Origin of the sequence: Aquabacterium sp., from assembly GCF_036273115.1 — a bacterium.
In the GTDB taxonomy this organism is placed as follows: domain Bacteria; phylum Pseudomonadota; class Gammaproteobacteria; order Burkholderiales; family Burkholderiaceae_C; genus Aquabacterium.
Genome location: NZ_DASUIN010000017.1, coordinates 1 through 55,886 on the forward strand (window position 1 = coordinate 1; position 55,886 = coordinate 55,886).

Sequence of the window (55,886 nt, forward strand, 5' to 3'; positions counted from 1 at the left end):
ACCATAGCGAGTTGGTCCCACTCCTTCCCATCCCGAACAGGACAGTGAAACGACTCAGCGCCGATGATAGTGCGGATTCCCGTGTGAAAGTAGGACATCGTCAGGCTACCTATTGTGCAACGCCCCCGCGCAAGCGGGGGCGTTGTCGTTTCTGGAGCCCACATCTGTTTGTCGATGTGGGTTTTTTTTCGCCTCGTTGGCCAGCAGACGTGAGGGTTGTTCCAGCCCAAGGCGATTGGCTCTGCTGTATAGTGTCTGGCATGTTCGACGTACTTGTTTATCTCTACGAGCACTACTGGCGCCCTGAGGCCTTTCCTGAGGCAGGGATGCTGGCGAGGAAGTTGTCGGCGGTCGGATTCGAGGCGGAGGAAATTTCCGAGGCTTTGAACTGGCTCAATGGCCTGCATGCGATGTCGGTAGAAGCGCCGGTCGAACAGTCTGCTTCTTCGATCCGAATTTTCTCTTCCGCTGAATTGGATCACCTTGGATCGCGCGCCCTTGGCTTCTTGCAGTTCTTGGTGTCGGCTGGCGTGCTGAGCCCGACTCAACGTGAGATTGTTCTTGACCGCGTTATGGCAGTGCCTGGCGATCCTATTGACCTTGAGGACTTGAAAGTCATCGTTTTGATGTTGTTCTGGTCTCTGGGGAAGGAACCTGATGCGTTGATTCTCGACGAGTTGTTTGTCGAGGATGATGAGCGCCTGATCCATTGAGCCACCTTGGCTAGGCCTATCAAGTTTTCGCTCAGAGCCGTCGATATTGCTACCGAGTGTGGCCATTGCCGCCGCGCGGTAGTCCATCATGTATCCAATTTCCACTGACCTGTTGCGAGCGCCCCTACAACTGATGTGTTTATCTGTTGTGCGCCATTTGTTTTTTGCTTCAACAGTTTTGGTGCTGGCTGGATGCGACCAGTTGGGGATTGAAACGCCGCAGAAGACCGCCGAGCGCCAGGTTGCAGAAGCGAAGGCGGTGGGGGGGGCCTGTCGACATGCCCTACGTGCGATCGAGGATTGCTATACCTTGAACCCAAAAGCGGAAAAGTCGGCTGTGTACGAGGGCTGGCGGGAGATGGACGAGTACATGCGCGAGAACAAGCTCGAGGGTATCGCGCCAGTGGTGCCTCGCCCTGCACCTGCGGCTTCGGCTCCTAAAAAGCGGGCGTCGGACTCTGAGGATGAGGATGTGACCGAGGAGTCCTCCGTGGATCATGAGCCCGCGAAGACGAAGAAGGGGCATTGACCGTAGTTCGGTGTGAGAAGGCGACTCCGCAGAGAATGTCGGGATGACACACTCATTGATCGAGAAGGGGTTGCTGGACCCGAGGCTTTGGCGCGGTGACGAGTTCAAGCTCGGCGTCCGCGATATGCTCGCGGTCACGCCCGGGGTTTGCGCCTGGGGGCTTGTGACTGGCGTAGCCATGGTGAAGGCAGGCTTGCCTCTGACCACTGTGGCCGCGATGAGCTTGCTGGTGTTTGCGGCTAGCGCGCAATTGGCAGCTGTGCCCTTGATCTTGGTCGGTGCGCCTTTATGGATGATTTGGCTCACCGCCACTTGCGTGAATTTGCGCTTCGTTGTGTTCAGTGCAGAAATGCGGCAACACATGCTGTGCCTGCCAAGAGCCTGGCGGCTGCTGGCTGGGTATTTGACGGCAGACATGACTTTCGCACTGATGGTGCGCCGACAGGGCGGGGCTGATCCTGCCTCAAGCCAGAATCCTAGACCCCTGGCTTACTTTGTTGGGCTCTGCGTGGTGAATTGGTCAACGTGGAATGCCGCGTCTCTGGCCGGTGTCTTGCTGGCTGAGCGAATTCCGAAAGATTGGGGATTGGAGTTGGCCGGCGCACTGGCTTTGTTGGGGCTGATGGTGACACTTGCCAGAACGGCGCGCAAAGCGGTGGTGGCGCTGGGGGCAGCCACTATCGCCTTGATGCTGCACGAATGGCCTTATCGGTTGAACATTGTGATGGCCGTGTTGCTGGCCATTGCTGCCGGCGCTGTTTGGGAGTCCAACGGGGGCGGCGGTGATGAGTGAACTCGAGCAAGCCATCGTCGTTGTTGGCCTGGTGATCATCAGTGTGGTGACCCGATCTTTCTTTTTCTTGCAGGATCGTCCGTGGCCTTTTCCTCGATGGTTGGACATTGGGCTGAGTTATGCGCCTATTGGCGCACTGGCTGCTGTAGCGGTGCCGGCGGTGCTGCTGGAGCCGGGGGCGCACGATCTGGTGCTGGATCCTTCAAGGGTTGGCGCGGCGCTTTCGGCCGTGGCGATCGCCGTGCGGCGCAAGGACATGCTGATGACGATCGCAGTCGGGATGTTGACTTTTCATATTTTGCACGTGTGGGGCGTTTGATCTCAGTAGATGGGGGTCGACTTTGCTTTGCCGCCGAGTTGCGGGGGCGAGTGGCCCCGGAGAGTCCCTACAATGGCGCATCTCGCGAGAATCAACTAGTCCTTAACCATCATGAACATCCTCCGTCTAGAAGATCTGATTGCCCAAGGCAAGGTCGCCAATCAGCGTGTTTTCATTCGTGCTGATTTGAATGTGCCTCAAGATGATGCCGGTAACATCACAGAAGATACGCGTGTGCGTGCGTCGGTGCCTGCGATTGAGATGGCATTGAAAGCAGGCGCCGCCGTGATGGTGACGTCGCACCTGGGGCGTCCGACAGAGGGTGAGTTCAAGCCTGAAGATTCGCTTGCACCCGTTGCCAAGCGTTTGGGCGAGTTGTTGGGCCGCGAAGTGAAGCTGGTCAGCAATTGGGTGGATGGCGTGAGCGTGAACCCCGGTGAGGTCGTTCTGCTTGAAAACTGCCGCTTGAACAAGGGCGAGAAGAAGAACAACGAAGAGCTCGCCCGCAAGATGGCGGCTTTGTGCGACATCTTTGTGCATGATGCTTTTGGCACCGCACACCGAGCTGAGGGCACGACCTACGGCATTGCCCAGTTTGCGAAGATTGCTTGCGCCGGGCCTTTGCTGGCGGCCGAAATTGATGCCATCAACAAGGCGCTGGAGGCGCCGAAGCGGCCTTTGGTGGCGATCGTGGCGGGTTCGAAGGTGTCGACCAAGCTGACGATTTTGCAGTCGCTGGCGAAGAACGTGGATGGCTTGATCGTGGGCGGGGGTATTGCCAACACCTTCATGCTGGCAGCGGGCCTGAAGATTGGGAAATCTCTAGCTGAGCCGGACTTGTTGGGTGAAGCGAAAGCCGTGATCGAGGCCATGAAGGCACGTGGTGCGGAGGTGCCTATCCCCGAGGATGTGGTGGTGGCCAAGACCTTCTCGGCTGATGCGCCCGCGACGGTGAAGGCGGCCAACGAGGTGGCGGATGACGACCTGATTCTAGACATCGGTCCGAAGACAGCTGCCAAGTTGGCGGCTCAGTTGAAGGCGGCGGGGACCATTGTTTGGAACGGACCTGTCGGGGTGTTCGAGTTTGATGCCTTTGCAAAGGGCACAGAGGCGATTGCCCGCGCGATTGCCGAATCAGATGCTTTCAGCATTGCCGGTGGTGGCGATACTTTGGCCGCGATTGCCAAGTATGGGATCGAGAAGGACGTTGGCTACATCTCGACGGGTGGCGGTGCGTTCCTCGAGGTGCTGGAAGGCAAGACACTGCCTGCGTTCGAAATTTTGAGCAAGCGCGCAGCTGGTTAAATAGGTCATCAGCTGCGGCTGATGATTCTGATTGCCCTGTAGCAAAACGGCCAGCAATATGCTGGCCGTTTTGCTTGGCGCGAGGGCGCCGGTGACATGGCGCACTGACAAGAGGTGTGTGCGACGGGTTGTTCAGGTCCTAGCGACCTGGCGGTAAAGTTGATTGCCGGCTTCAATGGGATCGCCGCTGTCGTGCAGGCTGCGCAACCAGGGCTCGTAGCTTGGAACCACTGGATCTTGCCAAGGGTGAAAGCTGGGCTTGAGGTAGGCAAAGTATTTGCCCAGCAGCGGCGCAAAGACGCCGCCTGGCTTGTATAGCCACCAAAGGCCTTTGAGCCAGAGTTTGGTGCGTTGCGCCCGGCTGAATCCATCTACCTGAAACATGTGCGCCATGATGCGGAAGGTGTGGTACGGGAACAGGCAGGTGACCAGCAGCATCGAGCGAACGCGGTTGCTGTAGCTGCCATGGGCATGGTCTCGCAGGACATCGAAGGCGACGCCTTTGTGTTCCATTTCCTCCATGGCGTGCCAGACGTAGAGGGCGCGGATGCGGGCATCGGCGCCGGCCATGATGTCCGGACGCTCGACAAAACAGTCGGCCATGATGGCGGTGACGTGTTCGGCTGCTGCCGTGATGCCGAGGGTGAATTGCCGCGAGGTGTGCTTGCGGAGCACACCGAAAAGCCTGTGTTCCTGGCGCTGGAGGATTCGATCGACATTCACCCCTTGAGCTTTGAGTCGGTTGTTGTAGAGGGTGTGCACCATGCTGTGCTGCGCCTCTTGGCGGGTGAAGTCTTTGATGTCTTGTTGGAGCTTGGCGTCGGTGATTTGCTCTTTGAAGTCCCGCACGCAGGTGATGAAGAAGCGCTCCCCGACAGGAAACAAAGTCGAGAGCGCGTCAAAAAAGCGGGTTTTGAACGGGTCGTTGTCGAGCCAGAATCTGGGGATGTCGCCGTTGAGGCCGAAATCCATCTTTTCACGAGGCACGATGGCGGGAGCGGGCGCTTGGGGTTGCGGCATATGACCTCCTGAGAGCGAATGGGACATGAGCCATTTGCTCTGTCTGACAGTCAAACTGTAGGGGGTGCCTGAGTAAGGTGCCATGAGAGGCTGCGACAAAAAGGTGATTTTTGCGACAGAGTGCGCTCAGGAAAAACGCGGGTCAGTTGTCCGGCGGGATGCGCCGCCTGTAGCGACTCGGGGTGTGACCGGTCCAGCGCGTGAAGGCTTGGGTGAAGCTGCGTCGTTCGGCGTAGCCGAGTCGAGCACTGATCTCCTCGATGCTGAGCGAGGTGTCGGCGAGCAGTTGACGAGCCGATTGGAGCCGCAGTTGGTCTTGAATGGCGGAGACAGAGAGCCCAGCGTCTCTCAGGCGACGTTGGAGCGTGCGGGGATGCAGCCCAAGATGGTGGGCGATGGCGTCAACCCCTTGTCCCAGCAGGTCGGGGCAGGATTTGAGCGCATCGATGACGGCTTGAGCCAGCGGGTGGCATGGAGCGGGGGGAGACGACTGGCCTAGGGCGGCTCGTCGCTGGGTGAGTTGATGTTCAATGCGCTGCGCGGCAATTTGGTGCAAGGCCGGGATGGCCCCGGGGAGTGGGCGATCGAGCATGCTGCGCTCAAACCAGATGGCGTCGATGGGGGCGTTGTATTCGACAGGCAACTGGTAGGTGTCGCTTAAGAGCGCCGACTGTCCGTGAGGGGCATGACGCAGGCTGATGTGGCCGTTTTGCAGGGCCTCGGGGCCGAGCAGAAGGCGACTGAACTTGAGTGTGGTCGTGAAGATGGCTTCGGTGAAGTGCCAGGTCAGCGCAGTGCTTGCTTCGGGATGGTCGTAGCGAAGGATGATGCGTGCCTGAGCACCCTGCTCGCCCAGCGAAAACGCCATGCTGGGGTTGATGAGCGGGGGCAGCCATTCAAGGGCCCGAGTGGCTTCGCGCAAGGTTGGGCTTGTGGTGATGAACGTTTCGATGTCTGACAAGTATTCGAACGCAAAGGATTCACCCAGCACGATGGGAAAGTGCTTGGACTGTCCGGAGGCGTTCGTGAGCTCGACGCAGCGCGACATGATGCGTTGCAGCGAGTCCCTGTGGATGGTCGCGGTATCTGGGTGAAGTTGGGAGGGGTCAAGCCCCTCCGATTGCAGCAGACTGACCAGATCGATGCCGCATTGGGCTGCGGCACGGATCCAGTTGGTGACCGTGATGAATGGCAGCGCAGGGTCGGATGCGTGCTCGGCGTGCATGGGCTTCAGGCGTGGTGCAAGACGGAGAGCCAGCGCAAGATTTCATGGCCGGTGGCTTGCGGGTGCTCCATCGGGTAGAGATGGCTGCCTTTGATCCAGCTGAGGTTGCCGTTGACGAGCTGCTGGGATGCGCGGATGCCAACGGCCTTGATCTCGCGCGATTGTGTGCCAGCGATGAAAGCGGCAGGGCATTGAATGGGGCGGCGACGCAGGTCTCTGGCCAAGGTGTGCGGCATGGTCCGGTAGATTTGCGTTTCTATCTCACGATCAAAACTCAGGTGGCGCGTCTGTCCGCCGGCGCTTTCTTCTGTGCCCTCGTGGATGTAGTCGCGCAGGACCGACGGGCTGAATGCCGCGAATTTGGGCTTGGCCGTGAAGTGCTGCCGCGCGGCCTCCAGGCTACTCCATTGGTGGCAGCGCTGCGCAGACACGCCAGAGGGCATGATGCGGTCGATGCCTCCCACTCGCTTGACCACACCCAGGGATGCCGCTTTCCAGCCGGAGAGAATGGGCGAGTCGAGCAAGATGAGCGCGCTTGCCAGGTGTGGGTACTGGCTGGCAACCATGGCACTGAGGTAGCCGCCGAGTGAGTGGCCGATCAGAATGGCCGGCTGGCCGGCGTGCTTTTCAATGAAATCGCGCAACTGCTCAACCAGGTGCGGCCAGTTGGCTGTGACCGGATAGCGTGGATCGTGCCCGAACTTGTCCAGCGCCAGAACCTCGTAGCCTGCGTCTTCCAGGACTTTGAAAAGCGATCGGTAGGTGGCCGCAGGAAAGCTGTTGGCGTGCGAGAAAACGATCGGACTGCGTGGCGTGTTCACGGTGCTGGGGCCCATGGGGCATCTGTGAAGCGAAAGAACTCCAGCCACAGGGTTCGACCCGCGGCATCGAATCGGCGGACCGCTTCAAAGCAGGCCGCTCGCGCGCTGCTGTCGATCATTTCCTGTGGGAGCAGCGGATCATAGATGACCTGCCGGATGGCGGGGCGACCGATCAGGAAAGCCTCGCGCGCAGCCTGGTCTGGGCGAAGTCGTGCTGACATGGCCAGCCAGGCCTCCAGTTGTTCGCGAAGCTCCTGATAGCGGGTGTTCAGGTCTGCGCAAGGCCACAGCTTGGCTAGCCTGTGTTCAGTGGCTGCACCAAACGAGCTGGCTCGAAATATCAGGGCGGTGTCCTCCAGGCCAAGGGCATGCAGCCGATGGCGGAGATCTTCCAGGCCGCCTTTGAGATTGTCGGGTCTGATAAACAGCCCTTTGTCGAGTTCGGCAAAACCGTGCAGGCTGAGCGCTTGCTGGCGGCGCTGGAGCGCAGCGCGATCTGACCGACTGAGGCCGGCGCAATGCACGGCCAGGTAATGGCCGTCCCATGGCTGGATGCGGGCTTCGACTTGGCGCCAGGCTCCAATTTCCTGGGCCAACTGCGCTGCCGCTGGCCCCAGGCGGTAGAAGCCCCGCCCCTCGGCTGCGATCATGCCTTCGCTTTGAAGGCGCACCAAGGCCACGCGCACGTTGTTTTCAGTCAGTTTGAACAAGCCGCAGGCTGCTACCAACTGTCTGGCTGGGTAGGCGCCGTCTTCCGCTGCGAGCAGCAGGCTTTGGATCAGGCTTTTTGCGGTGGGCAAGGGCCCCAGATCATTCATTAGCTGATATTACGATGAAGTGTCGACGGAGTGGGGCGGTGTAAGGTTTGATGCAGCACGGCCACAGGGGGGAAGTGCGGCGCTTTTCACGGCTTGCAAGCATGGGGTTTGGTGTGACACTCTGAGATATCAGTGATAGACATCGAAAGCAGAGAAGACACCATGCCTCGCGCCACCAAGATCGTTGCCACCCTCGGCCCAGCTTCTTCTACCCTCGACGTGCTGGAGCGCATGTTGCGTGCAGGTGTGGATGTGGTTCGGTTGAACTTCTCCCACGGCAAGGCTCAGGACCACATTGACCGTGCTGAGCTGGTACGTGAGGCTGCGCGTCGGGTGGGCAAGGTGGTCGCCATCATGGCGGATTTGCAGGGGCCGAAGATTCGTGTGGGCAAGTTCGCCGAAGGCAAGGTGATGCTGGAGGCGGGGCAGCCATTCGTGCTGGATGCCAGTCGAGCCGAGCCCGGAGACATTCACGGCGTGGGCCTGGATTACAAGGAGTTGCCGCGCGACGTGAAGCCGGGAGACATCTTGCTGCTTAACGATGGGCTGATCGTATTGACCGTCGAGGCAGTCAGAGGTGAGGCTGTGCACACGGTGGTCAAGATTGGTGGCGAGTTGTCCAACAACAAGGGCATCAACAAGCAGGGCGGTGGACTGACTGCTCCGGCTTTGACCGCCAAGGACATGGAAGACATCAAGACGGCAGCCAGCTTCCAGTGCGACTACATTGCCGTGTCGTTTCCCAAGAACGCAACCGACATGGAAATGGCGCGACAGCTCGCCAATGTGGCGGGCGAGCCCTGGAAGCATCGGCCTGCGCTCATTGCGAAGATCGAGCGAACTGAAGCCATTCCGAATCTGGAAAGCATTCTGAAGGCGTCGGACGGCATCATGGTTGCGCGCGGCGACTTGGCCGTGGAGGTGGGCAACGCCGCCGTGCCGGCGCTGCAAAAGCGCATGATCAAGCTGGCACGCGAAATGGATAAGGTGGTGATCACGGCGACCCAGATGATGGAGTCGATGATCGTCAATCCTGTGCCGACGCGGGCGGAGGTGTCTGACGTGGCCAATGCTGTGCTGGACGGGACTGACGCGGTCATGTTGAGTGCCGAAACTGCCGCCGGCAAGTACCCCGTGGAGACCGTGGAACAAATGGCGGCAATCGCGTCGGAAGCTGAGCGTGCCGAAGAGGTGTCACTGGACGCCGACTTCACCAACAAGCAATTCGGGCGCATTGACCAGTCGATTGCCATGGGGGCCTTGTTCACGGCGCACCATTTGGGATGCAAGGCCATCATCGCCTTGACCGAGTCCGGCTCAACCGCCTTGTGGATGAGCCGACACAAGATCCATGTGCCCATTTTTGGCCTGACGGCACAGCCCATCTCCTTGCGCAAGATGGCGCTGTTCCGCAATGTCCGACCTTTGCTGATCCCGAATTATTCGGATCGCGATGAGGCCCTGAAGCAGGCTGAGGCCTTGCTAGTCAGCTCCGGGGTGCTGCGCCCCGGTGATACCTATGCGATCACTTGCGGCGAACCTATGGGCCATCCAGGCGGGACCAATATGCTCAAGGTGTGCGAGGTGCACTGAGTTCGTCGACGGCCCCTTTGGGGCCGTTGTCAATCAGGCGGCGCTCAGGGCCGGGCTGGAGGGCGCATTGGCCAGGATGGGCTCGTGGGGGCCGAAGGGGGCCAGGACGGCCAGAAGCTGGTCCTCCGTGAAGGGTTTGGCCAGATAGGCGTCCATCCCGGCGGTCAGGCAGCGTTCATGATCTTCGTGCAAGGCGCTGGCGGTCAGGGCGATCACGGGTAGACGTGCCAAACCTCGGCGGGCTTCCTCCTGTCGGATCAGCCGCGTGGCTTCGAGCCCATCGAGGCGCGGCATCATGCAGTCCATCAGGATCACGTCAGGGCGAGCGCCGGGTCGGCAGGCTGCTTCGACGGCGCTCAGTCCATCGAGGTGGTGCTCTACGTCCCACCCCATGCGGCGCAACACGGCGTCGACGATCATGGCGTTGACCTCATTGTCTTCAGCCAGCAGGACCTTGCCGCAACAGGGGCGCTCGGCGGCCTCGGGCTTCGATGAAGCGATGGCGTTGGCCGGGGGAAGCGCTTGGGTTTGCGTTCGTTCGGCGGGGGGCAAGGGCAGCGTCAGTTCAAACAGCGTGCCCTGCCCCAGCTGGCTTCGGCAGGTCAGATCGCCTTGCATGGCGTGCGCCAGCGCGCGCGAAATGGTCAGTCCCAGGCCAGATCCATCCACCCGTTGTCGTGCGCCGCTGTCGGCCTGTCCAAAGGGGGTGAAGATGTGCTCCAGCTGATCGGCAGGGATGCCGACCCCGGTGTCCTCCACCTGGATGCGCATGGGGCCGTCGGATCCCTCCACCCGAGTGGCGCTGATGCGGATCCACCCCTGGTTGGTGAACTTGACAGCGTTGCCAACGAGGTTGAGCAGCACCTGGCGTACGCGTGCTTCGTCGCCCATGACCCACGATTCGCCGCCCGCGGGCAGATCGAGTCGGAGGTGGAGCGGTTTGGATTGCGCGGCGGCTTTGTTCAGCGCCAGCACATCTGCCAGCAGCGCGTGCAGATCGAACGCTTGCCATGCGGTTTCGAGGTGACCCGCCTCGATGCGGCTGAAGTCCAGAATGTTGTTGATGACCGAAAGCAGATGCTCGCCCGATCGTTCAACGAGGCTGAGTCGGTGGCGCTCCGACTCGGGGAGGTGGTGAGCCTGAAGCATGCGCGTCAGCCCCAGCATGCCGTGCAGCGGGGTTCGCAATTCGTGGCTCATGGTGGCCATGAATTGGGCTTTCTCCGTCATTTGCTGGTGGGCCTGATGTAACTCGGCTTCCCGTTGCGTCGCGAGTTCAGAATTGGTGAAGCGTTGGCGAAGGAATTCCTGAATGCGCCTTTGAGACTGGCGAGAAACCGTCAGTAAACAGATGCCGAAAACCAAAAGAGCCAACCCGATATATTGGCCAAAGGGGTCGTCTTGACTCAAGCAGGCCAATATCGCGGGGGTCATCATCGCGGTACAGCTGGCGAGCGCGTACTGCCAATGCGCTTGCAGGCTGAACGTGGCCATGGTGGCCACGCCGGCGAGCGTGATGGCGATCAGGAGCGTGGCGCTGCCAGGTGATCCGGCTGCCATCCAGCCGCTGAGCCCCCAGATCAGGCTGTCTATCAGAAGCAGCGCGCCGTTGAGCCTCTGATGAGCCAGGTTGGCTGGGTCGAGCTGGCGAGCCGAGGGTTTGTGGCGATGCCAAAGTAACACGCCGGACCATGCCAGTTTGATGATCAGCCATATCAGGATGGCCGGATGAGGCTGTTTCGAGTAAATGAAACCGGCCGCAATGGCTGCAAATGCGGTGCCCATGACCACCGAAGGCGTGGTCATGCTCAGGACCATACGAAATTGCTCGCGGCTGATTTCCTGGTCAATCTGGGATGGAGCTCCTTCAGGCGATGGAGATCCAAATAGCCGGTTCATGGGTTCAAAACCACCTCGAACGCAAGAGGATAAAACAGGGCCTGAATTTATGTATTTGGCTCAGATTGTTTGAGCCAATTTTGATGAGCAGATGAAATATAGGCAAAAAGATATCGCTCGCCAATCTTTTATTGGACTCGGGTGTGGCATTCCCGCCCCGGTGGGCGCGTGATCTTTGACCGCAGACAAGCTCTGCTGACGGCGCATAGCCCGAGTCTTGGGGGGGACGAATGGCTTTTCGATCGGTAGAATCCCGCCCAGTTCTGTTTTTCAACCATCGTTACCTGGGGGTTCCCATGCCACTCGTCTCCATGCGTCAGCTGCTGGACCATGCTGCTGAAAACAACTACGGTATTCCAGCGTTCAACGTGAACAACCTGGAGCAAGTTCAGGCCGTGATGGCTGCCGCCGATGAAGTCGGTGCCCCCGTGATCCTGCAAGCCTCCGCTGGTGCCCGCAAGTACGCTGGCGAATCCTTCATCAAGCACTTGATCCAGGCCGCTGTCGAAGCCTACCCCCACATCCCTCTGGTCATGCACCAGGACCACGGCACCAGCCCCAAGGTCTGCCAAGGCGCGATCGACCTGGGCTTTGGCTCGGTGATGATGGACGGCTCCTTGATGGAAGACGGCAAGACCCCTTCTTCGTTTGACTACAACGTGGAAGTGACCCGCAAGGTCGTGGAAATGGCTCACAAAGTGGGCGTGACCGTGGAAGGCGAACTGGGCTGCCTGGGCAACCTGGAAACCGGTGATGCCGGCGAAGAAGACGGCATTGGCGCCGATTGCAAGCTGGACCACAGCCAGATGCTGACCGACCCCGAAGAGGCAGCCACCTTCGTGAAGGCAACCCAGTTGGACGCCTTGGCGATTGCCATCGGCACCAGCCACGGCGCCTACAAGTTCTCGCGCAAGCCCACCGGTGACATCCTGGCCATCAGCCGCGTCAAGGAAATCCACGCACGCATTCCCAACACCCACCTGGTGATGCACGGCTCCTCGTCGGTGCCACAAGACCTGCTGGCCATCATCAACCAGTACGGCGGCAAGATGAAGGAAACCTATGGCGTGCCCGTGGAAGAAATCCAGGAAGCCATCAAGTACGGCGTGCGCAAGATCAACATCGACACCGACATCCGTCTGGCCATGACCGGCGCCGTGCGCAAGTTCATGTTCGAGAACCCCGACAAGTTTGATGCCCGCGAATGGCTGAAGCCCGCTCGCGAAGCCGCCAAGCAAATCTGCAAACAACGCTATCTGGAATTCGGATGCGAAGGCCAAGGCAGCAAGATCAAGGGCGTGACCCTGAGCGAAATGGCTTCGCTGTACGCCGCTGGCAAGCTGGCCCAAGTCGTGTCCTGATCGACTTGCATTGACATGAGCCGGTGCAGACGCAAGTCTGGCCGGCTTTTTCGTTTTCTGACTTCCATCGCCTGGCGTTGACCTGGCTAGCCGTTGAGGCAGGGCCGGGGCGCGAGGCACAATATCGTTTTTCGTCGTTCGAGACCCGTCATGACTTCTGCCTTGCATACCTCCGCTTTGAAATCTCTGCCTTTGCTGGCCCGTGGCAAGGTGCGTGACAACTATGCAGTGGGCAACGACCGCATCCTGATGGTGGCCTCGGACCGCATCAGCGCGTTCGACGTGATCATGGGCGAGCCCATTCCGGGTAAGGGCGCCTTGCTGACCAAGATGGCCCTGTTCTGGTTCGAGTTGCTCAAAGATGTGGCCCCCAATCACCTGACTGGTGAAGATCCGGTGAGCGTGGTGTCGGCTGAAGAGCGCGCGCAAGTCGAAGGCCGCGCCATGTTGGTCAAGAAGCTCAAGCCCCTGCCCGTGGAGGCCGTGGTGCGTGGTTACCTGGCCGGTTCGGGCTGGAAGGAATACCAACAGAACGGCGAAGTGTGTGGCGTGAAATTGCCCGCCGGCTTGAAGAACGCATCGAAGTTGCCTGAGCCCATCTTCACCCCCGCGACCAAGGCAGAAGTGGGCGAACACGACGAGAACATTTCGTTCGAGAAGATGAGCGAGATCATCGGCGCCGAGATGGCCGAGAAGGTGCGCGACTTGGCCATCAAGCTGTACAAGAAAGCCGCTGACTACGCGCTGACCAAGGGCATCATCATTGCCGACACCAAGTTCGAATTCGGCCTGGACGAAAATGGCACCCTGACTGTGATGGACGAGGTGTTGACCCCTGACTCGTCGCGCTTCTGGCCTGTCGAAGGCTATGTTGAGGGGGCCAACCCTCCCAGCTATGACAAGCAGTTTGTTCGCGATTGGCTGGAGCAGGCCACGGTGAATGGTCAGCCCTGGGATAAGACCGCCCCTTCGCCTGCGCTGCCGCAGGATGTGATCGAGAAGACTGCGGCCAAGTACCAGGAAGCGCTGGAGCGGTTGACCGGCCAGTGAGCCGCCTGCCGCTGCTTGGAGCTGAGACCATGAAAAAGGCGCTGAAATTCAGCGCCTTTTTTGTTTGAACTGCCTCGCCAGAGGCTTGGGCTGGTTCAGCGCTGTTTGCGGCGACGCGACAGAGCCAGAACCGACGCCACACCGGCCAGCGCCAGAGCCATGGATTCGGGTTCCGGCACGGCTGCGGTCACGGCGGCGATGTCGCCACCATATGAGCCGTGGCCACCAAACACCAACCCGGAAACCGTCAGGGTGTAGTGGCCGCTGCCCAGATCTTCTTGCAGGAAATTGGCGGTGGCCGAGTTCTCGTTCATCAGAAACTCTTCGACACCCGTCATGGTTCCCCCTGAGAGGCTGACCTTGAGGATCTTGATGCCGAACGGCAGGCCGATGGTGGTGTGAACGCCACCTTTGACAAAGCCAGGGTCGATCAGATCGAAGGTGTACACATCGGCAAAGGCGCCGTTGAAGGGTTGGGTCTTGCTGCCCAAGGTGTTGCCGATGTCGATGCTGGCGTTGTCGAGTTCACCCAGATAACCAGGACCCATGGCCAAGGCCGACGAACTGACGAGGGCTGCGGCCAGGGCAGCCAGGGCGTGTGAGGTGCGCATGATCGCTCTCCGAAAGATGACAAATGTGCGGCACCGATACAGCCTGGCAGCCACTGTTCGGATCATTCTAGGTGGGTTCGCATGGCGCGAAAACGTTCCGGAATGTAAAAAGAATCAGCTTTTCTCCGAATCGTCGAAGTCGTCCTGAGCAGCGGCCGCGGCTTGTTGCTGGGCCAGGGCTTCTGCTTCGGCTTGTTCGGGCGTGGCGGTCCATTCTTGCAGGGCCAAGGCCACGTCGCCCACGCCTTGCTTTTTCAAGGCCGAGAACAGCACCAGGCCCACGTCGGACTCGTCGGTGACCACCTCGGCCAGCACTTCCTGGGCCTGCCGCATCGATTCGGCTGCTTCTTTGCGATTGAGCTTGTCAGCCTTCGTCAGCAGCACCAGCAGTTTGACCTCGCCGGTTTGCACACGCGGAGCCACAAAGGCCAGCAACTGCTTGTCGAGTTCGGTGAAACCATGGCGGGAGTCGATCATGTGCACCACGGCAGCCAGGTTGCGCCGAATTTCGAGGTAGCGCGCCATGACTTCCTGCCAGCGCAGTTTGGCTGTGCGCTCCACCGCTGCATAGCCATAGCCGGGCAAGTCGGCCCAGATCTGATTGGGGGCTGTTTTGGGGCCCAGGTTGAAGAGGTTGATGTGTTGCGTGCGCCCAGGCGTCTTGGAGGCATACGCCAGTTGGCGCTGCTGGGCGATGGTGTTGATGGCGGTGGATTTGCCGGCGTTGGATCGCCCCACGAAGGCCACTTCGGGCAGTTCGGAGGTGGGCAACTGGTTCAGTTGCGCGGCCGTGGTCAGGAATCGGGCGCTGTGGGCCCAGGCCAACGCGTCTTTTTCTGGAGAAGGGGTCGACGTGGCGGAGCCTTTTTCCACGGTTTTTTGATGTGAAGTCGAAGCATTTGGCTTCGGATTGGTGCGGGGGTGCGTTGGGCGGGTCATATGGCATTGTAAAATCTTCTCCGTTTGCCCAAATACAACCTAACCGTCTCATCGCCATGAAGCGTTTTTTGAACCTGATCGCCGTCGCCTCAGTGGCCCTGTCCCTGTCGGGCCTGGCCCAAGCCTCAGAAACCAAAGCTGCGAAGCCTGATCTGGCTGCCGGCGAAGCCAAGGTGACCGCCGTGTGTTCGGCCTGTCACACCGCTGACGGTTCCCGTGGTGCCCCCACCAACCCGATTCTGCAAGGGCAGCATCCTGAGTACATCGTCAAGCAACTGACCGAATTCAAGGAAGGCAAGCGCAAGAACGCCGTCATGAACGGCATGGCCGCTGCGCTGTCGCCCGAAGACATGAAGAACGTTGCCGCTTACTTCGCCACGAAGAAGGCCAAGGATGGCGCCGCCAAGAACAAGGATCTGGTGGCTCTGGGCGAGAAGATCTACCGCGGTGGCATTGCCAAGAAGAACGTGCCAGCTTGCGCCGGTTGCCACAGCCCCAACGGTGCCGGCATGCCTGCTCAGTACCCCCGCTTGGCTGGCCAGCACGGTGACTACACCAAGGCACAGTTGACCGCTTTCCGCCAAGGTGAGCGCACCAACAGCGCCCAGATGGCTGCCATCGCCGCCAACCTGAGCGACAAGGAAATCGAAGCTCTGGCCGACTACATTGCCGGTCTGCGCTGATCGCTGATTTCATGTGAGAGTGCCTTGTGATCTTCGGGCACTGAACGAACAAGGCGGGTTTCCCCACGAGGGCGCCCGCCTTTTTGCTTGCTGTCATGACTGTTGAGAACCCCTCTGTGAGCGCTGTGCGGGTGCGCACATCGCGCCGGGCTCAGGCGTATGAGCTGTTGTCGTCCATGCGGTTTGCCATCGCCTTGTTGACGGTGATCTGCATTGTTTCGGCCATCGGCACCGTCATCAAGCAGGGCGAACCGCTGGTGAACTATGTGGACCAGTTCGGGCCGTATTGGGCGGATGTGTTCGGGGCACTGGGGCTGTACCGCATCTACAGCACGCCGTGGTTCCTGGTCATCCTGGCCTTCCTGGTCGTGTCAACCAGCCTGTGTATTGCGCGCAATACCCCGAAAATTCTGGCTGACTGGCGCACGCACAAGGAAACCATCCGGGAGCAGGCGCTCAATGCTTTCCACCACAAGGCGTCGGGTCAGTTGGCTGTGCCGCTGGATCAGGCCGCTGAGTCCGTGGCGCGCCAGTTGCAAGGGGCACGTTGGACCTTGAAGTCGCAACGTCGGGCCGAGGCGGCCGGTGGGCCGGGCATCATGATTGGCGCCCGCCATGGGGCTGCCAACAAGCTGGGCTACATCGCCGCGCACGGCGCGATTGTGCTGATCTGCCTGGGCGGTTTGTTTGACGGTGACCTCATTGTCAAGGTTCAGGCCTGGGTGCAAGGGCTGCAGCCATTCCGTGGCAGCGAAGCGCCTGATCGCAGCAAGCTCAGTGTGTCCAACCCTGCTTACCGTGCCCAGTTGTTTGTGCCGGAAGGGCAGCGAACGAACGCGGCCGTGATCAGTGTTGACAAGGGCATGTTCCTGCAGCCTTTGCCGTTTGACATCGAACTCAAGAAGTTCACGGTGGACTACTACGCCACGGGCATGCCCAAGCGCTTCGCCAGTGACATCGTCATCCATGACCCCCAGCAGGCCAAGCCCAAGGCGTTCACGGTCGAGGTGAATCATCCGGTCACCTACCAGGGCATCACCATTTTCCAGTCGAGTTTTGAAGACGGCGGCTCGGCGGTGCACCTCAAGCCCTTGTTCCTGTCGGAGCCACCCGCTGGTGCGGCGGCGCGAATCGATGCCGAAGTGGGCGGGGCGGCGCAGTCTTTGCCAACCAGCTGGGTGGGGGCCGATGCGTCTCTGACTCTGGAGGTGACGGGCTTGCGCGTGATCAATGTCGAAGACCTGGCGCAAGCGCAAAGTGCGAACCCGGCGGTCAACGCAGGCAAGGCGGCGGATGTGCGTGGGGTCAATCTGGATGAGTTGAGCAAGCACCTCGGGTCGGGCGCGAAGGCCCCGGGCGAGAAGAAGCTGGTCAACATCGGTCCGTCGATCACCTACAAGCTGCGCGATGCGGCAGGCCAGGCGCGCGAGTACCAGAACTACATGGTGCCCGTGAACCTGGAGGGGCAGTCTGTCTTCCTGTTGGGGGTGCGGGACACGCCGGCTGAAGGCTTCCGCTATCTGCGTGTGCCAGCCGACGACCAGATGCAGATGGACGGCTGGTTGCGTCTCAAGCGGGCTTTGAGCGATGCCCAGGCTCGCCAGGAGGCAGCTCGGCGTTTTGCGGCCACGGTCACGTCGCCCACCCAACCGCAATTGCGCGAGCAGCTGACCGTGTCTGCCCAGCGCGCGCTGGATTTGTTTGCCGGGGCGCGACATGTGGCGCCAGCAGCACCAGCCGCGTCCGGGGCCGCTTCGGGCGTGCAACCGCCTTCCGCTGCGGCCATGCCCTCAGGCGGATTGATGGCGATTTCCAGTTTCATCGAGGCGGTGGTGCCGGCCAACGAGCGGGAGCACACCTCGGCCACCTTGATTCGCATCCTCAATGGATCTTTATTTGAATTGTTGAATCTCAGTCGGGAGCGTGCTGGTCTGGCGCCGCTGTCGTCTGACCAGGACTCGGTGCGCCAGTTCATGACCCAGTCGGTGCTGTCGCTGTCGGATGCGGTGTTCTACCCGGTGCCCCTGGTGCTGGCGCTCGACTCCTTCGAGCAAAAGCAAGCCAGCGTGTTCCAGGTGACTCGCACCCCGGGTCGCAATGTGGTCTATCTGGGCTGCTTGCTGCTGGTCGTGGGCGTTTTTGCGATGCTCTACATCCGCGAACGTCGCCTGTGGGTCTGGTTGCAAGACGATGGCCAGGGGGGCACGCGCGTGAAAATGGCGCTGTCGTCGACACGACAGACGCTGGACATGGACCGCGAGTTTGAACAGATTCGTGCAGCCGTGCTGCCGAACCAAGGATGATGTGATGACGACAACAACTCAAACCTTGCCTGTGCTGGGGCGTTCTGGTCGGTCGGTGGCCGATTGGCTGTTCGCGGCTGTCTTGATGGCCGTGGGCGGTTGGGCGCTCAAGAGCTGGGGCCAGGCCATGGATGTCTACGAAATCGGCATTCTGGTGGTGGCGGTGCCATGCCTGATTGCGCTGGGTTGGATGTGGGCGCCCTTGCGTGTTTTGATGATTGGTTCGGGGCTGGCCACCTGGTTGGCCGTGGCCTTGTACCAGCGCGCCACCGATGACTATGGTGTGGACCTGGTCAAGGGCGAGCAGGTGTTCTGGCTGAAATACGTGCTGTCCAGCCAGAGCGCCATTTTGTGGATGAGCGTGCTGTTCTTCATGAGCACGCTGATGTACTGGCTGGGTGTGGTGACACGCAGCGCCACCCCGGGTCGCCTGGCCTCACGCGTGACCTGGGCGGGTGTGTTCATGGCGCTGGTGGGCACCTTGGTGCGCTGGTTTGAGAGCCATCAGATCGCGCCTGACATTGGCCACATTCCGGTCAGTAACCTCTACGAAGTGTTCGTGCTGTTCTCGTGGCTGACCGCCTTGTTCTGGCTGTACTTTGAAGACCGCTTTGCGCGACAAGGCCAGTCTCTGGGGGCGCTGGGTGCTTTTGTGATGCTGGTGGTCAGCGCGGCCGTGGGCTTTCTGCTTTGGTACGCGCTGGCGCGTGGAGCGCATGAGATTCAACCGCTGGTGCCCGCTTTGCAAAGCTGGTGGATGAAAATTCACGTGCCGGCCAACTTCGTGGGCTACGGCACCTTTGCGCTGTCGGCCATGGTGGCGCTGGCTTACCTGCTCAAGACGGAATCACCTAAGGCTTTGTGGACCGGGTTGGTGGGCTTGCCCGCAGTTTTCATTGCCCTGCCATTGCTCGGTTTTGCGCTGTTCGGAGACCTGTCGCCCGAGTCGATGGCTTCGGTGGCCAAGGCTGGCCGGATGATTGGCGGTCTGTTGGTGGTGTTCGTCTTGATGATTCTGGCGCGGTCCTGGATCAACCCGCTGACACCGGCCCCGGAAGTGGCCGACGATGTGATGTACAAGGCCATTGCGCTGGGCTTTGCGTTTTTCACGATCGCCACCATCCTGGGCGCATTCTGGGCGGCTGAAGCCTGGGGTGGCTATTGGAGTTGGGACCCGAAGGAAACCTGGGCGCTGATCGTGTGGTTGAACTACGCGGCGTGGCTGCACATGCGCTTGATGAAGGGGCTGCGTGGGGTGTTTGCGGCCTGGTGGGCTCTGGTGGGCCTGGTGGTCACCACTTTCGCTTTCCTGGGCGTGAACATGTTCCTGTCGGGCTTGCATTCCTACGGGCAGCTCTGATCGGCACAAATCGAGCAGAGCGTGCGCCCGGCGCCTGAATCGGGCTCAAGCAGTGGTGGCAAGGGTCGATAACCGATCTAGCCCTTGTTGACTTGAGCCCACCTATGCGTCACGTGTTGCGCGATTCGAGCGGAAAGATTGTCAGCCTTCACCTGGAACCGGTCGAAGGCAGCGAACCTTTGCCGACCTCGCACCCTGACGTGCAGGCCTTTCTGGAGGCCGACGAGGCCCAGACCTTTGCGGCCATGGACGCGGGTCTGGTGCGGGTGCTGGAAGACCTGATCGATGTGCTAATTCAGCGCAACATCTTGCGCGTGACCGACTTGCCCCCTGAGGCGCAAGCCAAGCTCTTTGATCGCAAGCATTTTCGCGAGGGCATGCAGGCGCATTCCCTTCGCTTGTTCGGCGACCAGTTGCCCACGGGGCTGGATCAGCATGCCTCGGACGAGGCCATGGGCAAGCTTTAGAGCACGCGGTGCTGAAGTGCTGGCAACTGCGTGCGCACTTCGTTTTGTCGTGAGCGGCTGAGTTCGGCCATGACCACGCCAGGGCCTTCGGCCTGACAGGCGAGCACGTCCCCCCACGGGCCAATGACCAAGGAATGCCCGAAGGTGCGGCGGCCGTTTTCATGCTCGCCGCCTTGACCCGGTGCCAGCATGTGGCACAGGTTTTCGACGGCGCGGGCGCGCAGCAGCAACTCCCAGTGGGCCAGCCCGGTCGGGTAGGTGAATGCGGCGGGCAGCACGATCAGATCGAGCGGCTGTTGGGCGCCCATGGCGCGGAACAGTTCGGGAAAGCGCAGGTCGTAGCACACGCTCAAGCCGATGTGCCAGCGCTCGCCTTGGCGATCGTGTAGCTCGAAGGTGACAGGGGCATTCCCGGGGGTGAGTGTCGCGGCCTCGTTGTACGCGCGTTGGCCGTCGTCGAAACAAAACAGGTGGATCTTGTCGTAGCGGGCCACCCGCCGCCCTTGAGGGTCGAACACCAATGTGGTGTTGAACACACGATCGGGTTCGTGGCTTTGAATCGGCAAGGTGCCGCCAATCAGCCACACGCCATGCTCGCGTGCGGCTTGGGCGAGCATGCCTTGCAAGGGCGCTAGTGCCGCGTCGGGAGCCTGGGCGTCTGCCAGTGGCTCCGCAATCGCGAGCTTGTCGGCATCGCGCAGGCCCATCAGGCAGAAGTACTCGGGCAGTGCCACCAGTTCGGCGCCTTGCGCGGCAGCTTGGGCAATCAAGGCGCGCGCTTGCGCCACGTTCTCATCCACCCGGGGGGTGGAGACCATTTGGAGGGCGGCTACTTTCATATCCCAGTTATCCTAGCGGGATCTTGTCTGTCAGTGTGATTGACGTGAGCATGGCCGACCTCGGTACAACGACCCCTACGCAGTGGAGCCAATGGGCTGATCAGATTCATGCTGCCGCAGCAGAGGGCGAACGCATTCGCATTCGGGGCGGGGGCACCAAAGACTTCCTGGGCGATCTGCGTCAGGGTGATTGGGTGCTGGACACGTCTGATTGGACTGGCATCGAGTCGCACGAGCCCACCGAGTTGGTGGTGCGAGCGCGTGGTGGTACCCCTTTGGCTGAACTGGAGGCGGTATTGGCCAGCAAGGGCCAGTACCTGGCGTTCGAGCCGCCTCGATTTGCTTGGGCCTCGCCAGAGGGCGCGACGGTGGGCGGCATGGTCGCGGCAGGTCTGAGTGGCCCCAGTCGCGTCAGCCGCGGCGCGGTGCGTGACCATGTGCTGGGCTGCACCGTCATGAATGGCCAGGGGCAGGTGCTGCGCTTTGGTGGCTCGGTCATGAAAAACGTGGCGGGTTTCGATCTGTCGCGCGTGATGGCGGGTTCCATGGGCACCTTGGGGGTCTTGCTGGATGTGACCTTGAAGGTCATGCCGCAGCCAGTGTCGAGTGCGACCTTGCGAATTGAAATGACCGAGGCCGAAGCGCTGTTGCAGGTCAACCAGTGGGCAGGGCAGCCCATCCCTCTGGACGCGTCGGCGTGGTGGGACGGCATGCTGGTGTTGCGGCTGCGCGGTGCGCGGGCGGCGGTGGCCAGTTCGGTGCAGCGCTTGTACAAGGAGCGTGGCGGCGAGCTCATCGCGCCACCTTTGGCTGAAGGATTCTGGCAAGGCCTGCGCGATCAGTCTGACGAATTTTTTGTGAAAGCGCGTGACGCGGTGAACCGTGGCGGGGCACACGGTGTGACCTTGTGGCGCTTGTCTGTGCCCTCTACGGCCGCTCCCTTGGGCTTGCCTGGCGAGCAGTTGATCGAGTGGTTCGGTGCGCAACGTTGGGTGTGTACTTCCGCGCCCGCTGAGGCCGTGCAGGATCTGGCGCGGCGAGCCGGCGGGCATGCTCAGCCCTTTGTGTCGGCGCAGGCGCGTCCCTTGGCTGATGAGGCCGATTGGTCTGGGGTGATGCAACGGCTACATGAACGCGTGCAAATGGCCTTCGACCCTCGGGGTGTGTTCCTGACCGGTCGCAAATGGGGTGCCCGCCCTGGCGCCGTGGCTTCTCGTTCCTGATTCGTTTTTGTCATGCAGACCCAACTTGCCCCCGAATTTCAGGATCAGCCCGACGGCCGCCAGGCTGAAGCGGTGTTGCGCCAGTGTGTGCATTGCGGCTTTTGCAATGCCACTTGCCCCACCTACAAGCTGACCGGCAACGAGCTGGATGGCCCGCGTGGGCGCATTTACCTGATGAAGCAGGTGTTTGAAGGGCAAGCCCCCACGCGGACCACGCAAGAGCATCTCGACAAATGCATCGGCTGTCGGCATTGCGAGAGCACTTGTCCCTCCGGTGTGCAGTATCACGAGTTGCTGGCGGTGGGGCAGGCCGCGGTGGATGCGCGCGTGGCTCGCCCTTGGCGCGAGCGCTTGCTGCGCGCCCTGCTGATCAAGGTCTTGCCGTCTCGCTGGTTCGCGCCCGCCTTGTCTGTGGGGCGGGCCCTGCGTCCGATGTTGCCGAGCCGCTTGCAAGAGCGCATTCCTTTGCGTCCTCCGATGGCTCCGCCAGCCTGGCCAGATCGCAAGAAGGCCATGCATGCGCGCCAGATCTTGCTGCTCAAGAGCTGCGTGCAACGAGGCTTGCGCCCCCACATCGACGCTTCGACCGCACGGGTGCTTGATGCGCTGGGCATTCGGGCCGGCGTGGTTCGTCAGTCCGGCTGTTGTGGCGCGATCCAAGGACATCTGGGGGATCTGGATGGCGCACGTGAGCGGGCGCGCCGCAACATCGACGCCTGGTGGCCCTGGGTAGAGTCGAAAACACCGGCCGAAGCCATTCTGATCAATGCCTCGGGGTGCGGTGCCTGGGTCAAGGACTATGGCAAGTTGCTGGCTGATGACCCTGCCTATGCAGACAAGGCCAGGCGCATTGCGGCGTTGGCCAAAGATCCTGGCGAACTTTTGCCCGCTTGGGTGCCCACCCTCAAGCGCAAGCTGGGTCGTCTGCCGCCTGAAGCGCTGGGCTCATTCACGTTCCATCCGCCGTGCAGTTTGAGTCATGCGCAGGGCTTGAGCCGGGCCGGGCAACCGGGGCCCATTGAGCAAGGCATGCGAGAGCTGGGCTTCGATGTGCGACTGGCTTTGCGCGACAGCCACCAGTGCTGTGGGGCAGGCGGAGCGTATTCGCTGACGCAGCCCGAGATGTCGCGCCAGTTACGCGATCAGAAGATTCAGGCTTTGGAAGAAACCGAGCCGCACATGATTGCCTCGGCCAACATCGGGTGCATCGTGCATTTGCAAAGCGGCACCGACATTCCGGTGAAGCACTGGATTGAGGTGCTCGACGAGGCACTGACGCGGCATGCGTCCATTCTGAACACTCAGGGCTGAGGGGTGTCGCTGGTCAGAGGGGTGTTGTCGAACACCACCTCGACTCGAATGCGTGATTTCACGGCTTGGCCATTGAGTTGCCCGGGGCGGAAGGTCATGGCCATGAAGGCCTGCCGCGCAGCCTCTTCAAAGGGGGCTGGCATGCGTTCGCCATGGGCCAGTACATGATGCACCCGGCCGCTTTCATCGATGTACAGAGACAGGATGCCGGAGATGCGCTGCGGCTCGAATTGCCCTTCGGGCGCGGCCAGGATCAAGGGGGCTTGCGCGACGGGCGGCACACTCAGTTGCGGGCGCGGAATGTACTCGCTGTTGCCCTCGATGTCGGCCAGGCCGGTGCCAACGGGTTGATCGCTCGGCGCGGCTTCGATGATTGTCTCAACGGGGGGCTCGGAGAGGGCCTCAGGCTGGGCTTGCGGGGTGTCGACGACATCCGCCGGCGAGTCAGGGCTGGTCGCGTCGAGCGATGCGGTTTCTGTCGGGGCCTGAGTTTCGGTGGCGAGCGATGGGGCCGCGTGCGTGCCCTGAGCGTTCGAAATGGGTGCTGATTCGACTCGCAAGTGCCAGGCCATGGGTCTGGCCCCGGCCTTCGCGCCGGGCTGGATGGTGTGTGCAGGGCGCTCCAACGGTGGCATCAAGGTCACCGCCAGAGCGTGTGCTGCGACAGACAGCACGGCACAGGTCATCCAGGCTCGGCGCATGTTGCAGCCAGTTCTTACTCGACCAATTCGCGCCACGAGGTGCGATGTGCCCCGTTGCCGCCTTCCAGTCCACCCGTGGGTGGCACTTCTGTGCGCAGAGTGCCGTCACTGTCCTGGAAGATGGTTCGGACGTTGCCGTCTGCGTCCTTCACCCAGCTGATGCCCACGATCAGGGTGTTTGTGCTCCAGCGTGCGCCGGCGTCTGCGCCAGGCAAGGCACCACCTGTCGTCACGTTCAGGTAGTAGCGCCAAGACGAGCCGCCTGAGGCGCAGGCATCGCCAGTCGGGATGGCTGTGCCGACCGCCAGGGTGCCCACTTGCAGGCCCATGTTGATGGCCACACGCTCGCGGGGGTGGGCCCAGTCCAGCCACCAGCCGCCCTTGGTCCAGTCGACCTTCTTGGTTGTCAGGGTGGCGCTGGTCGACAGGGCCGCGTCAGCATTGTTGAGCTTGAAGACCTGTTGAACGAAGTTGCTGGTGTCTGCGCGCACATCGCCCCAGCCGGTGGTCAGGGCAGGGTCCTGCGGATCGCGGATGGCGTACAGGCTTTGCGTCGTGGTGTCGGTGATGTCGGTTTCACCCAGGTAGCGACCCGTGCCCACCACGATGACGGCAGACTTGCTGATGTAGGCCGGCATCGGCTTGGTGGTAATGGGTTGCGGATGGGACGCATCGATTTGCAGCTTGGCCAACTTCAAGACGGCCGGCATGGTGGCGCTGGCGGTATCGAAGAAGCCATCGACATTGAAGCGCCACACATTGCCTTGCATGTCGCCACCGTAGAAGAGCTTGGCGGTGTTGTCTTGTGGGCTGTCGATCCAGGCGTTGATCTTGTTGAGGCCGCTGGGGTCGGAGGGCGAGCCGGCTGTGGTCACCAGATCCTTCAGCACGGTGCCGGTGGCGGCATCGAGCACATACAGGTGCCCCTTGCCGTCGCCGCTGGTGTTGTTCAGGCCCGAGGTGACTGCCACCACCCAGGTGCCATCCTTGCGCTTGGTGATGATGGGGTTGCCATAGCTCAAGCCCAGGTTGGCATCGGTGAACTCCCACAACAAGGAGGGAGAGGCAGGGTCGGTGATATCCAGCGCGTAGTAGGCTGAGCCGCCCTTGTTGAGGCCGCCGACCAGGATGGTGCGCCACGCCCCATTGATCTTGACGTCACCAATGATGGGGGCGCCATCCACGTAGTACTGGTGCTTGGTGCCATACGAGCTGTCGGCCAGCTTGTACAGGTTGCTCATGACCGCGGTGGGGATGTAGGCCCAGGCCTCGGTGCCGCCGTTGTCGCCTGTGGCCACGAAGGCATGCAGCATGCCGTCGTTGGCTGCCACGTACACCATGGGTTGGCGATTCTTCTTTGCGGCCTTGAAGTCTTCGTAGCCGTCATCGGTGTAGTTGAACGGGGGCTTGCCCACAAACACTGGTGCGCCGTTGATGATGTCGCCCAGAACGAAGTCGCGTGTTCGGAACAGCGCAGCGGTGGTGCCGGTGGCGGCTTTCTCGTAGGTGCGGTCCCCACGCAAGTAGTTGACCAGGTAAGACCCGTTGTTCGCGAGGGCCTTGTCGGTGTTACCCAATGTGGCGCATTGCGAGGCCACCACAGCCTTGCTGCACAGGTTGTTGAAGTAGCCTTGCTGGGTGGTGTTCAGGTTGTCGTAGTTGAACAGCGTTAAGCCACTCGTGCCCTTGAAGTAGATCTTGCGGGCGGTGTAGTCGGTTTTGACCTGGGCTTCCAGTTTGGCTTGAGCGGACCAGGTGTAATCGGCGCTGATCTTGGCTTGACCGTCAATCTGATAGGACTTCAGGTCGCCTGACCAGAACTTGGTGGTGTAGCTGGCACTGAAGACCTGGCTGTTTTCGCCGGAAACCAGCTCCAGCGTACTGGTGGCCGCTGCGGCGGCCGCGCCAGGAATGGAGGCGATGTCGGAGACCACGCCCGAGATGGCGTCGCTCAGCTCGGTCGCGCTCAGCGCCGAGTAGTAGCGGCCACGCCCGTTGACGCCAGCGTGCCAGAGGTCATCGATGTTGATGGCCTCGCCACCGTTGGCAGGGTTGGGCCAGTTCTTCGTGCCGTTGGTCAGGCTGACGAAGTCGCCCACCGTTTGCGTGGGGTAGTTTTTGTCGTAAGTCAGCGTGCCACTCACACCCAGCCCAATGGTGAAGGTGTTCATGTGCTGCTTCTTGCTGGCGTCGTTCGCCACGGGCCGCACAATGTCTTCGCACACATCGCGGCTGGTGCCCGAAGTGGTCGAGGTGCAGTTGCCGAAGGCGCTGTTGCGCAAGTCGGTTTTCCAATAGTACTCAGCCACGTCAGCGAGTGAGTTCGATGCGCCACCGGTGAGAGCTGTGGTCACTGAGGGGGTGCCTGCCGTGTATGAGCCAATCGATTGGTTCAGATACGTGTAGGTCAGCGAGGGACTCCAGGAGCCCCAACTTCCCGCCGTGGGATCTGATGTCGAAGGGCTGGGCGATGCGACGCACTGAGTTTTGACAGGGGAGCCGACGTTGCCGAAAGTGGTGGTGCCCGATGCATCCCCAGTGTCTGTCGACGTCACCTGAACGGTCGCACCTGTCTTTGTGACCCACGTACCTGCAGCGGGAGTTGAGTTCGTGTTTGATGTGAGCACACCCTCTGTCGTGATCTGGGTATTGTTATAGGTGTAGGTTGTCTGCTGAGGGGTCAGGAACCACTGTGTTTGCGATTGCGTGTACTGCTGTGTTTGGCGGTATTCCGGGTAACGCTTGGAGCCCGAAGTGCAGCCGCCGGAGTTCTGCGAGCCGTAGGTGTAAACGTAACGAGTCCAGGTGCGGGTGCGGGTTTGGGTATTCGACTTCTGATCCCGTGTCGCAGGGGCGGTGTAGGGCGTGACCGTGGTCACCACGGTCTGGCTGCCGTCGCGCATAGGCCGAGTTTCGGTGCCATCCTGGTTGCCGACGTTGGTGTTGCTGTCAACGACAAAAGGGCCGTAAGTCGACGATTCATCGTTTGTGTTCCAGTACCCGTCAGTTGACAGCAGGGCGTAGTTACGCTGGCAGGCGTACTGCATCGGGTCATAGGTTTGGCTGGGCGCTTTCTTGGCGTAGTAGCGACCTGCCTTCGACAGCGCGGCTCGCAGCGGCGTCCATGACGACGGTTTGACGGTGTACAGGCTGGAGTAGAAGCTGCCTTTTTGCGTGCTGTCAAAGTCCTTGACGTCGCGGAAATAGTTGGTGCCCTCCGTTGCACTGGTGTCGCTGATGGTGCTGAAGCCGACGCGGTAGCTGGAGTCCAGCGAGGCAATGGCCCGACCCATGGCGGTGCGCATCAGCAAGTAGCGCTTGCGATAGTAGGAATACCAGTTGGCGTAGTTCTGCTTTTCGGTTGCCGAAGAGCTGAGGGTGACGGTGACCTTTTGAAAGACACTGGCCCCCGGGTTGTTGCCCACGGCGCTGAAACACTCTTGTGCAAAGGTGTTGTTCACCAGGCCAGATGTGGTGTAGACCCACCCCATCTTGGGCTGGCTGCCCTTGTACACGAAGTAATACTTGCCATCCAGACTGCTCTTGGTGCTGGTGGTGTCATAGCCGTCTGAATAGGCCGCAGTGAACGACGCGTTGTCATACGACGAACCATCCGCTCTTAGCGGTGGGTTATAGGTCATATTGGGGTCGTATGCGACCCCATTGCATTGGGCTGAGCGGTAACCATAGGTGCCGGTGGAGCTCATGTCATCGGGCATGTAGTCCGAATCCATACTGCCTGAGTTGTCCAGAATGAACAGCAGATTGGGCTTGGCTTGCACGCTTGGGGTGGTGGCCAATGGCTGGCTGGCCAGGTCGGTGACGCCCGCCCCCACAGGCAGAGCAGCAGTGGTGGCCACGATCGCGCAAGCAACCCAGGCCGCACGCGCCAGGGCCGAGGTAGGGAACGACATTGAGTTCATGAGCTGACTCCTTGGTCAGAGGTGCACGATGGTTTCCGTGAAGCTGAAGGTGTTGTTGCGAGCACCTTTGATTCGCACCAGGATCCGAAAGTAAGTTTCGGCGGTCGCCTTGCTCACCTGGATGTTCGCGTAGTTCGTCTCGCCACGATCATTCGAGGATGTCTTGCTGGTGTTCATGGGCACCGAGCAGGTGACCCCTTCGGTTCCACGTTCGCCGGCTTTGTTGCACATGCGCAGGATCACATAACGAGCCGAGTTGCTATTGACCGAGACCGCATCGATGGGGACGATGGAGCACGCAGAAAAGCTGCCAGCGGCGGCAGAAGCACAGCCATTTTTCTCCCAGTCGATCAGCTGGCGTTGGTTCACGCCAGCGAGCTGGCTGCCGGTCACGTCAATCGGGTCGCGGGCGGTGGTGCCATCGGCGGCGTATTCCTGATTGCTGGCGTAATAGCCCTTGTCAGCGAGGTCGGAGTTGAGCGCCGCGGCGTTGAGATTGAGCCAGTCCACAGCCTGGCGGGTGACCTGATCGGTTGCTGCGGTGGCGTCTTGTTTGAAACCGAGGTTACCCAGCAACTGGGCGGCCGTGTCGACATTGCGGACCAGGGCCAAGGCACCCAGCAGCATGACCACCAGCGCGACCAGCGCAAAGATGAGCGAGACCCCGCGCTGTGCGGGCCGGTGAATGGGAGAGGGGCTTGAAGCACACATGGTCGGCCTCACTTGGTCCACAAGACGTTGCGAACGGGAATCGTGGTGCTATAGACCTTGTACCGGTAATGCTTCCACTCCGGCAGGTGGTCCACTTTCAAGGGCAGGCATTTGCTGTTGTCGCCGCAGTCGACCAGGTTGTTGTCGACCACACTCACAGCGGTGCCCACATCCCAAGTCGGGACTGCTGTTGTCACTTCATGTTTGTCGTACTGGGTGTTGCGGGCCACCAGGGCCAAACGAACGGCGACAATCTGGCCCCACTCAGTCGGGCTGGTTGGCGTCACGGTGTCAAACCGGTCAATCGAGCCGTTCCCGTCAAGGTCTTTGCCGTAGTAGGCCTGCAGGTTCACGATTTCAGGGTAAAGATCTTCAAAGCTGAAGGTGCCCGTCACCGACGACAGGTTGCGAGAGCGCAAGGGGTAAGGCGCAGCGTTGTTCAGGAAGTAACGACGCTGGGCCAGGCGCCCCATGTTGACCAGAAACTTGGGGCTGGCGTGGGTCTTGTTCCAGACGGTGTCCGTGTTCCACAGGCTGGTGGCGTAGTACGGAATGTTGGTGGCTGTGATCTGGCTGTCCAACGAGGCCGCGTCGTGCGTGGCCTCAATCAGGTGACACGGGGTGGCCGCCACGTCGGTCGGTACCGTGATGAGTTGGTCTCCAGCCCGGACCCCCAAGGACGAGTCGACGGCGAAGCGTCCGTTTGTGCCTGCGGTGGTGTCTTTCTTGTCGCCGGTGATGACCCCGCCGCTTTGCGCCAATGAAATCGGCACCGAGCCCCCTACCGTCTCACCGCGCACCACGGTGATGGTGTCGGGGCCATTTGAGGCACCATCTTCGATGATGACCGGTGCCAGAACGAAGGTTTCTGGATGAGGGTCATCCTCGTCGGGAATCACGCTCTTGCCGCTGCGATAGGCAACCAATGAGCATCCCATCATCTCGGTGGTGCCCATGCCGTAGCCGGCCATCTGAATGTCGCGCTGCAAGGCGAACAGGGCGAGCGAGCCGTTGATGTCGGCGTCACCCCCCATGGCGACCTTCCGGCGGCGGTCTTCCGATTCGATGAGCACGTGCGAGATCACGATCACAGCCAGCATGCCCAGCAGAGCCCCGACCATCAATTCGATCAAGGTGAAGCCGCTTTGGCGGCCGGAAGACCTTGCGCGTGTGGGGGCTGAGGGTGTGAAGAGGGTATGCATCGCCACTCCCGATCAGTTGGTTGTCGCGTTCGTTGCGATGGAGGTCTGGGTGACGAACTTGTGTGGGTCGCCGCTGGGTGATTTCCACGAGATCGTGACCGTGACGTCGGCGGAGACTGAGCCCGATGCAGGGTCGGGGACGACTGCCGAGGCTTCCACCTTGCCTTCGCCATTAGGCAGAGCCGACGCTACTTTGGCTTGCCATTCCTTGCATAACTCGACCGTCGCACAGTCAGTTGAGGTGAACTTGCTGATGTCCTGGTTCTGCGCCCAGATCATGCCGATCAGTTCATTCGCCAAGTAGCTGGCGTCAGCTCGGATCTTGGCCTCGGTCTGGTTGCGCGTCATGGCGGTTTGCAGCGCCATCAGCGCCAGAACGCCGACCGAGAACAGCAGGATCGAAACCAGCACATCCATCAGAACAAAGCCGGCCTGATGGGGGGGGCGACAGGTCATGCCCGCGCCGGATGAGGGGTGGCGTGTTACTGACATTTTCTGGGGTCGTCCGAGGTGGCTGCAATGTCGGGCTCACAGGTCCGAACCATGCCCTGCTGAGAGATCTGGATGGCAATGTTGCGGTAATGCGTGTTGGCATCCAGCCCGGTGACGGTGATCTGGCGAATCGATTGGGAGCCGTCGGCGTTGGCTGCGACGCGCCCGAAGCCATTGAAGGTCAGCGCGGTGGCGCCGGTGCCATTGGCGTCGACGGCAGCAATCGACACACGCGTGGCCCCGTCGCCGCTGGGGCGGCCCACTACGATCATGGGGGCGTTGACATCGGAGGGGGGCTGGTCGCATTGACCGGTGGGGTCGCTCAAGCTCACGATCCACGCGCCACTGGTGCTGGATCGCGTGCAGTTGGCGCTCATGGCTTGGGGGGTGTCGCTGGACACCAAATAGAACGACACGGGTTGGTTGCGACGCACGGCTTCGTTGCGCGCGATCTGAATGCCGTTTTGAAGGGTCTCGGCGGTGTTGCGAATGCGGGTGTTGTCCGTCCACTCGCTGATGCTGGGGAGCGCGGCCGCCAGCAAAATGCCGAAGATGGCCATGGTGATGGCCATTTCGATCATGGTGAAGCCGCGCTGACGCGGCTTGTGCAGCAGGGTCAGCATGTGGTCCCCTTGGTCAGCCAGCATTCAGGCTGGGGGTTGAGTGTGGCGCCCTTGAATTTGGCGGTGTGGCGGCGGCCGTTTTCGTCAATCGTGTAGTCGTATCCGACTGCACCGCTTTGACCCGTGGCCGTGATCGTGTAGCCTTGATTGCTGTTGTTGGTCACACACGAATAGGTGAAGTATTCGGTGGCCGCAAAGCCATTCCAGGCGTTGGCCGAGGCATCCGTTGCGCAGGTGGTGCCGGTGCCGTAGTTGCGGTTGTCCTGGTAGTACTGCTCCATCCGGTTGCGGAAGGTGGACAGCTGCCCGAATGCTTCCTGAACCTGACCTCGGCGCACGTAGTCGGTGTAGGCGGGGAAGGCGACGCCAGCCAAGATGCCAATGATGGCGACCACGATCATCACCTCGATCAGGGTGAAGCCCGTGTGGTGGTGTCGGTGCGAGATGCGGTTCGAGTGGCCCATGGCGAAACTTCCTTCGTTCGAGGACATGATGACTTCGTCCGAACGATTCTAGGAAGGCGCCTCTGGCAGAGATGCCGCGAAAACTGTGCAAAAACAGACGCATTAGCGCCCTTTTGCAGCATGTTTCAAGATGTTTTTTGCAGATTTTGGAGGCCCATCAGGAAGGCCTGACAGTGCCTGAATTTTCAGCAGAGAAGGTCAGCCGCAGACCATGGGGCGGGCCGGGTCTGCGCACCATTCACTCCAGGAACCCGCGTAAAGCCGAGAGCCCGGCAGGCCAGCCAGTTCCATGGCCAGCAAGTTGTGGCAGGCCGTCACGCCCGAGCCGCATTGATGGACGACGGAGTCTGCCCCAAGCCCGCCCAACAAGGCGGTGAATTCTTCACGCAAAGTGTCTGCCGGTTTGAAGCAACCAGATTCATTCAGGTTCTGTTTGAAGAAGCGGTTGAGCGCGCCGGGAATGTGGCCGCCAACGGGGTCGAGCGTTTCGTTCTGACCTTGGAAACGGTCTGCAGCACGGGCGTCGATGAGCTGCATCGAGCCGCCCGCCTGTACTGAGGCCAATACGTCTGCGCATGTCACGGGCTCGCAGGCGTCTGCCGACCGAGGCAAGGGCCCGGCTGCAATTGGGTTTGGCGAAGATTCGGCGCCGGTGGCCGATTCGACCGGGCCTTGCGCCTGTTGCCAGGCTTGCCACCCGCCGTCGAGCACGACCACGTGCGCGTGGCCCCACCAATGCTTCAGCATCCACCACAGGCGCGCAGCGAACATGCCGCCGGCATCGTCATACGCCACGACCAGCGTGTCAGTTTGCACGCCCCAGCGCTGCAGGGTACGAGTGAAGGCCTCGCTCTCGGGCAAAGGATGCCTGCCATTGCGGCCCGTTTTGACGCCAGACAGGTCCTGGTCGAGGTGGGCGTAAACCGCCCCCGGGATGTGCCCTTGCTGCCATGCCAGGCGACCCGCAGACGTGTCGGCCAGGTTGAAGCGGCAATCCACGATCCGAATGGGGCCTCGTCCAGCGTTTTGGCTCAGGCGGGTCGACAGTTCAGCCGCAGAGATCAGCGGGGATGCAGGGGTGGTCATGGCGCGGGCGGGCAAAGGAGGCCGATATCAGAACAAGGCCATGCTCAGCTTGCGGCGGTATTGGTCGATCACCGGGTCGTTCGAGATGACCTCGTGCTTGCCGGCGATCTCCAGTTTGGGCTTGCCATCGGCGGCGCCTGCAGCCGCGGGCGAGGGCTTGACCGGTGGCTTGCTCATCACCTCCAGCAGGGCCACGTAGGTCTTGCGCGCGGCCTCGTCGTTCCACTTCTTGTCGCGCATGATGATTTCCAGCAGCTCGTCCATGGCCAGGGTGAACTCGCCGGCCGCAATCAGGGTCTGAGCCAGCTCCAGTCGGGCATCGAAGTCGCGCTTGTTGGCAGCAATGGCGGCCTGCAACTCGTCCACAGGTCGAGCCCCCAGGGCGCCCAGTACGGAATCGATGTAGCGGCCAAACGCGGCCACGCGAGGCTCAGGAATGGGGCCAGAGGCGCGCGCGGCCACCGGCTCGAAAATTTCCTTGGCCCCCACGACCTGGCCGTGTTGCAGCAACAGCTTGATCAGATCGAAGCGGGCTTCGTCGTTGGCGGGGTCGCGCTCCAGGGCTTCCAGTAGTTTCGACACGGCCGTTTCCGTGTCGCCTGCCGCGGCGGCCTCTTCGGCTTCCAGCGTTTCCTCTTCCGAGGCGATTTCACCTTCGGAGGGCACGTGCTTGGCCAGGAACTCACGAATCTTCGCTTCTGGCAGCGCGCCGACAAAGCCGTCAACCGGCTGGCCGCCCACAAACATCACGCAAAACGGAATCGAGCGCACGCCAAACATCTGCGAGAGCTGGCCGGCGATTTCCGGTTGGGTATCGGCGTTGACCTTGGCCAGCTTGAAGCGGCCGGCGTATTCCACCTCGAGTTTTTCCAGAACCGGGCCCAAAGACTTGCAGGGGCCGCACCATTCGGCCCAGATGTCCAGCAAAATGGGTTGCTGAATCGAGTCCTTGATCAGATCGCTTTCGAAGTTTTCCAGGGTGATGTCGATCATGGGATCCCAGGCTAGCGCCTAAAATTGCAAGTTTGATGAAACAAGGAGCGAGCCGTGACTGACACGACTCCTGCCAATGGCGTAAAAGTGGGTGTGGTGATGGGTTCCAGCAGCGACTGGGACGTCATGCGCCACGCTGCTGAGATTCTGACCGAGTTTGGGGTGCCTTTTGAAGCCAAGGTGGTTTCTGCGCACCGCATGCCTGACGACATGTTCCGCTATGCCGAGGCCGCGCAAGGCCGTGGGTTGGTGGCCATCATCGCCGGGGCCGGCGGTGCGGCGCATTTGCCCGGCATGGTCGCGGCCAAGACCACGGTGCCCGTGTTGGGCGTGCCCGTGCCTTCGCGCCACCTGCAAGGTGTGGATTCGCTGCATTCGATCGTGCAAATGCCCAAAGGCATTCCGGTGGCCACGTTTGCCATCGGCACCGCCGGTGCGGGCAACGCGGCCCTGTTTGCCGTGGCCATGCTGGCGTCTGGCAACCCCGAGTTGCTGGCCAAGCTGGAAGCCTTCCGTGCACGCCAGACCGAAGTGGCACGCGCCATGACCCAAGACCTCACCATGGACCCGAAGGCATGAGCCAGTCTGACGTGATCCTGCCCGGCGCCACCTTGGGCGTGATGGGCGGCGGCCAACTGGGCCGCATGTTTGTGCATGCCGCGCAAGCCATGGGCTACAACACCGCGGTGTTGGATGCCGACCCCACCAGCCCCGCTGGCCTGGTGTCGCACCACCACATTCGCACGGGGTATCTGGACGAAGCCGGTTTGAAAGAACTGGCGGCGCAATGTGCAGCCGTGACCACCGAGTTCGAGAATGTGCCTGCCCAGGCGCTGGACCAACTGGCGCAGACACGTCCTGTGGCGCCAGCGGGGTCCGCCGTGGCCATTTGCCAGGATCGCGCCAAAGAGAAAGCCCACTTCGTGGCCTGTGGGGTGCCTTGTGCGCCGCACGCCATCATCGAAACGCCCGAGCAATTGGCAGCCGTGTCGGAAGACCTGCTGCCCGGTATCTTGAAGACGGCTCGCTTGGGTTATGACGGCAAAGGCCAGATCCGCGTCAAGACCCGAGCCGAGTTGAATGCCGCTTGGGATGAGCTCAAGCAAGTCGGTTGCGTGCTGGAAAAGATGCTGCCGCTGGCCTATGAGGTGAGCGTCATCGTGGCCCGTGGTCGCAATGGCCAGGTGGTGCACTTCCCCCTGCAGCAAAACCTGCACCGCGATGGCATCCTGGCGGTGACCACCGTGCCGGCGCCCAGCGTCAGCGCCGAGGTGTCGCAACGGGCTTACGAAGCGGCCCACCAGATTGCGGCCTCCATGGGCTATGTGGGCGTGCTGTGTGTGGAGTTCTTTGTGCTGCAAGACGGCAGCATCGTGGCCAATGAAATGGCCCCGCGCCCGCACAACTCGGGTCACCACACCATCGATGCCTGTGACGTGTCGCAGTTTGAGTTGCAAGTGCGCGCCATGACCGGGCTGCCCCTGGTCGAGCCGCAATTGCACAGCCCCTGCCACATGCTCAACCTGCTGGGTGATTTGTGGTTCCCTGCAGGCACCACTGCGCAGCAAGAGCCCAACTGGGCGGCGGTGCTGGCTTTGCCGGGTACCCACCTGCATTTGTATGGCAAGACCGAAGCCCGCAAGGCGCGCAAGATGGGGCACCTGACGGTGACCGCCTCCACCGCCGAGCAGGCTCGTGCTGTGGCCCTGCAAGCCGCCGCCATTTTGGGCATCGAGCCTTTCTGATCTCTGGCAAGGCCGAAGCGATGCGTGTCCTGAACCCTCAAACCCAAGCCGATGCCATTGAACTGGCGGCGCAACGCCTGGCCGACGGTGGCTTGCTGGCCCTGCCCACGGAAACCGTGTATGGGCTGGGGGCTCGGGCCGATGACGACGCCGCTGTGGCCCGCATCTTCGCGGCCAAGGGGCGCCCCAGCAACCACCCCTTGATCGTGCATGTGCCCAATGTCCATGCCGCCATGTGTTTTGCTGCGGCCATTCCGCCTGCAGCGCAGCGCCTCATGGAAGCCTTCTGGCCGGGGCCGTTGACCGTGATCGTGCCGCGTCATCCAGACTGTGCGGCCGCTGCCGCGGGTGGGCAGCACTCAATTGGGTTGCGGTGCCCGGATCACCCCATGGCCTTGCGCTTGCTGGAAGCCGCGGCCCAGTTGGGCGTGACCGGCGTGGCGGCGCCCAGTGCCAACCGTTTTGGTCGCGTCAGCCCGACGCGTGCCGAGCACGTGGTCAGTGAATTTGAGGGGCAAGGCGAGGGCCTGGATGAAGTCTGGGTGCTTGACGGCGGCCCGTGCGATGTGGGCATCGAGTCCACCATCGTCGACTGTTCGCGTGGCTACCCGGTGTTGCTGCGCCCTGGTCAGATCACCCTGACCCAGATTCAGGCGGTGACGGGCGAGAAGGTCGGTGTGTCCACCCCTGAAAAGCCTGATGCTTCTGCACCGCGTGCCTCGGGCACCTTGATGGCGCATTACGCGCCCCGTGCCAAGGTGCGACTCATGACGCTGGACTTGCTGATGGTGGCGCTCGACGCCTTCGAGTTGGAGGTCAAAGAACACCCGGCGTTGTTGCACGAGGCGCGACCCCGCCTGGCGGTGTACTCGCGCAGCCTGTGGGCGCATCGGGGCAGCATCCCTGGGGTGGTGCATCGGGCCATGCCGCCCGAGCCCGCAGCGGCCGCCCACCATTTGTTTGCCGATCTGAGGGAACTCGACGACCTGGGGGTGGAACTCATCTGGGTCGAGTCCCCGCCTGACGATCAAGTTTGGGCCGGGGTGCGAGATCGCCTGACCCGTGCTGCGGCGGCCTGAGGGCCGAAACTGTCCCGCGAAGCGGGTATTCTTGCGGCCTGACCGTTGTCACCGTTGCGTTTTTGGAGCCTCCATGTCCCGCTTTTCCTTTCCAGCCCTGTCCCGCTCTGCACGCCGTGCAGGGGTTGTGCTGGCCACGTGTCTGGCTGCGGCCTCGATGATCAGTTGTGGGGGGGGGACCCAGGCCAAACGGTTTGAACCGCAGTCGTTCGTCGTGTTTGGTGACGATTTTGCGCTGATCAAACAAGACAGCGCTCGCTACAACATCAACACCTATCGCACCGGCAGCACCACGGCCTACACCTGCAACTCGCAGATCAGCTGGGTCATGTTGCTGGCCTTTGACCTGGGTTTCAAGTTTGCCAACGAGTGCCCAGACTGGAATGCCGCAGGCGACAAGGTCGCCGTCATGCTCGCCAATGACCCGACCACGGTCGGGTTGTCTGCATCCGAGATCGACACCGCGGTCGCCAACGCAGGGGCGAATGCCGTCCTCACCACCATCAATAACAACCGGGGTTTGCTCAACGACAAAACCCTGGTCACGGTGTCGGTTGGGCGAGCAGACATCGTCAAAGCCTATTTCACTTACCTGCAAACGCCTGATTCGGCCACGTTGTCGAGCCTGGTGTCCCAGCTCAAGACCTTGGGGGGCAACTTTGCTGCGGGGCTCAAGCCTGTTGTCAGCAGTGGCGCGCGCATGATGGTGGTGCTGACGCCAAACCTTGGTGAATCGCCTCTGGCCAAGTCGGATGCTGCCAACCTGGCTCGCAACAAGGATGCCTTGTCGACCTTGAGCAATGCCTTCAACGATGGTCTGACCTTCGCCTTGACCACCAATGGCTACACCGGTCAGCAAGTCGCTCTGGTCGACGTGCCGCGGGTACAGAAGTCGGTGGTGGCCAGCTATTCCACCTATGGCTATACCGACATTGACACGTCGGCCTGCCCTTCGCCGCAAACCGTGGCGCCCCTGTGTGAGTTCACCACCTTGTCAGACGTCAATGTGCTGAGTACCCACCTCTGGGCTGACCCAACCCATCTGAACGTCGCATTCGACGCCACCATCGCTTCGACGGCCTACTCAGCCTTCCGCAATCACCCCTTCTGATGGGGGGCGTGGTTTGGGCTTCGCCCGAACCACAGCCGCATGCCCAGAATGCCTGAAGCCAGGGTCAAGGTGATGGCGTTGGCAATCGTGACGGGCCAGGATCCGACCGACAGGCCGTAAATCAGCCACAGCGCCACGCCTAAGGTGAAGGCGCTGTACATGCCCAGCGAAATCCCGCTGACGTCGCGCGTGCGAAAGGTCAGCCAGGCTTGGGGAACGAAGGATCCGGTGGTCAGGCAGGCGGCGGCCATGCCCAGCCATTCAATCTGTTGGGGTGTCATGGGGTGTGGGTATCTTGAACCGTCCAGCTTAACAGGGCGTCCAGCAAGGGGCGGGCGCGCTCGGCACTGGGGCCATTGACCACGCCCACCACCACATAGCGCTGCCCTGACAGGCCGTCGGCAATGCCTGCCACGGCGCTCACGCCATCGAGTGAGCCGGTTTTCAGGTGCACGCGGCCTGCCGCGCCATTGAGTCGTCGGGCGGTGCCATCGGTCCCCGCAACGGGCAGCGACGACACGAACTCCGGCATCACCGGGCTGTTCCACAGGGCCCGCAGCCAATGCGCGACACAGCGCGCGCTGGCGCGTTCCTGACGCGACAGCCCTGAGCCGTTGTCCAGTACCAGGCCTTCGCCTTCGCAAGCCGATTTGCCGCTGGTGTCGCGGGTCTGACCGAGCACCTGCTGGCTGACCACCTGGCGGGCGCGATCCAGTGTGGCTGACGCGTTCGACGCGGCGTCAGCTCCCAGAGTCAGGAAGAGTTGGCGCGCCATCACGTTGTTGCTGAACTTGTTGATGTCGTAGATCACCGAGGTCAGCGGCGGCGAACTCCAGCTCATCCAGGGCGCCAGGCCGGTGGGCCAGCTTCCGTCTCGCACGACGCCGTTGAGGTGCCCGCCCATCTGCCGCCAGGCGCCGGTCATCAGGCGCTCGGCGTAGTCGTTGGCGCTGTCCCCCGTCCATAGCAAAGGCCAGTCCTTTTCTTCGCAGGCGCGGGGGTAGGGGCCTTTGACTTCGATGCGCCAATTTTGTCGTTCGGGCGCACGAGCCGAGCCATCGGGCGTCAACGACAGCGTGAGGGCTTCGCGCCAGTCGCCGCAGGGCATGCCCTCGACGAGGCGGGTGCGATTGACCACGTCCATGCCGTCCAATTGCGGCTCCAAGCTGACGCGAACCTGACCCGGGCGCACATCGTCTGGGCGGAAACGCAGGATCAGCGCTCGGTGGTTCAGCAGCAGGGCGTCGGGGCCTGCGTTATAGGGTTTCAGGGCGCGGCCATCGAATGCGGCTGGGTCGTGCTGGGGCACCTGAAAGCGCTGGCGGTCCAGCACGATGTCGCCATGAATGTCATGCAGGCCCGCGGCGCGCCAGCGCGCCATGAACAGGTGCCAGCGCTCCAGTACCAAGGCGGGGTCACCCGACCCGCGAAGGTACAGCGGCCCGCGCAAAATGCCGGCCGGCGTGATGGCGCCACCCAGTCCGACCTCAGTCTTCCACGTGAAAGCCGGGCCCAGCAGTTGCAAGGCGGCACCGGTGGTGAACACCTTCATCACCGAGGCCACCGAACGCGACGTATCACCTTGAATGGCGAGGCGCTCGTTGCCACCTTGCACCGGCAGCACCAGCATGGATACAGCGTCCAGCGAGACGCCTGCCTGCCGAGCCTGTTGTGCCAGCGCAGGGGGCCACGCGGCGTCGAGCGATGCGGTGGCCGACGGAGCGATGGGGGCTGGGGCGGTCACAGGGGCGGCTCCCGCTGCGTGTGCGGCTTCTGCCGCAATCAAAGTCAGGCAGGCCCATGCGCCGCGCAGGAATGAACGATCAGACCAAAGCATGGTCGCATCATAGAGGCCCTCGGCCTTACACTTGCGGCCATGTCTGTTTCGTCTCCCGTTCTGTTCGCTCTGGATACCGCCACCGACCGTGTGCATTTGGCCTTGGTCGCTGGGGCTCAGACCTGGGTGGCCGATTTGCCGGGAGGCGCGCAGGCTTCGTCTTCTCTGCTGCCGGCGGTGCAAGACCTGCTGTCGCAGTCTCAGCGCACGTGGTCTGAGGTGGATGCGATTGGGTTTGGCTCCGGCCCGGGGGCCTTCACTGGCTTGCGTACCGCTTGCTCCACGGCGCAGGGTCTGGCGCTGGGCCTGGATTGCCCCGTCATCGCCATCGACACCTTGATGGCCGTGGCCGAAGACGCTCGCGCCAGCGACCCCGCGGCTTGGTCCGTCGGCGACGTGGTCTGGGTGTTGCAAGACGCGCGCATGGATGAACTCTATGTGGCCGCCTATGCCTGGCAGGCGCCTGGCTGGCAGGCGGTGCAGGCGCCGCAACTGTGGGCGCTGTGCGAGCCTGGCCAGCGCTGGGCCCAGCAAGCTCCGGCGCATCTGGCCGGCAGCGGCTTGCAGGCCTACCCTGATGCGTTTGCCTCGGTGGCCGGCGGCTTGCGCTGGCTGCATGCCGCGCCACGTGGGGCCGCCCTGGCCGAACTGGCTCGACAGGCTTGGGCAAAGCAAGACGTGCTGGATGCTGCTTTGGCGCTGCCCCGCTATGTGCGTGACAAGGTGGCCCAGACGACGGCCGAGAGAATGGCGGCGCGCGCATGAATGCCACGGACATGGTCAAAGCGCGTGTCGTGGACCGCCCCATGACCGAAGCCGACATTCCAGCCGTGCTGGCCATGGAAGCCCAAGCCTGTCTGCACCCCGTGCATGCCTGGAGCGAAGACAACTACCGGTCGTCCATGCGGGCAGGGTACTGGGTTCGGGTGCGATGTGATGCGACCACGGGCCGAGTGATCGCCGTGTGTGTCGCAATGGACGGGGTCGATGAAATGCATCTGCTCAACATCGCGGTCGACCGTGCCTGGCATGGTCAGGGCGTGGCGCAGTCCTTGTTGTCGGTACTGTATGACTTGTGCGCGCAGCGGGGTGCTCGCGCCCTGTGGCTGGAGGTGCGTCCCAGTAACGAGCCGGCACGCAGGCTCTATGCGCGCGAGGGGTTTGAATCCATTGGCGTGCGTAAGAACTATTACCCCGCACCGCAGGGGCGTGAAGACGCCCTGGTCATGCGGCGCTGGATTGCGCCCGAGGCAGGGGAGGCCGCCTGATGCGTTGGAGTGAACGCCAACGCGCCATGCTGCGCGAAATGGGCATCCCGCCGTTCTGGCCTGTTGAAGCCGAGCCAGTCGAGGTGCCACAGGCTGCGGCGCCAAGCTCGATGTCCCCCGCGGCGGATGTCGGCGCCGGCCAGCCCGTTGCTGCGCCACTGGCTGCGTCGACCGTGAGCGACCCTGTGTCTCATCGTACCCCGCCAACGCGCTCGATGCCGGTGGCGGCGCAACCCGTGGCGGTTGCCGAACTCCTGGATGCCGCCCCGCGTCCTGCGCGTCCGTCTGGCATTGAATCGATGGACTGGCCGGCCTTGCGAGCCGCCGTGGCGGGTTGTCAGGCCTGTGGATTGTGTGAAAGCCGCACCCAAACGGTATTCGGTGTGGGCCACATCGAGGCCGAGTGGATGATCGTGGGCGAAGCCCCTGGCGAAGAGGAAGACCGTCAAGGCTCGCCGTTTGTGGGTCGAGCCGGTCAGCTGCTCGACCGCATGCTGGCCGCCATTGATCTGACCCGCAGCGAAGACTCAGCCACGCGCCAGGTGTTCATTGCGAATGTGCTCAAGTGCCGTCCACCGGCCAACCGCAACCCTTTGCCGCAGGAGGTGGCCCAGTGCGAGCCCTACCTGTTGCGGCAGATGGCGCTGGTTCGCCCGAAGGTCATTTTGGCGATGGGCCGCTTTGCCGTGCAGTCACTGCTCAAAACCAGCGATGCCATCGGCCGCCTGCGAGGTCGCGTCCACGAGGTGCAAGGCATTCCGGTCGTTGTGACCTACCACCCCGCCTACCTGCTGCGCAACCCTGCCGACAAGGCCCTGGTCTGGGAAGACCTGTGCCTGGCGCGGGAAGTCTGGCGCGAGGCCAAGGCTGGCAGCGCATCCTGAGCCGGCGGCCTTCGGGTCAGTCGTCGAGGTAGCGTTTGCGATGGAATAGCCAGACCAGCGTGGCCACCACCGCCACCATCATGCTAATCGCCACCCAGAACCCCGTGCGCTGATGAATCAGCGGCAGGCTGTCGAAGTTCATGCCGAACACCCCGGTGATCAGGTTCAAGGGCAGGAAGATGGCGGTCAACACCGTCAGGGTGCGCATGATGTCGTTGGTGCGGCTGCCTTGTGCTGAAAAATGCATCTGCACGGCACTCTCTGCCGACGATTCCAGTCGCCGCACATGCCCCAGCACTCGCTCGATGTGTTCGAGCACATCGCGCGATCGCACGCGCAACACTTCGCGTTCTCGGGCTGGGCCAGGTTCAGCGGGCATGGGCCATTCGTCCAGCGCATCGATCCACTCCTGCACGGCACTGCGCTGGTCTTCGCAGGTGTCTTCCAGCAAGTGCAGGGCGTTGCGAGATTCCAGCAGAGCTTGCCAATTGGTGAAGCGCCGCGAGCTGGTCAACAGTTCCTGCTGCAGATAGCCAAATTGCCGCGTCAGCAGGCGTCGCAGGTCGAGATAGCTGTCGACCATGTGGTTGATGATGCGCAGCATCAAGTCAGCAGGACTCGGGGGCAAGCGTGACGTGCTGCCTCGCCCTTCGTGGCGAGGGGGGCCAGAGGCATCGGCGCCCGAGTCGGGGCCAGCGTTGGGGTCCATGTCGAAGTCAGCATCGTTGCGCGCTCGCGATACCGACGGCTCGACTCGCAGCGATTGGTTCACCATCTGCGCCAGTCGGCCCTCGAAGAAGTCTCGCACCGAGCAGTCGGCCGGGTGGACGGTCAGCAAAATGCGGTCGAATACCGCAAAGCCGACGGGGCTGGTATCGATGGCGGCGATGGCCTGTCGGGCGGATGACACGGTGCCTTTTTCCTCGTCGAGAAACAGGCGCTCCGAACCGTGTCCGGCCGCGAGACGGCGGAACACCAGCAGGTCATACCAGGAGGTGTAGTCGTACTGCGAGGGCAGTTGGGAGTTCAGCAAGTCGGACACGTGCAGATCGACGAGCCCCCCGCCGGCCAGCCGCAGCAGGGCCTGTTGCACTTCGGGCAAGGCCACTTCAAAGCGGCGGCGGGCCGTCGTCACCCACAGAAAGCCGGTGGCCGGCAGCTTTTCTGGCCAGCCATCGAGTTCGGTAAACCGATCATTGATCAGGAAAAAACGCACAGCCCCTCCGCATCGGATGGTCGGCAAACCGCCCGACTGTCAGTTGCGCGTCAGGTGCGCAGTTGGGCCGCCGCATCCAGTGCGAAGTATGTCAGGATCCCGTCGGCGCCGGCGCGCTTGAACGCCAGGAGGGCTTCCATCATGCAGGCATCGTGGTCCAGCCAGCCATTGGCTGCGGCCGCTTTGATCATGGCGTACTCGCCGCTGACCTGGTAGGCGAAGGTGGGCACCTTGAACTCGTCTTTCACCCTCCGCACGATGTCGAGGTAGGGCATGCCGGGTTTGACCATGACCATGTCGGCGCCTTCAAAGATGTCCATGGCCACTTCGCGCAGGGCTTCATCGGAGTTGCCCGGGTCCATCTGGTAGGCCTTCTTGTTGCTTTTGCCCAGGTTGCCAGCCGAGCCCACGGCGTCGCGGAACGGGCCGTAAAACGCGCTGGCGTACTTGGCGCTGTAGGCCATGATGCGGGTGTGGATCAGGCCTTGCGATTCCAGTGCCTGGCGAATGGCGCCAATGCGGCCATCCATCATGTCGCTGGGGGCGACGATGTCGACACCGGCTTCGGCCTGCGTGAGCGCCTGGCGGGTCAGTGCCGCAACGGTCTCGTCATTGAGGATGTAGCCCGTTTCGTCGATCAACCCGTCCTGACCGTGGGTGGTGTACGGGTCCAGGGCCACATCGGTCATGACCCCCAGCTCGGGGAAGCGCTGCTTCAGTTCCCGCACCGTGCGTGGCACCAGGCCGTCGGGGTTCCAGGCTTCCACTCCGTCGGCGGTTTTCCGGGCGCCATCGATCACCGGGAACAGTGCCAGCACGGGCACCCCCAACTCCAGGCAGCGCTCGGCAGCGGCGTACAGGGCGGAGCGGCCCAGGCGCTCGACGCCCGGCATGGAGGCCACGGCCTGGGTGCCCTCGTCTTGATCCAGGATGAACACCGGGTAGATCAAGTCTGCCGCGGTGAGTGTGTGCTCACGCACCAGACGGCGAGAAAACTCGTCTTTACGCAGGCGGCGGGGACGGTGCTGGGGGAAGTGCTGCAGGTACGACATGATCCGAAGGTGGTCAGCCCAGTGTGAAGGAATGCAAAGGTGCGGGAATAACAGCCAAAAAAGAGGCAAATCCGGACAAAGGGACAACACAAGTTGTCGCAACAGTCCTATAATTCGCTTTGAATGATACGCCGCAAGGCCTCATTCCCTGCTTTTCCTCCCTGAGCAGGTGCCTTACCGTGATGACAGCGTTAAGGCTTCACAGCCCCAGCGTTTGCTGGGGCTTTTTTTTGCCCGAACGGGTTCGGGGCGAACCACAGACAAACCTTTTTTTGCGGCGCAGCAACCACGTTGCATCTTATGCCCGCAGGCAAGCGCAGCGGCTGTCGTCATAATGACTTCATGCTCTGGATCAAAGCCTTTCACATCATTTTTGTCGCCAGCTGGTTTGCGGGCCTGTTCTATCTGCCTCGGCTGTTCGTGAACCTGGCCATGGTGCCGGCAGACAGCCATGCCGAACGCGAACGGTTGCTCCTGATGGCGCGCAAGCTCTACCGCTTCACGACCATCCTGATGGTGCCTGCCCTGGTTCTCGGTCTGGTGCTGTGGCTGTACTACGGTGTGGGCAAGGGGCCGGGCCAGTGGTGGTTGCACTTGAAGCTCTTGCTGGTTGTGTGCGTGATCGGTTACCAGCATGTGTGTCGCAAGCACCTGCGTGAATTCGAGGCGCTCAAGAATCGACGCCCTCACAAGTGGTTCCGCGTGTTCAACGAGGTCACGGTGTTGCTGTTCATGGCCATTGTGATCCTGGTCGTCGTCAAACCATTTTCGGGTTGACCTGCCCCGGGTGATCGCATGTCTGTGCACCGCAGTTCCGCCTGGCCGCTGACCTGGGTCGCGCTGACGCTGATCACCTACGCCACCCTGCACCCCTGGAGCGGCTGGCATTGGCCCGAACCGCAGGCGTTTTCCTGGGTGTTGCCCAAGCTGCCCCATGAGGTGCTCAACGACCTCATTGGCAATTTGCTCGGCTACCTGCCTTTGGGTCTGGTCATGTGCCTGGCGTTTCTGCGCAGCGGGGTGGGGGCGTTGCGCGCCGCCTTGATGAGCGTGGCATTTGGCTCGGGCTGGTCTTACAGCCTGGAGCTCATCCAGTACGCGCTGCCGGCTCGGGTGCCCTCCATTTCCGACTGGACCCTCAACACCCTGGGCGCCGCCTGGGGGGCCTTGGCCGCGGTCACCATTCACGCGCTGGGGTTGGTCGACGTCTGGCACCGCTGGCGCGAGAAATGGTTCATTCCTCAAGCAGGGCATGGCCTGGCCCTGATCTGGCTGTGGCCGCTGGGCCTGTTGTTTCCTCCCCCCTTGCCGCTGGGGCAAGGTCAACTGTGGCCGACCTTACGGGTCCATCTGGTCGAGTGGACGCGTGACACCCCCTGGCAGAGCTGGCTGCTTCCCGATGACCCTTTGCTCCTGTGGGGGCAGTTGCACGAAACGGCTGTGCGCCCGGAGTGGCTGGGGTGGAGTGAAATCGCCACTGTGGCCTTGGGCCTGATGGCGCCCATGTGCGTGGCCTGTGCGTTTGCTCGGCCTCGGGTCACGCGCATGCTGTTGCTGACCGGCGCGGTGCTGGTGGCGGTGGCGACCACCACGGTGTCCACGGCGGTGAACTTTGGTGTTCAGCATGCCTTGACCTGGGTCAGCGTGCCGGTGGTCTGGGGCTTGTTGTTGGGCTCATTGGGTGGGGTGGTGCTGGTTGATCGCGCTCGAACCACCTGCGCGGCCTTGGGTGTGGTTGTGCTGCTGGGTTTGATCGGTTTGATTCACCTGGCACCCGTCGACCCCTACTACGCCCAGACCCTGCAGGCCTGGGAGCATGGCCGCTTCATACGTTTTCACGGCCTGTCGCGTTGGTTTGGCTTGCTGTGGCCCTATGTGGCCTTGACCTGGCTGCTGGTGCGCCTGTTTCAGCGCGACGGCGGAGCTTGATTCAGATCCCGGCGCGCCGCCGCGGGTGTGCCTACAATGCCTGCCATGAGCTATTACCAGCGACACATCTTTTTCTGCCTGAACCAGCGCATCAACGGCGAAGACTGCTGCGCCGATCGCGGCGCCAAGGCGGGCTTTGATCACTGCAAGACCAAGGTGGCGGCAGCAGGGCTCAATGGTCCGGGCAAGGTTCGGGTCAACAAGGCTGGTTGCCTCGACCGTTGCGCGGGCGGGCCGGTTGCTGTGGTCTACCCCGAGGGGGTCTGGTACACCTTTGTCGACAACGCCGACATCGACGAAATCGTGGAGCGTCATCTCGTCAAAGGCGAGGTGGTCGAGCGTCTGGTCCTGCCCCCCGACGTGGGCCGTTGATCGCCTGACTCGAACATGCTGGGGCGTCCTGCATCCGAACTGATCGATGGGCCCGCTGGTGCGCTGGAAGTGGTCGTGGAAGACCCCGCAGATGCGCCGCGCGGCCTGGTCGTGGTCGCCCACCCTTTGCCGACCATGGGCGGCACGATGGACAACAAGGTGGTTCATACCTTGGTGCGCGCCTTTGTGCAGTCGGGCTGGCGGGCGGTTCGTTTCAATTTCCGAGGGGTCGGCCGGTCGGCTGGCACCTGGGATGAGGGGCGCGGCGAATCGGCCGACCTGATGGCGGTGGTGGCGCATTTTCGCCAGGCGCCAGACCTGGTGGGGCGGCCTCTGGCGCTGGCGGGCTTTTCCTTTGGTGGCTTCGTGGCCGCGCAAACCTTCGTGCGGCTGCAGCAGGCGCAGGCTGGGCGCAGCGAAACCGTGGCGGCCGATCGCCTGGTGTTGGTCAGTCCAGCCACCAGCCGTTACAGCGTCCCCGCTGTGCCGACCGATACCCTGGTCGTCGAGGGCGAGGAGGATGATGTCGTGCCGCTGAGCAGCATCCTCGAATGGGCTCGACCCCAGGGCCTGCCGGTGACGGTGGTGCCAGGCACCGGCCATTTTTTCCACGGACAACTGGGCACCCTGCGTGACGTGGTCAAGCGCCACATTGCCGCATGGGCCGGGGCTTGATATCCCGGCGCGCGCCCCCATTTGCTTCGCATGTCACTTTTCTTTGCACGTCGTCGCGGCCTGATCTGGGCCCTTGGGCTCCAGGCCGGCTTGCTGGCCGCGCTGTCGAGCGGCCCCAGTGTGGCCGGTGAGTGGCGCTTCACCGAGCCCAGCGCCAGCATGCCGGCGCCGCCCGAAATTGCCGCGCGCGCCTTCGTGCTGCAAGACCTCGCGACGCACCAGACCCTGGCCGCCCGCAATGCCGATCAGCGGGTCGAGCCCGCCTCGCTGACCAAGCTGATGACGGCCTACCTGGTATTCCAGGCGTTGCGCGACGGCAAGCTCGAACTCAAGCAAGCATTGCCCGTGTCTGAGCGGGCGTGGAAAACAGGGGCCAGCAGCGCGACTCGCAGTTTTCTGGTGCGCGACAGCCGCGTTCCCGTGGACGACCTGCTCAAGGGCATGATCGTGCAAAGCGGCAACGACGCTACCGTGGCTTTGGCCGAAGGTGTGGCGGGCAGCGTCGAGGCCTTCGTTGAGCGCATGAACCGACAGGCGCAGGCCTTCGGTCTCAAGAACACCGTGTTTCGCAACCCCGAGGGCTTGGCTGCGCCCGGCCACGTCAGCACTGCTCGCGAGCTGTCTATCATTGCCGCTCACCTGGTGACCGATTTCCCGCAGTCGCTGAGCTATTACAGCCTCAAGGACTTCGGTTACAACGGGGTCAAACAGCCCAACCGCAATTTGCTGCTGTGGCGCGATCCGACGGTGGATGGCCTGCAAACCAGCTTTACCGACTCATCAGCCTATGGTCTGGTGGCCACGTCACGGCGGGAGGTGGCCGGCGCGCCCAGGCGCCTCATCAGCGTGTTGATCGGCGCGACCTCGCCCGAGTCGCGGGCCAACGAAAGTCAGAAGTTGCTGAATTGGGGACACGGCGCGTTTGACGTGGTCAAATTGTTCGACGCGCGCCAGACCGTGACCACGGCCCCCGTCTGGAAAGGCCAGTCAGCCGATGTCCGCCTGGGGCGGCCTGAGCCCTTGTTGATCGTGGTGCCGAGAGGGCAAGGCCCCTCGCTCAAGACCACCGTGACGCGCCAGGACCCTTTGCTGGCCCCGATTGCCCAGGGGCAGAAGGTGGCCACACTCAAAATCACCTTGTCGGGCCAGCCCTGGCAGGATGTGCCCCTGACCGCCCTCGATGCCGTGCCCAGCGCCGGCTGGTTGGGCCGCGCCTGGGACGCACTGCGTCTGGGCCTGAAATGATGGAACGCTTTGCCATGAACCAACCAGTCAACCCTCGCATTCCGCCGGAAGAGTCGCTGATCCAGTACCCTTGCGCTTTTCCCATCAAGGTCATGGGCACCCATGTCGAGACATTTGTCGAGGCCGTGGTGGCCATCGTCGTCGAGCATGACCCGACGTTCGACGCCGCCACCCTGGTGCGTCGGCCCAGCAGCAGCGGCAATTACCTGGGGCTGACCGTCACGGTCACGGCCACCAGCCGCGAACAACTCGACAACATCTATCGGAACCTGACCGGGCATCCCCTGGTCAAGTATGTGCTGTGAGGGCGGCGTAAGCCCTGCCCGAAGCTGTCACGCCCCACGCATACAATCATCGTCGTTCTGGCCGGTGCTGCCCGTGAGGGACATCGGCCCTTTGTTTGAAGGAAGATCCTGTGTTTATTTCTGACGCTTACGCCCAAGCTGGTGCCGCGCCTGCCGCTGGTGGCGGCATTGCCCAATTCCTGCCACTGATCCTGATGTTCGTGGCCCTGTACTTCCTGATGATTCGTCCGCAGATGAAGCGCCAGAAGGAAACCAAGGCCATGCTCGAGGCGCTGGCCAAGGGCGACGAAGTGGTGACCCAAGGCGGCGTGGTCGGCAAGATCACCAAGCTGGGCGACACCTTTGTGAACATCGAAGTGGCCAACAACGTCGAGCTGCAAGTGCAGCGCGTCGCGGTCATTCAGGTCCTGCCCAAGGGCAGCTATAGCAAGTAAGCCGCCGCTGGCGCGCTCGCATCACGAGTTCTGAAGGACCTCGATCATCATGAACCGCTACCCTTGGTGGAAATACCTGATCCTTGCCGTGGCTTTGCTCATCGGCCTGATCTACACCTTGCCCAACTTTTTCGGCGAAGCGCCGGCCGTTCAGCTCTCCAGTGGCAAGGCCACGGTCAAGCTGGGGGCCGAGGCGGTCAGCCAGGTTCAGGCTGCGTTGAAGCAGGCCGGGATCACGGCTGACTTTGTTGAATTCGAAGGCAACTCCATCAAGGCGCGGTTCAAAGACACCGACACCCAGATCAAGGCCCGTGATGCGATCACCAAGGCCTTCAACCCAGACCCAGCCGACCCGCACTACATCGTGGCTCTGAACCTGCTGTCGCGCTCGCCCCAGTGGCTGCGCGCCTTGCATGCGCAACCGATGTACCTGGGTCTGGACTTGCGCGGTGGCGTGCACTTCCTGATGCAGGTCGACATGAAGGCGGCGCTGACTCAGAAAATCGAGAGTCTGACAGGTGACATCCGCACCCTGTTGCGCGACAAGGACATCCGTCACAGCGGCATCCGTCGCGAAGGCGACAGCGTCATCGTGCGCTTCCGCGAGGCTTCGATTCGCCAGGCCGCGCGCGTGGTGCTGCAAGACTCGGTGGCCGACCTGCAATGGGCCGACGGCACCGACGCGGGGTCGCAAGACGTGACCCTGGTGGGCAGCCTCAAGCCGCAGTCGACCCGCACCATTCAAGAACAAGCGCTCAAGCAAAACATCACCACCCTGCACAACCGAATCAACGAGTTGGGCGTGGCCGAGCCCGTGATCCAGCAACAAGGTCTGGACCGCGTGGTGGTGCAATTGCCTGGTGTGCAAGACACCGCCAAGGCCAAGGACATCATTGGCCGCACGGCCACCCTGGAAGTGCGCATGGTGGACGACAGCGCTGAGGCCATGGCCGCCATCAACGGTGGTGCCGTGCCCTTCGGCGCCGAGCGCTATCAGGAGCGCGGTGGCATGCCCATCATCGTCAAGCGCCAGGTGGTGCTGACCGGCGACAACCTGACCGATGCGCAGCCTGGCTTTGACGAAAACCACGAAGCCGCCGTGCACCTGACGCTCGATGCGCGTGGTGCGCGCATCTTCCGCGACATCACCCGCGAAAACGTGGGCAAGCGCATGGCCATCCTGCTGTTCGAAAAGGGCAAGGGTGAAGTCGTCACGGCGCCGGTCATTCGCGGTGAAATCGGCGGCGGCCGTGTGCAAATTTCCGGTCGCATGAGTACCGAAGAGGCGGCTGACACCGCCCTGCTGCTGCGCGCTGGCTCGCTGGCGGCACCGATGGAAATCATCGAAGAACGCACCGTCGGCCCCAGCCTGGGTGCCGAAAACATTGCACAGGGGTTCAACAGCCTCATGTACGGCTTTGCGGCCATCGCGGTCTTCATGATCGCGTACTACCTGCTGTTTGGCTTGTTCTCCACGCTGGCGCTGTCGGTCAACCTGCTGTTGCTGGTGGCCGTGCTGTCGATGTTGCAAGCCACCCTGACCCTGCCTGGCATTGCGGCGATCGCCTTGACCCTGGGTATGGCCATTGACTCGAACGTGCTGATCAACGAGCGGGTGCGGGAAGAGCTGCGCAACGGCTCGGCGCCGCAGTCGGCCATCGCGGCGGGCTATGAGCACGCCTGGGCCACCATCCTGGACTCGAACGTGACCACCTTGATTGCGGGCGTGTCGCTGCTGGCCTTCGGTTCCGGCCCGGTGCGCGGCTTTGCGGTGGTGCACTGCCTGGGCATCCTGACGTCGATGTTCTCGGCCGTGTTCTTCTCGCGTGGCCTGGTCAACCTCTGGTATGGCCGTCAGAAGAAACTCAAGAGCGTGTCCATCGGACAGGTCTGGAAGCCCCAGGAATAAGAGGGAGACACCATCATGGAATTTTTCCGCATCAAGCGCGACATCCCCTTCATGCGCCACGCGTTGGTGTTCAACGCGATCTCCTTCCTGACCTTTGCGGCCGCAGTGTTCTTTCTGGTCACCCGGGGCCTGCATCTGTCCATCGAGTTCACCGGCGGTTCGCTCATTGAAGTGCAATACGCCCAAAGTGCCGACTTGGGCAAGACACGCACAGCGGTCGAATCGCTGGGACTGGGTGAAGTCCAGGTGCAGAACTTCGGTACCTCGCGCGATGTGCTGATTCGCTTGCCCCTGCGTGGCAACATGAAGCAGACCGAGCTGGTGTCCAAGGTGTTTGGCGCCCTGTGTCAGGCCGAGCAAGGCCAGATTCAGACCAAAGAGTCGGACAAGGGGCCAGCGCAGGTGTGTGTGACGGCCAGCAACACCAGCCCTGTGACTCTGCAGCGCAGCGAGTTCGTGGGCCCGCAGGTGGGCGACGAGCTGGCCCGTGATGGCGCTCTGGCGCTGGGCGTGACCGTGCTGGGCATCATGATCTACTTGGCCTTCCGCTTCGAGTGGAAGTTCTCGGTGGCAGCCATCATCGCCAACCTGCACGACGTCATCATCATCCTGGGCTTTTTCGCCTTCTTCCAGTGGGAGTTTTCGCTCTCGGTGCTGGCCGCTGTGCTGGCGGTGTTGGGATATTCGGTCAACGAATCGGTGGTGATCTTTGACCGGATTCGCGAAGCCTTCCGCAAGTACCGCAAGCTCAGCACCAGCGAGGTCATCGACCACGCGATCACCAGCACCATGAGCCGGACCATCATCACCCACGGCAGCACCGAAATGATGGTGCTGGCCATGCTGATTTTTGGTGGTCCGACCTTGCACTACTTCGCTCTGGCTTTGACCATTGGCATTCTGTTCGGCATCTATTCGTCCGTCTTCGTGGCCGCTGCGATTGCGATGTGGCTGGGGGTGACCCGAGAAGACTTGGCGAAAAGCGCCAAAAAAGACGTCGATCCCAACGATCCCCACGCTGGCGCCGTGGTGTAGAGTGGTGTGACGAGTTGATTACAACCCCGGGCGGTCACGTTTTTTTCAAGCCGCCCATGCCGCCACTTTCATGACGCCTGGTCCGAACCGCGCGCTGGCCTCCTTGGCCCGCTCCTGCTACCTGGATGCCCTGATGCGAGGGGGGGCGGGCTTCGTCCACGCCTGCTCGGAGGGGGCGCGTCGACTGGCGTCGCAGGCGGGTGAGCCTTCGCTCAATGCCCGCCGCCGCGATCTGGTGCTGGATCTGACGCCGGCCTTGTCGGCCTGGCAATTGGGGTTGGAGCAACGCATCAACGATGCTTTGCAGATTTTGCGCTCGGGCCGGCCGCTCGACTCCCGCATTGAAGGGTCTTCGACCTGGGGCCCGGTCGGGCAGTTGTCGCTGGTAGACGACAGTGCCATCGAGCGTGGCTTGATGGTGTCGAACCTGGCGCAAGCGATCTCCGACCTGGCTGGGTCGGAATACACCGATCTCAGCTCGCGTCTGCAGTCCGTCAGTGGTGCTGCGGCAGCGGGGGAGTCGACCGAGGCTGCGGGTGATGTACTGCGCCCGCAGACCATTGCGCGCTGGGCCATGGACAGCTGGGTTGCGGCGGGGCTGACTGCCTCGCACTGGTCGACGCTGCAAAACGTTCTGCATACCGAAGCCGCGCAGTGGGCCCAGGAGGCCTATCACGAGGCGAATCGCTTGCTGCTGGACAACGGCGTGTGCCCTGAGGTGGATCTGCGGCCGTTCATCCGCCGAGCCCGAAGCACGGGGCCGATTGTTCAGGCGGCACGACCTTCCCCGGGGGTGCTCGGAGCGGGCATGCCCGGCACTTTGGGTGGGGCAGACGCTGGCGGTGCCATGGCATCGGGGCCGGGTCTGATCACCCGACCTTCAGGCAACAGTGGCCTGCAGCCGTTGGGGCAGCCCTACGACGAAACGCGCCTGATGACCCAGGCGCAGGGATTCTCGCCTCGCGCGGTGGCCCAGGCGCAGATGACCCTGGGCAAACTCAATCAGGTCGTGGCCCGACAGGTGCCAGACTTTGACCCGACTCAGGCGGTCTCGGCCGGCGCGCCGGTTGTGGGCGTCAGTCCAGGCTTGGGGCAGGCGATTTCGGCTGCGCAGCACGTCTTGCAGCAGCACACTCGCTCCGATGCGGTGGGGGTAGCCAGTTCGCCTGCCGCCCTGGTGCACGACCTTCAGCAAAGCCGACAGTTGCTGAAGAAGGCAGCGGCCACACCCGTGGAGCGGGCGACCATCGAAGTGGTGGCCCTGCTGTTCCAGCACATCCTGACCGAAGAGCGCCTGCCTGCCTCCATCCGGGTCTGGTTTGCGCGCTTGCAGATGCCGGTCTTGCGGGTGGCGGTCAGTGAGCCCGATTTTTTTGCCACCTTGAACCATCCGGCTCGCGCCTTGATTGACCGCATGGGCTCGTGCGTGATGGGGTTCGCGTCGGGAGAGCAAGGCAACGAAGGCGCCTTGCATCAGGAAATCCGGCGCATTGTGCAGGTGGTCGAGGCCTACCCTGACACAGGCCGGCGTGTGTTCCAGACGGTGCTGACCGAATTCGAGAAGTTCCTCGAGCGCTACTTCCGTGATGAAAACGAAGCCAGCCGCAAGGGGGTTTCCCTGGCCCAACAGGTTGAGCAACGCGAGACCTGGGCCATTCAGTACACCATCGAGATGCGCAAGATGCTGGAAACGGTGCCTGTGCATGAAGGTGTGCGCGAGTTCCTGTTCCGAGTCTGGGCCGATGTGCTGGCGCACAGTGCGGTGCAGACCAGCCCCTCTAGCCCGGAAACGCGTGCGCTCAAGCGTGCGGCTGCCGATCTGATCTGGTCGGCCAGCGCCAAGACCTCGCGCGAAGAGCGAGCGGATGTGTTGCGCCGACTGCCCCCGCTGCTCAAGACCGTGCGAGAGGGTATGGCCCGAGCAGGCTTGTCGCAAGACAAGCAAGACGAGCACATCCATTCATTGAACTCGGCGCTGGCGGCGGCCTTCTCGGCCCGCTCGGCGGCCATTTCGTCGGCGCACTTGCAGGCAGTCACCGAGCGCCTCGATGCGCTCGATGAGATCCTGCCCAATATCGCTGACATCGAACTCGACGAGCAAACCCTGCGCGATCTGTCGGGGCATGAAAGCGATGACCTGGAAATCGTGGCGGAGGGCGGCACCATGCCGACGCCCGCCATGCTGGGGTGGGCTCGTGAGTTGCACATCGGTTCTTGGTTCCAGCTTGACTATCGTGGCAAGCAAGAGCCGGTTCAGCTGGTCTGGCACGGCTTGCAGAAGCAGCTGGCCTTGTTCGTGACGCCTGCTGGCCGCGGCATCTTGTTCCAGTTGCACCGGTTGGCCTCCTTCCTCCAGGCCGGACTGTTGGTGCCGGTTGAAGAGGAAACGCTCACCACGCGTGCCACGCGCGATGCGCTGGCCAAGCTGGACGCCGATCCGGAGCGTTTGCTGAGCTGAGCCTTGCCCGGGCCACATGGCGGCCCTGGGTCATCCTCACGTCTGACTGGTCTCGGGCTGCATGGAGGTGGCTGCCGGGATCGCACGGCGACGTTCGATTTCGTGTGCTTGAGCGCGGCGCGTCAGTTCTGCCCGGACAGACTCGTGGCTGCGGCTGTGCTCGCTGAGCAGCGCGGCAAAGCGGTCTTCTGGCATGGGACGCCCCAGGTAGAAGCCTTGGCATTCGTCGCAACCGTGGTCTTTGAGGAAAGTGGCCTGTTCGGCCGTTTCCACCCCTTCGGCCACAATGCCGACTTCCAGGCGATGTCCCATCGCGATCAAGGCGCTGACCACGCGGCTGTCGGCCTCGGAGTGCGGCACGGCCGTGAGGAAACTGCGGTCGAGTTTGAACCGATCGACCGGCAATTCGCGCAGGTAGGCGAAGCTGGAGTAGCCCACACCAAAGTCATCAATTGCGATGCTGATGCCGAGTTGCCGCAACTGGTTGAGCAAGTCGGCCGCCCGTAACGATTCGCGCACCACCACGCTTTCGGTGATTTCGAGTTCCAGGGCGGCAGGGGGCAGGCCTGTGTCGCGCAGGGCGGCGGCCACCACGGTCATCACATCGGGGTGTTCAAGCTGGACTGCCGACAGGTTCACCGCCACGCGCAATGGCCAGCCCGTCTGTTGTCGCCATTCTTGCGCTTTCTGACAGGCTCGGCGCAGCACCCATTCGCCCATGCTGACGATCAGGCCAGACTCTTCGGCCAGCGGAATGAACTCGGCGGGGGGCACCAGTTTGCCGCGATGCTCCCAGCGCAGCAGCGCTTCCACCCCGGTGATGCCGCCATTGCCGCAGTCGAACTGAGGCTGGAAGTGCAGGCGCAGTTCGTCCCGTTCCAGTGCTTTGTAGAGATCGTTTTCCAGCTCGAGCGACTCAGGCGAGGGGCTCTGGGCCTGGGGGCTGAACACGGCCACCCGGTTGCGCCCGGCGTTCTTGGCCTGGTACATCGCCAGATCGGCATGACGCATGAGGGTGATGGCATCGCGACCGTGATCCGGATAGAGCGCCAGCCCAATGCTGGGGGTGATGCGCAGTTCGTGTGAGCCGACCTTCATGGGCTCGGCGAACAGGTCCAGTACCTTGTGCGCCACGCGCTCGCCATCGCCGATTTCAGAGATGCGCGGCAGCAGGACCACGAATTCGTCGCCGCCCAGCCGCGCCACGATGTCTGACGTGCGCATGGCACTGCGCAAGCGGCGGGCCACTTCAATCAGGATGCTGTCGCCCACATGGTGGCCCAGCGTGTCGTTGAATTTCTTGAAGCGGTCCAGATCCAGGAACATCATGGCCATGTGCAGGCTCTCGCGCTCAGCCTGCTGCAAGCTGGTCTTGAGGAGGTCCTGCAACATATTGCGGTTGGGCAGCGCGGTCAGCGCATCGTGCATGGCCACGTGTTGGAGCTGATCTTCGGCATGACGGCGTTGGGTCACGTCGTGGGCCATGGCCAGGTAGCCGGTCAGGCGTCCGGCCTCGTCGGTCAGCACATTGACGAGGATTTCCGCCACGATCGACTGTCCATCGGCCCGAATCAGGGTCCACTCGGTGGCGGCGCCGGGAGACTGTTCGGCCAAGTAGGGCAGCACCTGCAGCTTGTCGACGGGTTGGTTGAGCCGGATGGACAGCATTTGGGCGCGGGACGCGACCTGCTCGGGGTCAAAGAAGCGTTGGGTGGTACTGCGGCCAACCAGATCTGCCGACGAGTAGCCCAGCAGGGCTTCGCCAGCCGGGTTGATGGCCTGGATGACGCCATGGGGGCTGAGCATGACGATGGCGTACGGCGCGTTGTGCACGATCACGCGGCGCATTTCATCGACCTCGTTGAGCTGGCGCTGCGCTTCCAGCACGGCCCGTTCGGCGGATTGCTGGGCACTCAGGTCGCGCAAGACGGCGATGTAGACCTTCTCGCCGTCGG

At 62.3% G+C, this 55,886-nt stretch carries 53 protein-coding genes and 1 rRNA gene (1 of these 54 running past the window's edge); 32 read left to right on the forward strand and 22 right to left on the reverse strand.

Annotation, left to right across the window (positions count from 1 at the left end; genetic code table 11):
- The 6 genes from rrf to VFW72_RS06335 all read left to right on the forward strand — a co-directional run.
- A 5S ribosomal RNA gene (gene rrf, locus VFW72_RS06310) occupies window positions 1–106 on the forward strand; the annotation flags it as partial.
- A 154-nt stretch (window positions 107–260) separates the two neighbouring features.
- Entirely contained in the window at window positions 261–713 is a 453-nt protein-coding gene (locus tag VFW72_RS06315) for a DUF494 domain-containing protein (protein WP_329673432.1), read from the forward strand.
- 88 nt (window positions 714–801) lie between these two features.
- Window positions 802–1,242, forward strand: coding sequence for a hypothetical protein (locus VFW72_RS06320; protein ID WP_414638779.1), 441 nt, complete (start codon window positions 802–804; stop codon window positions 1,240–1,242).
- Window positions 1,243–1,285: 43 nt separating this feature from the next.
- On the forward strand, window positions 1,286–2,035 hold the full coding sequence (locus VFW72_RS06325) for an AzlC family ABC transporter permease (protein ID WP_329673433.1): 750 nt from the start codon (window positions 1,286–1,288) through the stop codon (window positions 2,033–2,035).
- Complete coding sequence (locus VFW72_RS06330) at window positions 2,028–2,354, forward strand: AzlD domain-containing protein (RefSeq protein ID WP_329673434.1); 327 nt, start codon at window positions 2,028–2,030, stop codon at window positions 2,352–2,354. The genes VFW72_RS06325 and VFW72_RS06330 overlap by 8 nt, the downstream gene beginning before the upstream one ends.
- Window positions 2,355–2,465: 111 nt before the next feature.
- Window positions 2,466–3,659, forward strand: a complete 1,194-nt coding sequence (locus VFW72_RS06335) for a phosphoglycerate kinase (RefSeq protein ID WP_329673435.1) — start codon at window positions 2,466–2,468, stop codon at window positions 3,657–3,659.
- A 132-nt stretch (window positions 3,660–3,791) separates the two neighbouring features.
- On the opposite strand, the gene VFW72_RS06340 is transcribed toward VFW72_RS06335, so the two are convergent.
- From VFW72_RS06340 to VFW72_RS06355, 4 genes are all read right to left on the reverse strand, one after another.
- Complete coding sequence (locus tag VFW72_RS06340) at window positions 3,792–4,679, reverse strand: metal-dependent hydrolase (RefSeq protein ID WP_329673436.1); 888 nt, start codon at window positions 4,677–4,679, stop codon at window positions 3,792–3,794.
- Between the two features lie 142 nt (window positions 4,680–4,821).
- Window positions 4,822–5,904 carry a helix-turn-helix transcriptional regulator gene (locus tag VFW72_RS06345; protein WP_329673437.1) on the reverse strand — a complete coding sequence of 361 codons (1,083 nt, stop codon included), beginning with the start codon at window positions 5,902–5,904 and terminating at the stop codon, window positions 4,822–4,824.
- Between the two features lie 5 nt (window positions 5,905–5,909).
- The gene (locus VFW72_RS06350) at window positions 5,910–6,740 is read right to left on the reverse strand and encodes an alpha/beta hydrolase (protein WP_329673438.1); all 831 of its coding nucleotides are present in this window, start codon (window positions 6,738–6,740) and stop codon (window positions 5,910–5,912) included.
- Entirely contained in the window at window positions 6,722–7,525 is an 804-nt protein-coding gene (locus VFW72_RS06355; RefSeq protein WP_329673439.1) for a PaaX family transcriptional regulator C-terminal domain-containing protein, read from the reverse strand. The genes VFW72_RS06350 and VFW72_RS06355 overlap by 19 nt, the downstream gene beginning before the upstream one ends.
- Window positions 7,526–7,705: 180 nt before the next feature.
- On the opposite strand from VFW72_RS06355, the gene pyk reads away from it, so the two are divergent.
- Window positions 7,706–9,136: a pyruvate kinase gene (pyk, locus tag VFW72_RS06360; RefSeq protein ID WP_329673440.1), complete on the forward strand. Its 1,431-nt coding sequence runs from the start codon at window positions 7,706–7,708 to the stop codon at window positions 9,134–9,136.
- 33 nt (window positions 9,137–9,169) lie between these two features.
- Here pyk and VFW72_RS06365 read toward each other — a convergent pair whose 3' ends face one another.
- A complete protein-coding gene (locus VFW72_RS06365) occupies window positions 9,170–10,942 on the reverse strand; it encodes an ATP-binding protein (RefSeq protein WP_329673441.1) in 1,773 nt (590 codons plus the stop codon).
- A gap of 389 nt (window positions 10,943–11,331) precedes the next feature.
- Here VFW72_RS06365 and fba point away from each other — a divergent pair, with 389 nt between their 5' ends.
- Both fba and VFW72_RS06375 read left to right on the forward strand, forming a co-directional pair.
- Window positions 11,332–12,396 (forward strand): class II fructose-bisphosphate aldolase, encoded by a 1,065-nt coding sequence (fba, locus tag VFW72_RS06370; RefSeq protein WP_329673442.1) that lies wholly within the window; start codon window positions 11,332–11,334, stop codon window positions 12,394–12,396.
- 150 nt (window positions 12,397–12,546) lie between these two features.
- On the forward strand, window positions 12,547–13,446 hold the full coding sequence (locus tag VFW72_RS06375; protein ID WP_329673443.1) for a phosphoribosylaminoimidazolesuccinocarboxamide synthase: 900 nt from the start codon (window positions 12,547–12,549) through the stop codon (window positions 13,444–13,446).
- 95 nt (window positions 13,447–13,541) lie between these two features.
- Here VFW72_RS06375 and VFW72_RS06380 read toward each other — a convergent pair whose 3' ends face one another.
- Entirely contained in the window at window positions 13,542–14,057 is a 516-nt protein-coding gene (locus VFW72_RS06380; RefSeq protein ID WP_329673444.1) for an FxDxF family PEP-CTERM protein, read from the reverse strand.
- 114 nt (window positions 14,058–14,171) lie between these two features.
- Window positions 14,172–14,930: a ribosome biogenesis GTP-binding protein YihA/YsxC gene (gene yihA, locus VFW72_RS06385; RefSeq protein WP_329673445.1), complete on the reverse strand. Its 759-nt coding sequence runs from the start codon at window positions 14,928–14,930 to the stop codon at window positions 14,172–14,174.
- Between the two features lie 122 nt (window positions 14,931–15,052).
- Between yihA and VFW72_RS06390 the strand changes: the two genes are divergently transcribed.
- The 4 genes from VFW72_RS06390 (at window position 15,053) to VFW72_RS06405 (ending at window position 19,809) form a co-directional block, all read left to right on the forward strand.
- Window positions 15,053–15,679, forward strand: a complete 627-nt coding sequence (locus tag VFW72_RS06390) for a c-type cytochrome (protein ID WP_329673446.1) — start codon at window positions 15,053–15,055, stop codon at window positions 15,677–15,679.
- 95 nt (window positions 15,680–15,774) lie between these two features.
- The gene (locus tag VFW72_RS06395; RefSeq protein ID WP_329673447.1) at window positions 15,775–17,982 is read left to right on the forward strand and encodes a cytochrome c biogenesis protein ResB; all 2,208 of its coding nucleotides are present in this window, start codon (window positions 15,775–15,777) and stop codon (window positions 17,980–17,982) included.
- 4 nt (window positions 17,983–17,986) lie between these two features.
- Window positions 17,987–19,342, forward strand: coding sequence for a c-type cytochrome biogenesis protein CcsB (gene ccsB, locus VFW72_RS06400; protein WP_329673448.1), 1,356 nt, complete (start codon window positions 17,987–17,989; stop codon window positions 19,340–19,342).
- A gap of 104 nt (window positions 19,343–19,446) precedes the next feature.
- A complete protein-coding gene (locus VFW72_RS06405) occupies window positions 19,447–19,809 on the forward strand; it encodes a hypothetical protein (RefSeq protein ID WP_329673449.1) in 363 nt (120 codons plus the stop codon).
- On the opposite strand, the gene VFW72_RS06410 is transcribed toward VFW72_RS06405, so the two are convergent.
- A complete protein-coding gene (locus VFW72_RS06410) occupies window positions 19,806–20,648 on the reverse strand; it encodes a carbon-nitrogen hydrolase family protein (protein ID WP_329673450.1) in 843 nt (280 codons plus the stop codon). The two genes, VFW72_RS06405 and VFW72_RS06410, sit on opposite strands and share 4 nt — an antisense overlap.
- Before the next feature lie 50 nt (window positions 20,649–20,698).
- On the opposite strand from VFW72_RS06410, the gene glcE reads away from it, so the two are divergent.
- Both glcE and glcF read left to right on the forward strand, forming a co-directional pair.
- Window positions 20,699–21,871, forward strand: coding sequence for a glycolate oxidase subunit GlcE (gene glcE, locus VFW72_RS06415; RefSeq protein ID WP_329673451.1), 1,173 nt, complete (start codon window positions 20,699–20,701; stop codon window positions 21,869–21,871).
- Between the two features lie 12 nt (window positions 21,872–21,883).
- Window positions 21,884–23,182 (forward strand): glycolate oxidase subunit GlcF, encoded by a 1,299-nt coding sequence (glcF, locus tag VFW72_RS06420; RefSeq protein ID WP_329673452.1) that lies wholly within the window; start codon window positions 21,884–21,886, stop codon window positions 23,180–23,182.
- On the opposite strand, the gene VFW72_RS06425 is transcribed toward glcF, so the two are convergent.
- From VFW72_RS06425 to VFW72_RS06465, 9 genes are all read right to left on the reverse strand, one after another.
- Window positions 23,173–23,883 carry an energy transducer TonB gene (locus VFW72_RS06425; RefSeq protein WP_329673453.1) on the reverse strand — a complete coding sequence of 237 codons (711 nt, stop codon included), beginning with the start codon at window positions 23,881–23,883 and terminating at the stop codon, window positions 23,173–23,175. The genes glcF and VFW72_RS06425 overlap by 10 nt on opposite strands.
- Before the next feature lie 14 nt (window positions 23,884–23,897).
- Window positions 23,898–27,806 (reverse strand): pilus assembly protein, encoded by a 3,909-nt coding sequence (locus VFW72_RS06430; protein ID WP_329673454.1) that lies wholly within the window; start codon window positions 27,804–27,806, stop codon window positions 23,898–23,900.
- A 15-nt stretch (window positions 27,807–27,821) separates the two neighbouring features.
- Window positions 27,822–28,517 (reverse strand): pilus assembly protein PilX, encoded by a 696-nt coding sequence (locus VFW72_RS06435; protein WP_329673455.1) that lies wholly within the window; start codon window positions 28,515–28,517, stop codon window positions 27,822–27,824.
- Between the two features lie 8 nt (window positions 28,518–28,525).
- Window positions 28,526–29,719 carry a PilW family protein gene (locus VFW72_RS06440; RefSeq protein ID WP_329673456.1) on the reverse strand — a complete coding sequence of 398 codons (1,194 nt, stop codon included), beginning with the start codon at window positions 29,717–29,719 and terminating at the stop codon, window positions 28,526–28,528.
- Window positions 29,720–29,731: 12 nt separating this feature from the next.
- On the reverse strand, window positions 29,732–30,175 hold the full coding sequence (locus VFW72_RS06445) for a pilus assembly protein PilV (RefSeq protein WP_329673457.1): 444 nt from the start codon (window positions 30,173–30,175) through the stop codon (window positions 29,732–29,734).
- Window positions 30,176–30,201: 26 nt separating this feature from the next.
- Window positions 30,202–30,834: a GspH/FimT family pseudopilin gene (locus VFW72_RS06450; protein WP_329673458.1), complete on the reverse strand. Its 633-nt coding sequence runs from the start codon at window positions 30,832–30,834 to the stop codon at window positions 30,202–30,204.
- On the reverse strand, window positions 30,828–31,325 hold the full coding sequence (locus VFW72_RS06455) for a type IV pilin protein (protein ID WP_329673459.1): 498 nt from the start codon (window positions 31,323–31,325) through the stop codon (window positions 30,828–30,830). Before VFW72_RS06455 ends, VFW72_RS06450 begins: the two co-directional genes overlap by 7 nt.
- Before the next feature lie 171 nt (window positions 31,326–31,496).
- Entirely contained in the window at window positions 31,497–32,384 is an 888-nt protein-coding gene (locus VFW72_RS06460) for a sulfurtransferase (RefSeq protein ID WP_329673460.1), read from the reverse strand.
- A gap of 27 nt (window positions 32,385–32,411) precedes the next feature.
- Window positions 32,412–33,377, reverse strand: a complete 966-nt coding sequence (locus VFW72_RS06465) for a tetratricopeptide repeat protein (protein WP_329673461.1) — start codon at window positions 33,375–33,377, stop codon at window positions 32,412–32,414.
- Window positions 33,378–33,431: 54 nt separating this feature from the next.
- On the opposite strand from VFW72_RS06465, the gene purE reads away from it, so the two are divergent.
- The 4 genes from purE (at window position 33,432) to VFW72_RS06485 (ending at window position 37,312) form a co-directional block, all read left to right on the forward strand.
- Complete coding sequence (purE, locus tag VFW72_RS06470; RefSeq protein ID WP_329673462.1) at window positions 33,432–33,956, forward strand: 5-(carboxyamino)imidazole ribonucleotide mutase; 525 nt, start codon at window positions 33,432–33,434, stop codon at window positions 33,954–33,956.
- Complete coding sequence (locus VFW72_RS06475; RefSeq protein WP_329673463.1) at window positions 33,953–35,122, forward strand: 5-(carboxyamino)imidazole ribonucleotide synthase; 1,170 nt, start codon at window positions 33,953–33,955, stop codon at window positions 35,120–35,122. The genes purE and VFW72_RS06475 overlap by 4 nt, the downstream gene beginning before the upstream one ends.
- A 20-nt stretch (window positions 35,123–35,142) precedes the next feature.
- Window positions 35,143–36,201: an L-threonylcarbamoyladenylate synthase gene (locus VFW72_RS06480; protein ID WP_329673464.1), complete on the forward strand. Its 1,059-nt coding sequence runs from the start codon at window positions 35,143–35,145 to the stop codon at window positions 36,199–36,201.
- A gap of 73 nt (window positions 36,202–36,274) precedes the next feature.
- Window positions 36,275–37,312, forward strand: a complete 1,038-nt coding sequence (locus VFW72_RS06485) for a hypothetical protein (protein WP_329673465.1) — start codon at window positions 36,275–36,277, stop codon at window positions 37,310–37,312.
- On the opposite strand, the gene VFW72_RS06490 is transcribed toward VFW72_RS06485, so the two are convergent.
- Window positions 37,300–37,593 carry a SemiSWEET transporter gene (locus tag VFW72_RS06490; RefSeq protein WP_329673466.1) on the reverse strand — a complete coding sequence of 98 codons (294 nt, stop codon included), beginning with the start codon at window positions 37,591–37,593 and terminating at the stop codon, window positions 37,300–37,302. The two genes, VFW72_RS06485 and VFW72_RS06490, sit on opposite strands and share 13 nt — an antisense overlap.
- On the reverse strand, window positions 37,590–39,149 hold the full coding sequence (gene dacB / locus VFW72_RS06495; protein ID WP_329673467.1) for a D-alanyl-D-alanine carboxypeptidase/D-alanyl-D-alanine endopeptidase: 1,560 nt from the start codon (window positions 39,147–39,149) through the stop codon (window positions 37,590–37,592). Before dacB ends, VFW72_RS06490 begins: the two co-directional genes overlap by 4 nt.
- Window positions 39,150–39,188: 39 nt before the next feature.
- Between dacB and tsaB the strand changes: the two genes are divergently transcribed.
- From tsaB to VFW72_RS06510, 3 genes are read left to right on the forward strand one after another with little or no spacing between them, the layout of a single operon-like run.
- On the forward strand, window positions 39,189–39,914 hold the full coding sequence (tsaB, locus tag VFW72_RS06500) for a tRNA (adenosine(37)-N6)-threonylcarbamoyltransferase complex dimerization subunit type 1 TsaB (protein WP_329673468.1): 726 nt from the start codon (window positions 39,189–39,191) through the stop codon (window positions 39,912–39,914).
- The gene (rimI, locus tag VFW72_RS06505; RefSeq protein ID WP_329673469.1) at window positions 39,911–40,417 is read left to right on the forward strand and encodes a ribosomal protein S18-alanine N-acetyltransferase; all 507 of its coding nucleotides are present in this window, start codon (window positions 39,911–39,913) and stop codon (window positions 40,415–40,417) included. The genes tsaB and rimI overlap by 4 nt, the downstream gene beginning before the upstream one ends.
- Window positions 40,417–41,301, forward strand: coding sequence for a uracil-DNA glycosylase (locus VFW72_RS06510; protein WP_329673470.1), 885 nt, complete (start codon window positions 40,417–40,419; stop codon window positions 41,299–41,301). The genes rimI and VFW72_RS06510 overlap by 1 nt, the downstream gene beginning before the upstream one ends.
- Window positions 41,302–41,317: 16 nt before the next feature.
- Here VFW72_RS06510 and VFW72_RS06515 read toward each other — a convergent pair whose 3' ends face one another.
- Entirely contained in the window at window positions 41,318–42,517 is a 1,200-nt protein-coding gene (locus tag VFW72_RS06515) for a magnesium transporter CorA family protein (RefSeq protein ID WP_329673471.1), read from the reverse strand.
- A gap of 50 nt (window positions 42,518–42,567) precedes the next feature.
- Entirely contained in the window at window positions 42,568–43,569 is a 1,002-nt protein-coding gene (hemB, locus tag VFW72_RS06520) for a porphobilinogen synthase (protein WP_329673472.1), read from the reverse strand.
- A 342-nt stretch (window positions 43,570–43,911) separates the two neighbouring features.
- Between hemB and VFW72_RS06525 the strand changes: the two genes are divergently transcribed.
- The 10 genes from VFW72_RS06525 (at window position 43,912) to VFW72_RS06570 (ending at window position 53,931) form a co-directional block, all read left to right on the forward strand.
- A complete protein-coding gene (locus tag VFW72_RS06525) occupies window positions 43,912–44,346 on the forward strand; it encodes a CopD family protein (protein ID WP_329673473.1) in 435 nt (144 codons plus the stop codon).
- 18 nt (window positions 44,347–44,364) lie between these two features.
- Complete coding sequence (locus tag VFW72_RS06530; RefSeq protein WP_329673474.1) at window positions 44,365–45,498, forward strand: VanZ family protein; 1,134 nt, start codon at window positions 44,365–44,367, stop codon at window positions 45,496–45,498.
- A gap of 36 nt (window positions 45,499–45,534) precedes the next feature.
- On the forward strand, window positions 45,535–45,870 hold the full coding sequence (locus VFW72_RS06535; protein WP_414638780.1) for a (2Fe-2S) ferredoxin domain-containing protein: 336 nt from the start codon (window positions 45,535–45,537) through the stop codon (window positions 45,868–45,870).
- 15 nt (window positions 45,871–45,885) lie between these two features.
- Window positions 45,886–46,545: an alpha/beta hydrolase gene (locus VFW72_RS06540; RefSeq protein ID WP_329673476.1), complete on the forward strand. Its 660-nt coding sequence runs from the start codon at window positions 45,886–45,888 to the stop codon at window positions 46,543–46,545.
- A 30-nt stretch (window positions 46,546–46,575) separates the two neighbouring features.
- Window positions 46,576–47,790 (forward strand): D-alanyl-D-alanine carboxypeptidase family protein, encoded by a 1,215-nt coding sequence (locus VFW72_RS06545; RefSeq protein WP_329673477.1) that lies wholly within the window; start codon window positions 46,576–46,578, stop codon window positions 47,788–47,790.
- A gap of 14 nt (window positions 47,791–47,804) precedes the next feature.
- Window positions 47,805–48,095, forward strand: coding sequence for an HP0495 family protein (locus VFW72_RS06550; protein ID WP_329673478.1), 291 nt, complete (start codon window positions 47,805–47,807; stop codon window positions 48,093–48,095).
- Between the two features lie 110 nt (window positions 48,096–48,205).
- Window positions 48,206–48,529: a preprotein translocase subunit YajC gene (yajC, locus tag VFW72_RS06555; RefSeq protein ID WP_329673479.1), complete on the forward strand. Its 324-nt coding sequence runs from the start codon at window positions 48,206–48,208 to the stop codon at window positions 48,527–48,529.
- A gap of 49 nt (window positions 48,530–48,578) precedes the next feature.
- Window positions 48,579–50,438 carry a protein translocase subunit SecD gene (gene secD / locus VFW72_RS06560; protein WP_329673480.1) on the forward strand — a complete coding sequence of 620 codons (1,860 nt, stop codon included), beginning with the start codon at window positions 48,579–48,581 and terminating at the stop codon, window positions 50,436–50,438.
- Window positions 50,439–50,453: 15 nt separating this feature from the next.
- Window positions 50,454–51,473, forward strand: coding sequence for a protein translocase subunit SecF (secF, locus tag VFW72_RS06565; RefSeq protein ID WP_329673481.1), 1,020 nt, complete (start codon window positions 50,454–50,456; stop codon window positions 51,471–51,473).
- A 70-nt stretch (window positions 51,474–51,543) separates the two neighbouring features.
- Complete coding sequence (locus tag VFW72_RS06570) at window positions 51,544–53,931, forward strand: DUF1631 family protein (RefSeq protein WP_329673482.1); 2,388 nt, start codon at window positions 51,544–51,546, stop codon at window positions 53,929–53,931.
- Between the two features lie 36 nt (window positions 53,932–53,967).
- Here VFW72_RS06570 and VFW72_RS06575 read toward each other — a convergent pair whose 3' ends face one another.
- Window positions 53,968–55,886 carry the 3' portion of a sensor domain-containing protein gene (locus tag VFW72_RS06575; RefSeq protein ID WP_329673483.1) on the reverse strand. The gene runs 574 nt beyond the window's last position, so the window shows 1,919 of its 2,493 coding nt (coding positions 575–2,493); its start codon lies off the right edge, out of view — the gene reads right to left on this strand; its stop codon occupies window positions 53,968–53,970.

Coding starts and splice junctions, on each gene's coding strand:
- secF (WP_329673481.1), top strand. CDS start 50,454: ATGGAATTTTTCCGCATCAAGCGCGACATCCCCTTCATGCGCCACGCG.
- VFW72_RS06425 (WP_329673453.1), bottom strand. CDS start 23,883: ATGCGCCGAGCCTGGATGACCTGTGCCGTGCTGTCTGTCGCAGCACAC.
- VFW72_RS06570 (WP_329673482.1), top strand. CDS start 51,544: ATGACGCCTGGTCCGAACCGCGCGCTGGCCTCCTTGGCCCGCTCCTGC.
- glcE (WP_329673451.1), top strand. CDS start 20,699: ATGGCCGACCTCGGTACAACGACCCCTACGCAGTGGAGCCAATGGGCT.
- VFW72_RS06410 (WP_329673450.1), bottom strand. CDS start 20,648: ATGAAAGTAGCCGCCCTCCAAATGGTCTCCACCCCCCGGGTGGATGAG.
- VFW72_RS06510 (WP_329673470.1), top strand. CDS start 40,417: ATGCGTTGGAGTGAACGCCAACGCGCCATGCTGCGCGAAATGGGCATC.
- rimI (WP_329673469.1), top strand. CDS start 39,911: ATGAATGCCACGGACATGGTCAAAGCGCGTGTCGTGGACCGCCCCATG.
- VFW72_RS06455 (WP_329673459.1), bottom strand. CDS start 31,325: ATGTCCTCGAACGAAGGAAGTTTCGCCATGGGCCACTCGAACCGCATC.
- VFW72_RS06440 (WP_329673456.1), bottom strand. CDS start 29,719: ATGCATACCCTCTTCACACCCTCAGCCCCCACACGCGCAAGGTCTTCC.
- VFW72_RS06550 (WP_329673478.1), top strand. CDS start 47,805: ATGAACCAACCAGTCAACCCTCGCATTCCGCCGGAAGAGTCGCTGATC.
- VFW72_RS06395 (WP_329673447.1), top strand. CDS start 15,775: ATGACTGTTGAGAACCCCTCTGTGAGCGCTGTGCGGGTGCGCACATCG.
- VFW72_RS06430 (WP_329673454.1), bottom strand. CDS start 27,806: ATGAACTCAATGTCGTTCCCTACCTCGGCCCTGGCGCGTGCGGCCTGG.
- VFW72_RS06435 (WP_329673455.1), bottom strand. CDS start 28,517: ATGTGTGCTTCAAGCCCCTCTCCCATTCACCGGCCCGCACAGCGCGGG.
- VFW72_RS06530 (WP_329673474.1), top strand. CDS start 44,365: ATGTCTGTGCACCGCAGTTCCGCCTGGCCGCTGACCTGGGTCGCGCTG.
- pyk (WP_329673440.1), top strand. CDS start 7,706: ATGCCTCGCGCCACCAAGATCGTTGCCACCCTCGGCCCAGCTTCTTCT.
- VFW72_RS06320 (WP_414638779.1), top strand. CDS start 802: ATGTATCCAATTTCCACTGACCTGTTGCGAGCGCCCCTACAACTGATG.
- VFW72_RS06325 (WP_329673433.1), top strand. CDS start 1,286: ATGACACACTCATTGATCGAGAAGGGGTTGCTGGACCCGAGGCTTTGG.
- VFW72_RS06485 (WP_329673465.1), top strand. CDS start 36,275: ATGTCCCGCTTTTCCTTTCCAGCCCTGTCCCGCTCTGCACGCCGTGCA.
- fba (WP_329673442.1), top strand. CDS start 11,332: ATGCCACTCGTCTCCATGCGTCAGCTGCTGGACCATGCTGCTGAAAAC.
- tsaB (WP_329673468.1), top strand. CDS start 39,189: ATGTCTGTTTCGTCTCCCGTTCTGTTCGCTCTGGATACCGCCACCGAC.
- ccsB (WP_329673448.1), top strand. CDS start 17,987: ATGACGACAACAACTCAAACCTTGCCTGTGCTGGGGCGTTCTGGTCGG.
- VFW72_RS06545 (WP_329673477.1), top strand. CDS start 46,576: ATGTCACTTTTCTTTGCACGTCGTCGCGGCCTGATCTGGGCCCTTGGG.
- VFW72_RS06490 (WP_329673466.1), bottom strand. CDS start 37,593: ATGACACCCCAACAGATTGAATGGCTGGGCATGGCCGCCGCCTGCCTG.
- VFW72_RS06390 (WP_329673446.1), top strand. CDS start 15,053: ATGAAGCGTTTTTTGAACCTGATCGCCGTCGCCTCAGTGGCCCTGTCC.
- VFW72_RS06375 (WP_329673443.1), top strand. CDS start 12,547: ATGACTTCTGCCTTGCATACCTCCGCTTTGAAATCTCTGCCTTTGCTG.
- VFW72_RS06480 (WP_329673464.1), top strand. CDS start 35,143: ATGCGTGTCCTGAACCCTCAAACCCAAGCCGATGCCATTGAACTGGCG.
- VFW72_RS06535 (WP_414638780.1), top strand. CDS start 45,535: ATGCCTGCCATGAGCTATTACCAGCGACACATCTTTTTCTGCCTGAAC.
- glcF (WP_329673452.1), top strand. CDS start 21,884: ATGCAGACCCAACTTGCCCCCGAATTTCAGGATCAGCCCGACGGCCGC.
- VFW72_RS06460 (WP_329673460.1), bottom strand. CDS start 32,384: ATGACCACCCCTGCATCCCCGCTGATCTCTGCGGCTGAACTGTCGACC.
- VFW72_RS06335 (WP_329673435.1), top strand. CDS start 2,466: ATGAACATCCTCCGTCTAGAAGATCTGATTGCCCAAGGCAAGGTCGCC.
- VFW72_RS06450 (WP_329673458.1), bottom strand. CDS start 30,834: ATGCTGACCCTGCTGCACAAGCCGCGTCAGCGCGGCTTCACCATGATC.
- VFW72_RS06365 (WP_329673441.1), bottom strand. CDS start 10,942: ATGACCACGCCTTCGGTGGTCATGGGCACCGCATTTGCAGCCATTGCG.
- VFW72_RS06380 (WP_329673444.1), bottom strand. CDS start 14,057: ATGCGCACCTCACACGCCCTGGCTGCCCTGGCCGCAGCCCTCGTCAGT.
- secD (WP_329673480.1), top strand. CDS start 48,579: ATGAACCGCTACCCTTGGTGGAAATACCTGATCCTTGCCGTGGCTTTG.
- VFW72_RS06445 (WP_329673457.1), bottom strand. CDS start 30,175: ATGACCTGTCGCCCCCCCCATCAGGCCGGCTTTGTTCTGATGGATGTG.
- VFW72_RS06340 (WP_329673436.1), bottom strand. CDS start 4,679: ATGCCGCAACCCCAAGCGCCCGCTCCCGCCATCGTGCCTCGTGAAAAG.
- hemB (WP_329673472.1), bottom strand. CDS start 43,569: ATGTCGTACCTGCAGCACTTCCCCCAGCACCGTCCCCGCCGCCTGCGT.
- VFW72_RS06465 (WP_329673461.1), bottom strand. CDS start 33,377: ATGATCGACATCACCCTGGAAAACTTCGAAAGCGATCTGATCAAGGAC.
- VFW72_RS06350 (WP_329673438.1), bottom strand. CDS start 6,740: ATGGGCCCCAGCACCGTGAACACGCCACGCAGTCCGATCGTTTTCTCG.
- dacB (WP_329673467.1), bottom strand. CDS start 39,149: ATGCTTTGGTCTGATCGTTCATTCCTGCGCGGCGCATGGGCCTGCCTG.
- VFW72_RS06330 (WP_329673434.1), top strand. CDS start 2,028: ATGAGTGAACTCGAGCAAGCCATCGTCGTTGTTGGCCTGGTGATCATC.
- VFW72_RS06405 (WP_329673449.1), top strand. CDS start 19,447: ATGCGTCACGTGTTGCGCGATTCGAGCGGAAAGATTGTCAGCCTTCAC.
- VFW72_RS06525 (WP_329673473.1), top strand. CDS start 43,912: ATGCTCTGGATCAAAGCCTTTCACATCATTTTTGTCGCCAGCTGGTTT.
- VFW72_RS06345 (WP_329673437.1), bottom strand. CDS start 5,904: ATGCACGCCGAGCACGCATCCGACCCTGCGCTGCCATTCATCACGGTC.
- VFW72_RS06315 (WP_329673432.1), top strand. CDS start 261: ATGTTCGACGTACTTGTTTATCTCTACGAGCACTACTGGCGCCCTGAG.
- VFW72_RS06475 (WP_329673463.1), top strand. CDS start 33,953: ATGAGCCAGTCTGACGTGATCCTGCCCGGCGCCACCTTGGGCGTGATG.
- VFW72_RS06540 (WP_329673476.1), top strand. CDS start 45,886: ATGCTGGGGCGTCCTGCATCCGAACTGATCGATGGGCCCGCTGGTGCG.